Origin of the sequence: Bacillus sp. B1-b2, from assembly GCF_009183415.1 — a bacterium.
In the GTDB taxonomy this organism is placed as follows: Bacteria; Bacillota; Bacilli; order Bacillales; family Cytobacillaceae; genus Niallia.
In genome coordinates this window covers 230,252-287,922 of sequence record NZ_WEHU01000001.1, presented here as the reverse complement: position 1 = coordinate 287,922, position 57,671 = coordinate 230,252, and the positions used below count along the sequence as shown (strand labels likewise).

Below are 57,671 nucleotides of genomic sequence, written 5' to 3'. Positions count from 1 at the left end.
TCAAAGATTTTGTCATAAAAGACTAATCCATCTTCATTTGGCATCTGTTCATCCCCATTAGGAAAAATTCGTGGCCAAGAAATAGACATGCGTAATGTTTTGAATCCCATCTCCCCAAACAAAGCAATATCTTCCTTATACCGATGATAAAAATCGATTCCGCGGCGTTTTGGAAAATCTTCATCTCTCATTTCTGACATTACACTTTTTAATTCTTTTTCACTTTTAACCCCCATCAAACTCTCTGGATTTCTTTTATCTTGAGGGATAAATTTCAACATATCAGAAGTTGACAATCCTTTTCCTCCTTGCTTATAAGCACCTTCTATCTGATTTGCCGCAGTAGATCCTCCCCAAAGAAAACTTTTTGGAAAATGATAACTCTTTCCCATCATAAACCCTCCAAAATTTTAGTGCTGTGTAACTATATTTCTTAGCATTGACCTGTTAAATCTAGTTCTAGTAGCAATTTACATAATTCAATGTATTTTTTTCACTCGTTTTTGCTCTATACAGCTAATTATCGGCTTTTTTTATTAGTTCATTTATTAGTTGTATTTTCATTATAGTAACTTAAAATTCCTATATTAACTGACAAGTGAAAATCCATCCCTTACCTTTCAATCCAACAATCATAATTGTTTGAAAAACAAACCTTCCGATATAAAACATGCTGGGTTTAGAGCGGAAAATTTATATTTCAGTTGTAGCACCGTACCTATCTGAAGGTATTTTACTGGGATGAACAGTTTGATTTAGCGAACGAATACGATTCAGTAACTTCTGTATTTACTACCTCAACTAATGGTGTTTATTCCTTTTCTTCATCTATTCAATACGTTCCTAATATCTCCATAGATCTTCAAGTTGCTGCTCGATACATTATTAACGGTCAGATGCTCTTGAACCATACTACATACTGGTGTAACTGCGTCTAATCGTTCGATCATTGAAGTAAATGACATCCTAAAGCTAAACGCAGGAGATACAGTTGAGGTTTACTTTGCAAGTAGTGTTCCAGGAGTAACCTCATCTGCCGATAATCACTTTGCGGCAGCCAGATTTCCCTCTCCATCTTAATTTACAACCTTATTTCTTTATTGATTATGTTCCGGTATAAGTCTTTAGGGCATCTTGAAGCAAGGTATCGAGAACCTCTTCTTGACGGATTTGTTCCAGTTATATGCCAATTAAGATTAACAATATCACCTTTTTTAAATTTGAATGACCTAATTCATTGAAAACGTGAAATAGCAAACGTAGGATTTACTTCTTATTACAGAGGTTGTAATAATTAGTTAGAAGTAGGCAAACCAGTGAAAAAATCATTACAAATGTAAAAATACCCTTACAGTTTCTACTGAAATGATATGTAAGGGTAAAGAGACATTCGAATTAGGATAGATTGTGTAATATTCTTCTTGATTTCAAATGGAACTTTATAAAATAAATCTATTTATTTGCTTTTTCAGTTCATTTGCCAAACTATTTAAACGAGTTGCACTTATTGCAACGTCCTCCATAGAACTACTTGACTGTTCTACGGTAGCAGCTGTTTCTTCAATTCCTGCTGCTGATTCCTCTGAGACAGAGGCAATTTCAGAAATGGATGTATTAATAATACCACTATTCTTTGCAATATTTTCTAAGGTATCAGAAATTACTTGAACACCATTTGAAGTAATGGAAAGAGAACGTTCAATTTCCTCAAAGGTTTCTCCAGTAGTAACAATCTGATGTTTACCAAACTCTACCTCCTTATAACCAACTTCTAAAGAATGGACAACTAAATCTGTCTCTTTCTGAATATCACCCACTATATCAGTGATATCTGTAACTGAAAATGAAACTTGTTCTGCCAATTTTCTCACCTCGTCTGCTACTACAGCAAAACCTTTACCATGCTCTCCTGCTCGGGCAGCCTCAATAGCAGCATTTAATGCCAATAAGTTTGTTTGCTCTGCAATAGATTTAATTACACCAACCAATTTTGAAACTTCTTGTGATTTATTATCAAGTCCTTTAACCATTTGTACAGCTTCTTTGACTATACGGTCAATAACTTCCATTTGTTTAACCGAATCAATCATTAATTTACTTCCTTCTTTAGTCAATCCTAATAATTGCTGTGATGATGAATAGACATTTTCACCATTAGAATTTGCTTCTTTAACTTCATTAGAGAAATCCGACATTGTATTAGAAAGTTCAACTGTTATATCAACTTGCTTTTCAGAACCTATTGCTAACTCTTGCATAGTCACTGATATTTGATTACTACTCTCTTTTACCTCATAGGATGTTTTTGTTAAACTGTTGCTTTGGTTAGAGAGATTATTTGATACAGAGCTTATACTGTGCAGCATTTCTCTTAAATTTTCGTTGACTTCATTAGAGGAGTTAACCAACGCGCCAATTTCATCCTGAGTATTAACTTTTAAAGCCGCGTTACTTAAATCACCTTTTGCTATTGAATCCATACGTTCTTTTAGTTTACTAATTGGCTTAGAAATATTTCTTGGTATTACAACAGATAAAATCATTATAATTATTAATAATACTATGCCAGATACCAAAGAAATAGTTAGTGTAATATCAGCTTGCTTTAATGCCTGTTTACTATATTGTTGACTCTGTTCGCCTTTTTCTAAAGCTAACTTTGTCATCTGGTCAATAACTTTAACCATTATAGGTTCAATTTCATTGTTAAGTATCTGCCGAGCTTCTTCAATCTTGCCTGCTTCATAAGTTGGAAATAATCTTTCTTCAATTAATTTATAAACACTATTTGTTTGTTCAGCAACTTCTTTAATAGTTATCTCATCGGACTCTTTTAATAATTCAGCTTGAATCGCCAAACTGGGTTGCTTCAGATTAAAATATATTTCTTTATACTTATCTTCCCCCGAAAGCAAATAACCCCTCAGCTCAGCTTGTTGCTGAGTAATAATACCTAACAATGAAAAGTCAGATGACATTAAAGGAATATCTTCAGATAATTGTTTCGTATTTTCACCCATTTTATTGATTGAATTAATTAAATACGCACCAAACATAAAAGCTATCATTGAAATTAATAAAAAGGAAGCAATTAGTTTAGTCCTAATGCTTCTAAAGTTAAATTTACTCATACTTTCCCCTCACTTTATATATCAAGTTACTTAAAACTTATATCGACACATTTATAGTTATTTAGAGCAAATATAACAATTGACTGGGTCTTCTGGAATAAGATTCTTCACCTTATCTATGTTTTGTGGGACAGTTAAATGGTTCATCAAATAGGCAATAACCTTTTCAAAGTTTTTATCTGCTATTTCAATATCTACTCATAAGTTGCTTCACCAGTCAGCATATCCCCCCTGACAGAGGCAGATTGTTCTCTAACATTTATCTTTAGATCCTTAGCTCTGGTCCAAATTATGAGTTTGGACGTCAATCAATGTAGAATGACTGGCATCAGTATTCTTAAAACTTATATAATTAACAACTGAACTGTCTTAATTGCCAGCAGTGACAATACTATCCCAAAAGCAGTTAAAAGATTTTTAGATACTGTGTAATTCATTGTTGACCTTCTTTCTTATTATAAAATATTGTTTTCTCTCCTTTAATTTCGGACAATGACCTATTCATTTTAATTTTTCTACCATTTTTCCAATCTTAAAATGGAGAAATGTGTCAGAAACGTGTCAGAGATTACATAACTTAACTAGATACTTTTTTATTCCTAAATTGTTTCATTTTTTTACTGTTTTCTGTGAAAATAAAATTTTCTATTAGAATACCAATATGTATTCAAAAGCGATCATTTCCCTGTACTTTTTTTAGAAGTTACAATAAAACTCTCCAATGGAATGATGAAAAGTCTCGAGAAGTATAGAATAGAAAAAAATGAAGGAGAAGGACATGGAGAAAAGAAGGGGATAACTCTATGGAACCTGTAAAAAGACTGAGAAAAGCCTAATATAGTAACATTAAGCAGCTTTATACACACCTCCATTCTACCATTATTCAAAAGAAATTCAGGAGACTTTTTTAGTAGAAATTAATAGATAAAACTATTAAAACCTTGGGGTAGAAGGAAGAAATGATCAAAGCACTTTATAAAAACTAAAAAAAAATAGGTACTTAATTTTTACGGGTTATCTAAGGGTCCAACGTCACTCAATACATATCTAGAAAGTCCCGCTTTCATCCAGAAGGGACAATCATAAACTGCAACTACCTTGGCTTGTCCCGCCATCCACGTAGGTTTTTTCCCAATGTCAACAATTAGCTCTGGAGGATGGGAAGGTGAAAATTCAATGTGATAAGCCACAAGACGAGGCGGCAATGCAAAAATAACACTCACTATTTGTCCCCCTCCCTCTTTCCATTAGATAGCTTTGTTTCAACCGTATATCTCCAGCTTCATCAAGACGAATTTTCTTTACTTGGATTTCCAGCTCAACTAATTCAGAAGGAATCGTCGCTGCTATAGCATCAACAAGAGACTGCACGCCTCAAGCCAATCGAACCCATTTCTCATCAGAACTTTCCTTCAACACACAACATTCTGGAGGCTTAATTTGAAATCTCTCTATAAGAATATCGCCTTTATTATATTGTTCAAATGTTTCTAAGTTTAGTTCTTCTACTACTAGATTAGCAATACGGCTCTCATTTTGTGGCCAAAACCATGTCGGTCCAAGGTCAAATTTGCCCAAATTAGGTCTGTTTGGAGCAGAAGTACTCAGAACCCTACATTTAATACGGTTGTTCAGTAAACAAAGATGCAGTACGCAGACCGCTTAAATCTGCTCCAACAATAATTACAGAATTGATAGTTTTTCCTCTTTTATTAATGTTATTTAAAGATTCAAATGCAGAAATTTAAATTCCTATTTTCTTTACCTTCCTGTGAGAAATCTTCGCATAGAATTGTTTTAGATTAATTAGAAAAATTTATATGTGTTTTTCCCACTTGCTTTCGCTCTATATAACGCATTATCGGCTTTTTTTATTAGTTCATTTAAGGTTTGTTTGTCTTTATTAGAGTATGTTAATATCCCAATACTTACTGACAAGTAAAAATCCATTACCTGTAGTTCCCATGATGATAATTTCTTCACTAAAGTTTGAGCTATCTTGCTTATTTCTTGATTATCAAAATCTCCCACTAAATGGACTAAAAATTCATCACCACCTAAACGAAATAGCACCCCATTTAAGTTATGTTGTTGAATTACACTTTCAATTTTTATAGCGCATTCTTTTAAAACTATGTCTCCCATACTATGACCCAGACTGTCATTAATTTCTTTAAATCCATCCAAGTCCAGTAGAAATATTGTTCCTGCTTTTTCGATATATTCATTAAAGTATTTTTCAAGAAAATGTCTATTGTAACAACCAGTTAGATAATCTCTATAGGCAATTCTTTCAAGTTCTAAATAAAAGGAAAACAAATTAGTGATTTTTTCTATCAGCTTTATACACCGTTCATCATATTTTGTAGCACTCTCGTTCACAGCACATAAGGTCCCAAAGACTTCACCATTCTTTAAAATTATTGGAATTCCTAGATATGCATTAACATTTGCATTCATTAATGTATCTTTTACCTCTTCTAAATTTGGTTCTTTACTTAAATCTTCATATTTTAATGGTATCCCCTTCGCAAAATCAATTCTATTACAAAGAGTCTTATTTAATGGTAATTTTAATCCCTTTTTAATTGTAATATTCTCGTTATTACTAGAAATAGCTACAACATATTGTTCTGTATTAGTTAAAATACTTAAGAATAAAAAACTATGTGGTAATATCTCTTTAGCGAGTATTAGAATATTCATTGTAAGTTCATTAAAATTATTATAAAGAGGATATTCATAGGTGTTTCTCTGCATTTTTAATTTACCTCCAAAATTATCTTAAATTCATTAAGCGTAAAATAATCTCATTGAATAGGATACCTTTTTAAAATTTATTTTTTTAGTATTTTTTGCATTATACCTAATTATTCAAGTATGCCCACAGTAATTGAATAAAATAGTCCTTCCCAGCATAAAGTAAAGTTTAAGCATTTTATTATATAATGTTAAGTTGAGATGTACACTTCTTTAGCTTTATCATGATTGTCGCTCTGGCTGTTGATTATAGTATTTTCATAACGATGCAATATAATGAACTGGACGGAACACTTCAATAGAAAATAATGGAACCCTCTCGTCAAATGGGAGGAGCTGATTATCTGCAGCCTTGGTTCTAGGGGGTACTTTTGCTACCCTTATTCCTTCTGACGTACTTACATTAATTGAAGTAGCAAGCGTGGTTTAAATTAATATTGTTCATTCTTAACCTTAATTAAGATAAAAAAACGTCTAATCCTTGGTGCTGCATCCGGATTTTAGACGTTTATTATTAGAAATTATTTAAGCATTAGTTCATTCGATTTAACAAGAAGTAAAAGCAAATAGAGCTAAAAATTGAATCCATATTACACTATTATTATAGAGTGAAAACTAAGTATTCGACTTCATCTACTTCACAAGACTTTTACTGAAAATAACACTTCTGTAGTTTGTAGGATTCCAGTTAACATATTCAATAAAAACGATAACCCTTCTTACCATAATATTTTATAAGATGACGTTCCCCTTCAGCAGTATCAAGTGCTAGTTCTTCCATTTTTTCTGTTAACGCTAACTTCTCCACTAATTCAAGTAGTTTCAGCCCCACTTCTTTAGATTGAAAGGAAGGGTGAACACTAAACCGACCAATTTTTGCTACATTCTCTTTATCATACCAATGGCAACCTGTATTGTTCTTAGGTCAGTAATAGGAAATAGAACTATTAATTTCACATCTATTAATGCAATAAAGCATACCGCATTTTTCTATTCTTTTCCTCGTAATGGTAGAGTCTTGGTGAGTCGCCATATAATTTAATCCTAGATCCGCTAGTGATAAATTTAACTAATTTCTTCTGATAATATACAAAAACTGCAGTTTTGTCAGAAATACTAAGAACTCTTACCTAAGCTCGTAATTTAATTTCTCTTATTCTACACTCAGTCGAATATATAAACTCATCCTTCCCCATATTTCCTACAAGTTATACTTCCGAATTAAATAGGTTGGTGTACAGCTCCATGCATGACAATAGCTGTTAATTAAATGGTGACCATAAGGAGAGAAGGCTTTATCCTTTGGATTATAGAGTTCCCAAAAATGTGTAAGCTCCATCTTCTAGCATTCCTCCCCAATATATTTTCATCTTATCCAAAGCAGCTTCTTTATCACCTGCTACCAAATAAGCCTCGACTAGATGATGATACATATATGGTGTGGCTCCGCTCTATAGCAGCAATAGAAGAAACTATTTCTAGGGTTTGCTTTGCTTCATGTGCGGTAAGAACGCCTGCTAAAACCATCCACACCTGGCTTGCATAGGAAATTTGCTTATTCGGACCACTTATAAATAGCTGTTTTTCTGAATCCTATAAATACTTTTTACTAATTTTCACTTATCCTATTTTTATTACAAAAGAAACAGAAAAAACGACCAAATTATTCAAGAGTCGAATTGTAAGGTTCCGGTAAAAAATATTGATAAAATCATCCATCTTATGGTTTGTTTACTCAAAGAAGAATAATTTGTCTAACTTGTTAAAAACTACTTTCTAATGACTATTTTTTTTAAAGGAGTTTATATAGTATGGACCAATTTCAAAGATATGAGTTAAGGCGAATAAATCATCAAAGTAACGAGTATGAATTGGTGATTCACCTAGCTGATCATTTATCCGAGTTTGCTAACGAATTAGGGACAATTGACAGAGAAAAAAAAGATTTAATTGAGCTAGCAAAACAGATTATTAGTGACCGTTATCCTCATATCAAGGTAACAATGGTAAAAGTACTTATTGGTGGAATCGCCGTTACATCTCTTTCATTAATGGGTGGGAATGAATCATCAGTACACGCTGCAACTAATTCAGCCACGGCTAATCAAGTAACTCCAAATAGCAATATTTATTACCATGTCAGTTCCGGTGACACCCTTTGGAACATCTCTAGAAAGTTCAATATAACAGTTAATACTATTAAAGTGGCAAACAATCTATCATCTGATGTTTTGCAGTTTAATCAGCAGCTTATTATCCCAAAAGCAGTCCACACTGTAGGAACTGGTGACTATTTAACGGTACTGGCAAAAAACTATGGGACTACGGTTAATGCTATTAAGCAAGCAAATGGTTTAACCAGTGACAATACACGTCTAGGGCAAGTATTAATTATCCCTGTTCTAATTGAAGAACAAACGACGACTAAACCTGCAACACAGACAAGTACTTACACTGTAATAGCAGGAGACACGTTATCTGCCATTTCTAAACGTTTTGGAACAACAGTAGAAGCTTTACGCACTGAAAATAAATTAAACTCCGACTTGTTACGGATCGGGCAAACCCTGGCACTTCCAACAAATACAACTGATACACATGCGCCAGAGCAAGTCACTAGAGAGTATAGAGTGGTTGCTGGAGATAGCTTATCAGTTATAGCTAAACGTTTTGGAACAACAGTTGATGTATTAAAAAGCGCAAATAATTTAACATCAAACTTGTTAAGAATTGGGCAAGTATTAACAATCCCGGATGCTCCTACACAGGAATTAGCACCAACTACTGCAAAAAGTTATACAGTGGTGGCCGGAGATAATTTATGGCTGATAGCCGATCGTAATGGAACAAATGTTGATACTTTACGATCAGCAAACAATTTAACGTCAGATGTTTTAAAAATCGGTCAGATTTTAATGATTCCAACCGTTAGTAATACAAATGTACCCCAACCGACCAATACTTCTGAACAAGCACAGGAACCAGTGCAAGAGGTCCAAGAGGAAAGAGCAACCTTTGTTTATTCGGTTCGTTCCGGAGACTCACTCTCTGTTATTGCTAAACGATTTGGTGTCACAAGCGAGGCCATTCGTAGTATAAATAACTTGAATTCTGATTTCTTGCAAGTAGGGCAAGCGTTAACCATTCCAAATGGAATCAATGCACCTGAGCAGACTGGTGCCAATACCATTACTTACACTACTCATACAGTAGCATCCGGGGAAAACATTTGGGACTTAAGCATTCGTTATGGAATACCACAGTCAGAGTTACTTCGAGCAAACAATATGACAACTAACAGTCCACTTTCAATTGGCCAAAAACTAACAATTCCGGTACACAATATTTCTGTTAAACCAGTTGTAAGTGAAAGACATGGAGAATACCTTGATTGGTGGACAGAAGCCCAATATGTCTTTCCTATTGGTAAAACCACAAAAGTAACGGATTTTGCGACTGGTAAAAGCTTTTACATCAAGAGAACAATAGGTGCTAACCATGCAGACAGCGAAACCGTCACTGTTAATGATACAAATATCGCAAAGTCGATTTGGGATGGTTTCTCATGGATACCTCGTGCTGTCATTTTAGAAATTGACGGTAGAAAAATAGCGGCAAGCATGAGCTTTATGCCCCATGAACAAGATTACATCGCAAATAATGGGATTACAGGGCATTTCGATGTTTATTTTGGAAACTCTATTCGCCATGTAGACGGGAAACCAGATGCTTCTCACCAATCTCAAGTTGAAAGAGCAGCAGGTCTTAAATAAGCACAAAACCTTCCTTAGGTATAGGCACCTATATGTTTATTTTTAGAGAGAATGTAACTGATTTAACTAATTACTACTTCTCTCTAATCTTACTAAATCCCAGCTTTTTAACACTAATTTTCCATTGGTAGATTTCAAGGATGAAATTCCAAAATTAAATTTTTTTCAGGATTCCTTCCAACAAATACTCTAACTGTTCTTTTTTCCTAGTGTGAAAATGTCCATAAAATACGGTGTTTATTTTTTCTGAAACATCATTGAAGATTTATCCCTGTTGGTTTCCCTCTTCTGTAAGGTAAATGAGAGTTAATCTGCTTTCCTCCTTGCTCTTTATTCTAACTATATAACCAAGTTTTTGAAGACTAGGATGTAAAAAATTTGCTCCTCTTCTTTGATTTAGTGCTAGTCTTTGTAGGTACATTTTTTCTAATCTATTGTGTAATTTGCTAAATAGGTCATCTATTATAATGGATGTTTTCAATATTGATTACATTATTACTCCATGTAGCCCTAGGTTGTTCCAAAGATACATCAGACATTAAATCCCTACTTCCTAGCTTACACCTTACTACTAGTTCCTTTACTCTCATTTCAGTTAAATCTTCTAAGTCTATTACTTTAAACTCAAGGTGAAATTGAATTAGTACATACAAAATAAAGAATCTGTTTTACTTGAGAGAGATTAATATATAGTAGATTAAATCTAAAAAATGCCTAACCACCATAAAGATTAGCTCTTCTGGTGGTTAGACAAGATTTATAAGGAAAAATTCTTCTATGCTTTTTTCCTATTCAAAAATATTAATATACCAATAACTGTTAATACACTTCCTATCAAAAGGAAATTAAATAAGCTAGTCGCTGTATTAGGTAATTTCTTTCCATTATTATTTTCAGACGCCTTTTGCTCATTTGCTGGCTTTGTTGGTTTACCATCTTCTCCTGGGTTAGTCGGCTTCTCTCCTCCTGGTTCAGTTGGGTTCTCTCCTCCTGGATCTGTCGGGTTCTCTCCTCCTGGATCTGTTGGGTTCTCTCCTCCTGGATCTGTTGGGTTCTCTCCTCCTGGATCTGTCGGGTTCTCTTCTCCTGGTTCAGTTGGGTTCTCTCCTCCTGGATCTGTTGGGTTCTCTCCTCCTGGATCTGTCGGGTTCTCTCCTCCATTAGAATTGGCTTTTATCACTACTTCACTAAAGTCCATAAATGCGCCATTTACGGTAGTAACACTTATGGTTACTTGCCCCTCTTTTTTAGCCTTCACTTTTCCTGTTTCGTCCACTTCTGCTATTTCTTCATTACTACTAGACCATACAACATCTTTATTAATCGCATCATCTGGAGCTACCGTTGCAGAAAGCTGTTCTTCCTCTCCAACAATCATTTCAACTGATTCCTTATTAACAGAAACACTAGTTACTTGTTTTTCTACAGGTGGTTCAGTCACTTTCGGCACCTGTGAAAGTAGGGCTTCATGCTCTGCCTTTGTGACTGGAATGACGGTGCCATGACGAGGTGATGCAGGTAAATCATAGTCATCAGATATTTTCCATTCCCCTGAGTTTAAGTCAGTCGTTTCAAATGGAACATATCCTCTGCCCCCAAACTCATCTACAAATAGATACCATTTCTCCTCTGTATTTGATTTAAAAATAGTTGGTCCCTCTCCAGCACTTATGGTACCTTTTCCAATTCCTTCTTTAATGACATCAAAGCTAGAATCAAGAACAGTATCTCCTACCTCTTGAAATACAAATTTTCCATTTGGTGATGTAGATGTGTTATTTCTTTCATCTTTTGAAAAACGATAAATTTTCCCATCATGCTCAATCATTGTGGTGTCTATAACAGAATATCCATTGTCTATATATACTTCTGGTTCTGTAAATGTATAGAAATCCCTTGTTTTGCTGTACATCATTTTGTTATGAGTAGAACCAGTATGCTCTTCATCCTCATAAATCTTAGATGCCCAGAAGACAATATACTCTCCTGTTGAATCATCGTAAAAAATCTCTGGTGCCCATGTATTACCTGCTTCTTTCGGAGCAACTTCGACCATTCTTTGTTCAGACCAATTAATTAAATCATTTGATTCCCAAACCATAATGGATTTGCTTCCTTGTCTTTGGGCTTTATCCCAATTCCAGTTTCCATTTATTTTTAGGTCTGTTGCAATCATATAGAATTTGTCTCCTTCAGGTGAGCGGATGACGAACGGATCTCTTAGTCCCTTCTCTCCTAAATTTGAAGTAATAGCAGGTTCTCCATTATTCAAATCTTTCCATTTTAATGGATTATTCCCTTCACTTAAGGCAAAGTAGATTTGTTCACCATTTGAAGTACCTTCACCTGTAAAATAACTAAATACATACCCTTCATAGTTTTCCTTCTTCGGCATTTCTTTCACTGTTGCAAGAAAGGACTTTGAAACAGATGCATTTTTTAATGTAATGGTTGCTGTTAAGATTACTGTTATATTTCCTTCTCCATTTTTCGGGCGGTTTACCTCTCCAGTTGTTGTTATTACGGAAGGGTTATTAGATTTCCAAGTTACAGTTGTACCACCATCACCAGTTGTTGGTAAAGTCAGATTACCGCGCACATCATTTATATTATTAACCTTCAACTTTTGTGAAGCCGCTTTAACAGCATCTAAATTCAGTGGCTTCTTTGAAACTACTACTGTAAATTCTTTAGTAGCTGTATGCTTTCCATCAGAGACAGTAGCTAATATTTTCACTTCTTGATCTCCTTCTTCATACTCAGGTCTATTTACTGCTCCTTCATTAGAAATTATCTTTGGATTCTCAGATTCCCATTTGATTGTTGTACCATTTGAACCTTTTTCAGAAAATTTCAAGTCTGAAGTAATAGAGTCTTTCGTTTTGTTTGTTTCAAGAAAATCATCATAATCCAGTTCCTTTGCAACATGCTGAACTAGTAAACCTTCTAAATTAACAATCTTCTTATCCGCTTCTTCTTTCAATTTTGCTATCTCTGTTGGATTTAATGCACCATCATAGACTTCAAAATCTGCAACCATTCCACCAAAATAAGGATCACTTGAGTAAAAGGATTTTCCGATAAATCCACTAGATCCATTTATATTGTTAATTTGCTGTAAGGTATAGCCATTTGTGGAAGAACTGGCAACCTCAATACCATCTATATACAGTTTCATTGTTTCGTCTTTTTCAGACATTACTGCTGTAACTAATTTCCACTCATTAGAAGCTAATTCTCCTGTAGATGCATTTGCTCCAGCTTCATTACTCCAACTTGTAATACCCATACCAAATCTTGCTGAACGATCTCCTGAGTTACGTTTTGGTGTGGTAAATAAGTATTTATTACTATCCTGTCCAAATGCAAATAGCCATTCTGCTTCATTTTTTCCGTTCCAATTCACTAAAGAAGAAACCGTTACGCTATCTAAGTTATTTAAAATACCTTTAGGTAGCTCTATATAAGAATCTGTTGTTCCACCTTTTAAAGAAAGTGCTCCTGCTGCATCGCCTTTCATTAATTCTGCCTTTTCTGGATTCACTAGCTTCCCTTCGAATTTTCCTGTATTATCTACTACCTTTGTTCCATCTATATTTTTCAAATCATAATCTAGAATTAAGTTCACTTCTTCTGGCTCTTCTACAGGAGGCTGTGTACTCTCTTCATCTGCTAAAGTATTAATCTCTTCTGTATTTAAAGCACGGTTATAGATTCTGAAATCATCAAACTTACCCTTAAATAAACTATGCTGATCATTATTAGATTTCCCTAAATAGTTCATTGTTGTTTCTAAAAGCATTCTTGGTTCAACATTATAGGTAGAGCTTCTGGAAACTTCTTTACCATCTACATATAATACTGCATCAAATCCTTCTATAGTTATGGCAACATGCTGCCATTTCTCTGTAGCCATCTTTGGAGCTCTCACTGCATATTTGTAACTGTTACTTAATAAAGAATCTTTGTTTCCGAACTTCTCCGTAAATGGTGTTATAATGGCGAATTCTAAGTTGCCTGAATCACCTTGAGTGCTTAAATACATCGTATTCCGGTTAGCTACTCTCCCAGTGTTAGAAGAAAAATCAAAGATACGTTGATTGGCTTGGTTTGTTTCTACTTTAACCCAAGTAGACATCGTCATATTTACTAGATTAAGATCCTTCATTAAATTATTGGGAAGCTCAATATATCCCGTATCCCCATCTAATGCTACTGAGCTAGTAGATGCACCAATTCTATCCTCCGAATCGAGTTTTGAGCCACCTACTAATTTTGCATCATATCCATTATTAGAGATATCTTTAACTATTGTTCCATTCATATCCTCTTGATCAAAAGTATAATGTACTACTGGTTTATCTGATTCTGTTGGACCAGCGACTCCGTATTTTTGTTGAAGTGCATTATACTCCTCTCTAGTAATTGGTAGTACTGTTCCATGTCTTGGACCTGAGGGAAGGGCATATTCTGATGATGGAAGCAGATTATTTACAAACTGGGAACCATCTTCTAAATTATTGGACCAACGGACATGATATGGCCAAGAATCTAAGAACATATACCATTTATCTTCATGAATATCTTTAAATATGGTTTGGCCCTCATTATTTCCTTGATGCCCTATTAACCCCGTGTTTCCACTCTTCGTCCCTGGAATAACTTCGTACTGAAATCCATTTTCTATAATTCCATCTTTATCGGAGAAAATATCTGTTGCTTTTTCGTAATATACGCGATAATTAACCTCTGACTTTGTAAAACGATAAAAGGTTCCATTATTCTCAATAAAACTAGTATCAATAGTTGGAAAACCTTCATCAATAAATACCTTTGGCTCTGAGAAGCTATAGAAATCTCTTGTGGTTGCATAGTACATTACATTGTATTGTCCGGCTGGCCTTCCATTAGGGTAATTACCATACGTTTCATCATTTTTCATGGAAGATGCCCAAAAGACTACATATTCTCCTGTTTTCTCATTATAAATAGCTTCTGGTGCCCATGTATTTCCTCCTGTTTTCGGAGCTACTTCTATCATTCTTTGCTCGCTCCAGTTCACCAGGTCATCTGACTCCCAAACCATTAAGTAATGACTACCAGTTATTTGGGCTTGATCAAAATTCGTGCTCTCTCCCATTTTTAAATCTGTAGCCAACATGTAAAATTTATCCCCTTCTGGAGATCGAATGATAAATGGATCTCGAAGACCTTTCTCTCCCATATTAGATTGAAGAACAGATTGACCATTATTTAAAGCTCTCCATTTTAATGGATCTTCCGCAGTTGCAAAGGAAATCTCCTCTCCACCCTCATATTCACCAGTAAAATAAGAGAAGAAATACGCATCATAATCTAGTTTCCCTGGATTTTTGACCACAGTTAAATCAAATTTCTTTTCTACTTCCTTCTCACCATTTGCAATTTTTGCTGTTAATGTTAAATTAGTAGTTTTATCTGGTCTATTAACCCAGCCTAGTTTATTGGGATCCTCAACAGCTTGATTTGATCCCTTTACAATCTCTGGATTAGAAGATTCCCAAGTTATCGTACTTCCATACTCTCCTTTGACAGGAAGCTCTATATTCCCTCTAATATTTTCCTTATTTTCAATTATTAAAGACGTTGCATCTAGCTCTGCCTTGTTTCCATCATCAAACTCTTTTAACACAATCACTTTAAATACTTTATTAACAGTTATCCCTTGATAGTTTAAAGTTGCTGTTATTTCTACTTCTTTATCAGATTCTTTATTTAAAGGTCTTGTTACTTTGCCATCATTTGATATAACTTCTGTGTGATTGGAACTCCAAGTTATTGGGATGTTATGCTTTCCACTCTTCGGAAGTGATAAATTACTTGTAATTGCCTCTACACTTTTATCCTTACTATTTAAATAGTTTGTAATGTCTAAAGATTCCCATGCTTGATTAACTACTAGCTGGTTAAGCTCAGCTACCTTTGTAGTAGCTTCTGAATATAGCTGTATAACTTCTTCATCTGATAAAGCTCCCTTGTACACTCGAAAATCCCCAATCATTCCTTTAAAAAAAGGATCATTTTTGAAGATCGATTTCCCTAGGTATCCAGAAAATGCAGCTTCAGGATCAATAATATCGGATAGCTTCTTATCCCCTGCAGATCCTAATGCTACCTTTTCTCCGTTAACATATAGATTCATAGTGTTAGTGCTACCAGAGAAAACCACTGTTGCTAGTTCCCATTTCCCTGCTTGAATGGCTGACTTTCCTTTTAGAAGTGATTCATTTCTCCAGCCAGCTTGTGAAATACCTGTTGCCGAAACATTACCTGAACCATGTCGTGGTGTGACAAAAAAGTATTTGTTTCCATTTTCAGCATCCTCTGTTGATTTCCCAAGTCCGAATATCCAACGGTTTGCACCATCATTCTCCCAGTTCACTAATGCTGAAACAGTTACATCCTCCAAACCTGATAACAAATCGTTTCCATTTGCTCTCTTTGGGATTTCTATATATCCACTCTTAGAGGATGCATCTCCTCCGTTAAACGAAACATATCCAGCCAATTCATTCGAAACAAGTGAACCATTTTGTGGATTTTTAAATACGCCATCTAATGTGCTCTCCCCTCCAGATATATCTTTAACAATTATTTGATCTCCCACTTTTTCTGTTGTTTTCATATCATAATGTAGAATTAATTCAGAACTAGATGTCTGTTCTGCTACCACAATTTGCGGGACTATCTGTGAAAACATCTGAAAGATTAATAGAGTTATAAGAAATATAGATATGCTTTTTCTTTTCACTATGTCTTGCCTCCTTAATAATTTGTTATGCCTACTTTATTATAAAACGCTTTCATTAAACTTTTAATGGACTAACATTCGAAATTACTTTCAATTTATTGGTTAAACTGATCCTTCATTATTTACTTTGGATTTTCTTTTGATAAATTTGGATTATTTTTAATGCCATCCCGCTAACAACTGAAAAACCTCACAATATGATACTCCATCAAAGACTGATTAAGTATTTCTCGTGAGGTCAGACAATTACCATTGTTTTCATATTAATCTCAACACAACCTTATTCTTTTAAGAAGAAGTCGTTGTTGTTTGGCCTTGCTTGCTTCTTGTGACAATAATCCGTTGTAGTACAATAAATAGCATAAGCAAAGCTCCTATAGCTATCTTCGTCCACCAAGAACTTAATGTTCCTTCAAATACGATAACTGTTTGAATAATCCCCAATATAAGTACACCTACTACACTTCCAGCAACATACCCTGCACCACCTGTTAGTAGTGTGCCACCAATAACTACTGCAGCAATTGTATCGAGCTCTAGTCCATTGGCATGCAATCCATACCCAGAAAGCATATAGAAAGTAAAAATTAATCCTGCGAGAGATGCACAGAAACCGCTTATCGTATAAATAAGTATTTTGGATTTTCCAACAGGTAATCCCATTAAAAGGGCGGATTGTTCGCTTCCACCAATTGCATAAACATTTCTTCCAAACTTCGTATAGTGTGCCATGTAGATGGCAGCAAATACAACCACTAATGCAATAAGTACACTAATAGTGATAAAATTACCACCACCAATTGGAATACGTGTACTTGCCATAGTGTTGAAAAATGGATGGTTAATCGAAATAGTTTCCACACTGATTAAATAACTAAGCCCTCTTGCAAGAAACATCCCTGCAAGCGTTACAATAAATGGTTGTAAATTAAAATAATGAATGAGGCAGCCCATGCCAAAACCAAGAACTGTACCTACAAGCAAACTGATTGGAATAACTAACCAAGGGGAAATTTCGGCATGCATGGTTAAGCTAGCACCCACCATACTTGTTAAAGCAATAACAGATCCTACTGAAAGATCAATCCCTCCTGAAAGAATGACAAAGGTCATTCCGACTGCTACAACAATTAGAAAAGCATTATCAATAAATAAATTAAGAAATACTTGTGTAGATAGAAATCCTGTATAACGAATAGAACCAAATATATACATCAAAATAAACAAAAAGATAGTGGCCATTAGTGGGAGTTTTTTTGAATCAATTGATAAGCTACTCATGATAATGTCGCTCCCTCCCTTTTCTTTTCTGCATTCTTTATCGACCTATTTCCTAATATTTTCTTTCTGAATTCTTGTGATTGTAGGAGACAAACAAGGAAGACCACTACTGCTTTTACAACTAAATTTATTTCTGGAGCTATCCCTATAGAATAAATGGTTGTAGTTAAACTTTGAATGATAAGTGCACCAATTAATGTTCCACGAAGAGAAAATCTTCCCCCATTTAAAGAGGTACCTCCGATAACCACTGCTAAAATGGCATCCAGTTCATACCATAAACCAGCATTATTTCCATCTGCACTGGCAACATTTGAGCTTAATATTAATCCACCAATGCCAGCACATATACCAGAGAATATATAAACCATTAATAGAATATTTTTGGAATTTAATCCTGCTAATCTACTAGCTTCTGGATTGCTACCTACTGACTCAATAAATAATCCTAGTGCCGTTTTTCGAGTCAAAAATGCAGCTATAGCCAATACTGCTCCTACAAGAAAGATGGAGAATGGAAGCATGAGAAGATGTCCTCCACCTATATAGGTATATGGGTCATAATAAACCGTCATAATTTGTCCATCTGTAATTAACTGGGCAATTCCACGACCTGCAACCATTAATATTAATGTAGCAACAATTGGTTGGACACCTATCCGAGAGACTAGTAGTCCGTTCCATGTACCAGTAATGACAGAAGTTAGGATAATTAATCCGATGGCAATCAAGAGTGGTGTTAACCCATCTCCAGTGGCAGTACTTACAGTCATTGCACCAACTGCACCAGCTACTGCAATGACAGACCCAACACTTAGATCTACTCCCTTTGTCGCAACAACAAGTGTCATTCCAATGGAGACTAGTATTAAAGGAGCTCCTCTATTTAGAATATCTATGAGACTACCTGTTAAATATCCATTTCTTACTTCTATTGAAAAGAAGCTTCTATCAAAAAACAAATTAATAAGAAGAATGAGTAGTAAGACAATCAGTGGCCAAAATAATTTAGATTTCATCATGACATATTTCCCCCAGCCATCACTTTCATGATATCTTGCTGTGAAAGTTGCTTCTGATTATTCATTTCTGATACCTTTTTACGATCTCGTAAAACAGCAATTTTATGACAGGTTCTAATTACTTCTTCTAACTCAGAAGAAACGAACAAAATAGATTTTCCCTCTTCACTTAATGTGATCATTAGTTTTTGAATTTCTGCTTTTGCACCAATATCAATTCCTCTAGTTGGTTCATCGAGTATAAGAAGATCTGGATTTGTAATTAACCATCTTGCTAGTAATACTTTCTGCTGATTGCCTCCACTTAAATTTTTGATAAGCTGTTCGGGATTTGGTGGATTGATATTTAAGAGTTTAATATATTCATCTGCAATTTCTATTTGTTTTTTCCTAGATATAAACTTAAACCATCCTTCTACACCTTGCATAGCTAATATCATGTTTTCACGTATCGTTAAGTCAGCAATTATGCCTTCTAATTTTCTATTTTCTGAGCAAAAAGCTATCTTATTCTTAATTGCTTGTCTTGGTGAATGAATAGAAATCTTTTTTTCATTTAGAAACATCTCGCCAGTTTCTGCTTTATCTGCACCAAACAGCAATCTTGCAAGTTCTGATCTACCAGATCCCAGCAATCCCGCAAGTCCTACAATCTCTCCCTTACTAATGGTCAGATCAAATGGTTCAATATGACCTTTTTTAGATACATTCTTTCCCTGGAATAAACATTCCTTTTCTTGCTCACGCTCCTGCTTGCTTCTATTCTTATTTTCCTTTAGTTCCTCTAGGTCCTTACCTATCATCTTTGAAATAAGCTCAAGTCTTTCCATCTCTTTGGTTACATACTCTCCAACCCAAGTACCATTCCGAAGAACTGTCAAACGGTCCGTAATTTCATAGATTTGATCTAAAAAGTGACTAACAAAAACAATAGCTAATCCCTCTTCTTTTAATTTCCTCATTACACTAAATAGCTGTTGCACCTCGTTTTGATCCAAACTAGATGTAGGTTCATCTAAGATTAATACTTTTGCCGAAACATTAAGAGCACGTGCTATAGCTATCATCTGTTGAATGGCAACAGAATAGGTAGACAAAAGTTTTGTCACATCAATATCTAAATTCAAACGAGACTTCAATAACTCCTTCGCCTGGCGATTCATTTCCTTCCAATCAATTCGACCACGTTTCATCAATTCTCGACCAATAAATATATTTTCTACTACAGATAAATTAGTACATAAATTTACTTCTTGATAAACTGTACTAATCCCTAAATCTTGAGCTTCAAACGGATTAGAAACTTTAATAGATTTACCTTCTAACTGTATACTTCCTTCATCAAATGAATATACACCTGTTAACACCTTAATAAGGGTAGACTTACCAGCTCCATTTTCCCCCATAAGTGCATGAACCTCACCTGGATATAATGTTAAATGGACTTTAGATAAAGCTCTCACACCTGGGAACTCCTTAGTAATTCCTTCCATTACCAATATTGGCTCTCTTATTTCCACAGGATTACCTCCTAATATGCATTTTAGGGATATAGAAAGCCACTAGGTACATTTTACAAACACTAGTGACTTTCTGCACTTTCTTTAATATTCTCGAGTAGGAAGTAACTCTTCTGCTTGGTCCATAGTATACATGCTCTCTTCTACCGCTACACGTTTTTCCATTTTTTCACCAGCTAGATGTGCTTCAATTAAATCTACCATTTGTGGGCCAAATAATGGATTACACTCAATTGTCACATTCATTTTCCCATCAGCCATTGCTTCGAACGCACCTTTTACTGCATCAACTCCAATAATTTTAATATCTTTTCCTGGCTCTAATCCATATTCCTCAATTGCCTGAATTGCACCAATTGCCATATCATCATTATGAGAAAATAAGACATCTATGTTTTCACCATCAGATTTTAAGAATGCTTCCATGACTTCTTTTCCTTTAGCTCTTGTAAAGTCACCTGTTTGGGACTTAATTACCTTTAAATTTGGATGATCCTTAATAACTTCCTCAAATCCTTCCTTCCGATCAATGGCAGGAGCAGAACCTACTGTACCTTGTAGTTCTACGATATTAACATCGCCTTCTACATCCTTCGTTTCTTCCACTAACCAATTGGCAGCTTTTCTACCTTCTTCAACAAAATCAGATCCTAAGAATGTTACCCATAGGGAATCATCTTCAATATCAACTGCACGATCTGCTAGAAATACTGGGATTCCCGCATCCTTTGCTTCTTGTAGAACCGTTTCAAATCCTGTTTCAACAACTGGAGAGAATACAATAGCATCTACTTTTTGAGCAATAAATGAGCGAATTGCTTTCAACTGATTTTCTTGTTTCTGTTGAGCATCTGAAAATTTCAATTCGTGACCAGCTGCTTTAATGGCATCTTGCATAGATTTAGTGTTAGCTGTTCTCCATTCACTTTCAGCTCCTACTTGTGAAAAACCAATCACTAGCTTATCGCCTGCTTTCCCATCCTCAGAATCAGTGTTATCACTAGTGCTTCCTCCACTACTAGATGAACTACATGCTGAAAGTAAAAGGATGACAGACATCACGATAAGAAGAAGTACTTTTCCTTGTAATAATTTTTTCATATAAGACCCTCCTTTTATTACCATTCATTTGGTTTGACTGAATTGGCATACTTTTATATTAAAGCGTTTTCAAAACAAATTAAATAGAATACCTTTAGATAAAATTGCATTATTTTTATTAAAATTGGGATTAAATTAAGAAGTGGGATTATTTTTTTGAAAAGATGTATTATTTTGCTTACAAATGTTCGTCCAAACTATTAACACTAAATTTCGTTATTTCACAAAGAATATTACTTTATTTTCTTCTATAAATTCACGCAGGATGATAAAACCTTGCTGTTAAAACCTGCAAAATTGGAAATTTACTTAGCTTTTTCCCTAAAATTGTTATATGCTCATATTAAAGCGTTTTCATTCACTTACAAACACTTACCTTTATTATTTAATTATAGGGGGGGAACTTCTATTGAAAGGAATTAGAAATATAAAGGATTATTCATTACGAACTAAATTAATACTTGTTTTCTTGGCTATTCTTGTATGGCTTGCTAGCATTAATTTTATTCAAATTTACCTCTTTATGGGATATGTAAAGCAATATAATGACATGTTAGAAACTATAACTCTAACAAATTCCATTAACGGTGTATTAAAACAAAAACTTAATGATGAAATCAGAGAAATAGCTTATGGGAAAGTTCCTTTTGAGGATGGAACACAATACGAGCATCTTAAGAATATGTATCTCAATCTAGAGAAAATTGAAGCGAATGATGAAAATAAGCAGTTTTCAGTTGAGATAACTGGAGTAAGAGAAACATTACATACCACCAACCAATATATTGATCAACTTGGTGAGCAAATCCAAGGAGCTGCATCTGCTGATGAACGGTCCATTACATATGAATATATTACCATTCTATCCGATTTAATTGATGAAAAAGTGCAACTATTATTGCAATCCACTTTAATTATGATAGAGGACTCGAAAAATACCATTTCCACTCATCTAAAAAGAGATTTAACTATCTATATTGGATCATTTATCATTCTGTTTATAATGGCTATTTTATTTGCTTGGTTCATTTCTAATAATTTTGTCAAACCAATACGCAACCTTGGGCAAAAAACCAATAAATTAGCAGAAGGAGATTTAACTATTGGTGTAATCCCTATAACCACTAATAATGAAATTGGAGACTTATGTCGGTCGTATAATCGTATGTATGATAACTTAAAAGACATCATCATTAGTGTAAGAAAAACAAATGACCTTGTTGTCATCACTTCCAAAGATATTCACCAAAGTATTCTTGAAAATCAGCTCGCAGGCGAAGAAGTTGCTGAAGCCACACAGACCATTTCAATTAATCTTCATCAGCAAGATCAACTCATTCAACAATCTGTATCCACAGTAGAAACACTTTTTTATATGCATAATGAAATAGTAAAACAATCTAATCAAATTAATAAACATTCTAAGGAAACAACTCAATTATCTATAGAAGTGAATGATCAAATTATTCATTTTATGGATAAAGTAGTACACACATTTGCTAATCTTCGCCCATTATGGAGTAATCCAAATGAACAGCATCATGATTTTTTACAAATAAAAGAAAACTTTAATAGGATGAAACTATTATTAATGGAATCCAATGTATTATGCCTTACCCTTTATAACAGTGTCACCCAACCTTCTATGACCAATAAAACAGAAGAAACAATATTGCGAATAAAAGAGATATCCGATGAAGGACATCAACTTTCTGAAGGTATAGAAAATCAAATACTAGATCTACAGCATGTCTTTTTATCTACCAAAACTAAACTTAAGCAAAATTCAGAACAAATTTATGAAGCCACTCAGCAATCTAGTTCAATCAAAAACCAATATCAAAGAATTCTCCATCTAAGAAATCAACAACAGGAAGAAATTGAGAATATGAAACAAAATATTCAAGTAGCTTTTGACCAAATGCTCAAAGTACGACATAGCATCTCTGAAATTGAACAAAGTTCTCGGATAAATAAGGAGCAAATTGTTGGTATAGCAGCAATGGGCGAAGAACAGCTTACTACTATTGAAGAAATATCAGATTTTTCCTTCAAACTTGTAGAACGTATACATGATATGGAAAGAAATATGAAAAAGTTCACTTTATGAGCGATTCACATTTATACATAGACTGGTTGGGGATAAGATGAAATTTATACAATGGCTTCAATCGAGATTACGAGTAAAGCTATTACTAATATTCATAGCTTTAACTGTTGTCCCGCTCATATTAGTTGGTATGATATCTTATCTAAAATCTTACCGAATTATCTCAGAGTATTCCTACTCACTATCACAACTTCAAGTAGATCAAGTAAATCAAGAATTAGATAGTATCATTCAGGATATTAAACAATTTACAGAGATTGGAAAAAAGGATAGTACTATTCAATTTTTAATCGATAAAGAAAATACAGCTGATGAAGCGAAAAGTATTTTAAGTTTAATTCAATTATATAAAGAAAACTATCCATCTAGTGAAGCAATGATGAATATTAAAGTTATTGGCTTAGATTGGAAAGCAGTAAGTGAGGACAGAGGTGTTCATCAGTTAGATAATGCTTCCATCAATCAACTTAAGGGATTAAAACTCGTAGAACAACCACAGATAACAAGGATAGAACCTATTTATAAGAATAGTACACCTGCACTTTCTATGACAAGCGCAATTATTCATACTGATTCTAAAGAGGTCATAGGATTCATAAATATTGTGATAAAAACATCTGTTTTTAAATCTATTCTTCATAATGCTGCTATGAAAATACCTGGAACTTATCATATAGAATTAGAAAATGGAAATATCCTCTTTTCTTCACCAGAGTGGCAACCAATCCCTTCATTCAAGAATAGGAAGCAAATTGAAGGCAAGTCTTCTGGATACTTATCAGAAAATGGAAATCTATTAATCTTTCAAACATCTTCCATAACCGGATGGAAAGTGATGCAAGTTGTATCACTAGCTGAAGTAAGAAAAGAAACAAAAGATATGAAAAGCCTTATCATATTAACCGTGGGTTCAAGTGTTATTTTTTCCATTCTCCTTTACTTTTTTATTACTTCTAAGTTCATTCATCCATTAAGAATACTAAAGGAAAAGATGAAGGAGTCCTCACAAGGAAATCTTAATGTGCAAATAATCAATAATGGAACAGACGAAATTGCTGAGCTAGCGACTAGTTTTAATAAAATGATTTCAAAAATCAACCTACTTCTTAATGATCGTGTTAATGAGGAGAAGCAATTAAAAATTGCCGAACTTCGGACACTACAAGCCCAGATAAATCCACATTTTTTATACAATACACTTGAAACGATTATTTGGATGGCTGAAGCTAAGAAAGAGAAAAAAGTAATTGAACTAACCAAAGCTTTATCTCAATTGTTTCGAATTTCCTTAAGTAAAGGAAAAGATTTTATAAAAATTGAAGAAGAAATTAATCATATTCGTAATTATCTATTCATTCAAGAAATGCGCTACCAGGATATTTTAGATGTAAGCTATCACATAAATCGGGAAATTTTGTCTTGTGAAATTATGAAGTTAACCTTACAACCACTTGTAGAGAATGCCATTTATCATGGGATTAAGAATAAAAGAGGCAAAGGATTTGTTCGTATAAAGGGTGATTTTACACAAGAAGGAAATATTTGTATTGATATTATTGATAATGGATTAGGAATGAATGAGGATCGGCTTGAGGAAATTAGAAAACAGCTAAACTTAGGAATTCCATTCGAGAAAGACACAGGTGGATTTGGTTTAGTCAATGTTCATCAACGGCTACTTCTTCATTATGGGGAACCATTTGGATTAAGTATTAGAAGTTGGTATGGATCAGGCACTCGTGTTAGCTTAATAATTCCTGCAAAGAGGTGTTAATCGTGAGAAAAATATTCTTAGTAGATGATGAGATGGCAATTCGTGATGGAATTGGAAAAAGTATTAACTGGGAAAATGAAGGCTTTATTTACTGTGGAGATGCATCTGACGGGGAATTAGCATTGCCTTTAATTGAGAAACATCGCCCAGATATTGTCATTACAGATATTCAAATGCCATTCATGAACGGTCTAGAGTTAAGCCATATCTTAAGAGAGAAGTTCCCCTCCATTAAGATCATCATATTAAGTGGACATGATGAATTTGAATATGCAAGAGAAGCTATGCGGATTCAAGTGTCAGAATATTGCTTAAAGCCAGTAAGCTCTCAAGATCTCCTTACCATTCTTCAAAAAGCATCTGCTCAAATTGACCAAGAGGAGAAAAATGAACAGCGATTACTTCATTTAGAATATCAAGTAATACAAAATCAACAAGCTAATCGGGATCAATTTTTATATGAATTATGTGAAGGGTTATATAGTTTTTCTGATGCAATGAAGAAAGCAACAAAATTAAATATTCCTCTTATATCAGAATATTACTATATTATCATTTCTGAATGTTCACTAGACTCTACCATTGACTGGATTCCGAGAAATTACTCTTGTATACGTTTCAGTCGTAAAATAAGAGAATCTATCTTTATTATGTTAGGCAACTCCAAGCAACAGCTTGAGCAAGAAGCAAACTCAATCAGAAAAGAATTAAATGAACATAGTAAACATATAGAACTGCTCTTTGGAATAGGAAGAGTAGAGAGCAGGATCCAAGGAATTTCCCTTTCTTTCACGGAAGCTGAAGAAGAAAAGAATAACGCAAAAATTATTCAAAAATATAGGACAGAGGATATGAATAAGACATTGGAATCTCATATTGACTGCAAACAAATGAATAGAATGCAATTATTAGAATTTCTCAAAACAGGAAAAGTTGATGATATAAACCATTTTTCTAGTAACTATTCAGCCTTCCTAAATTCAGATAATATACGTTCACAATTGACCATCTATTATTTTATAATGGATTTCACTATCACGGTAACTCATTATTTAAAAGATGAGGAATCTATCTCTGATAATCCAGAAATTATTCAGAAAGTTAGCCATCTAGAACATAAAGCAAGTTGGGTAAGAAATTACACAGACGTACTTAACTACATGGAAAATATGTTAAAACTTGTTCTCTCTATTCGAAAAAACAAAGCAATTTCTTATACTCAAACTATACAACTTACTGTTAACTATATTCAAAGTCACTATCATAATTCTCAACTTTCCCTCCAAACAGTATCTGATGCGGTAAATATAAGTGCTTCCTATCTAAGTCATTTGTTTAGCCAAGAAACAGGCACTACGTTAATTGAGTATTTAACCAACATAAGAATAGAAAAAGCAAAAGAACTTTTATTGAAAACACATAATAAAACCTATGAAATTGCCACTCAAGTGGGATACAGTGATTCACATTATTTCTGTAGAACCTTTAAGAAGGTTACAGGGTTAACAACTCGTCAATATAAAAATCAGGCGCAAAAAGAATTCTTTGAATATGTGGAAGATACTCCTTAATGTTAAAGGATAATATTCCACATTATTCTTTTTAGTTTTTTGCTAGATTTTCTTTACCTATATAAAATGGGGATATAATATCTTCTACAAAGAGACGGTTTCTCCTAGCCAAATTAACTCCATCTCTATTTGGTTGATTTAGCATAATATTCTGTGCCGAAATGAACGAAGAGATCACTTGAAATTAAATGGCATTTCAAATAATCACGTAGTGCCATTTTGCAAATTGTAAAAATCTCCTTCTCATTTACTTACAGATCTTCTTCTACTATTAACAAGCTTAGTTATTTATACAATTGTTTGGATCAATTCTGATTGATTCCCAATTCCCTTCAGAATCCTGTCTAAATTGAGAAATTAGTACATCTGTTTCATTTGTTAATTGATAAAATACAAATCGATAAATGGCTCCATCCATGCCAATATAATCAATAGTTTTAACATAATCTTCTTGTTTAGTTGGCAGCTGTTTTTTTATTAACTTACACCAACTTCCATACATAATACTGACGACAGACTCTGCATCATGCTGCCAAAGATGATAAGGGGCACATAAAAAATCCTCTCCGTACAGCTTCATTCGGTCAATTTTATATAGATTTTGAATTTTCTTCAATTGCACATAGCCATAATAATAAGCAAAATTAGTAATGCCTTTTGATGAACCTTCAATGGTTTCTAACTCTATGAAATAGGGAGTTAATCCTGTTTCATCAGGAAGTCGGTTCATCTTAATTAAATTTAAATGCCCTATTCCAGTAAACGATTGAAGATAGTCTTTATAGGAAATTCTTTTTTGATAGTCTTTAGTAAAAAAGTTATAAGCGATTGGATAAGGCACCCTTCCATTCCCAACAGTTCCACATCCACCTAACTGGTCTTGAGTGAGGTTTGCTGCTTCCCTTAAAATACTAAAGTAGTTTAAAATTGTTTCCTCAGGAGTCCGAGTCAATGATATTGAGAGATTAATTTCTTTGTATTTTTTTTCATAATAGGGTTCAAAAAATTGGTAGCCCATGATAGTAGTGTTTTTAATAGGGGAGCATGAAGGACGAAAGGATTTTTCAGTATCAATAGTGCTTATTAAGGAAGTTTGGTTCCGTTCAACTGGTTGACCAAATATTTGCGGTTCGTATTGGGAGCCCATAATTAATATCATTTCTTTTCTTGGATGATGAGTGAACAACTGGTTAACCCATTTTGTAAAAGGTTTCAACTAGACTCCTCCTCAAGTATCATTTCCACCATTTTTTATGCTATGCAAGTGTCAAGAGATTAAGAGATAAAAAGGAGATAATGATGAAGAAAAAAATAGTAATTGGAAGTAGTTTTTTAATACTTGGGATCATAACTATACTGCTTTTTTTAAGATTTAGAGAAGAAGGAATAAATATAACAGTCAATAATAACACCCCAAATGATATCGAAGGACTATATTTAACATATAGTCAGCTGGATGATGATATAAAACTTCCTAAGGTCCTTTCTGAATCAAATATGTCATTAACTTTTGAGCCAGATGTAAATGAAAGTAATTTAATATTATATTACTATGATAAAGAAGGAGAAAAGCAGGAAGAATATATCATTGGTTATTTTAATCGTGGGTACGATGCAAAAGTAAATATAGAGATTAATGAAGTGGAAGATGATGGTAAATTAATTTTAGTTTATGAGGAACATATATCTTTTTTTTAACCAAGTTGGTTAATAGTCAAGAGAATAGAATATTCTTTTCAAAGAAAGGTGCTTGAAGAAAAACCCACTTCAATAGTGGGCTATTCTCTACACTTCCTTCAAGCTCTCAATATCCACTTCCGTTTGCTCTTCAATGCCACCAACTAAGTGCACAATTGCAGTAGCATCCTCTTCCTTTATACCATCTATCCATACTGAAACACCATTATATTGCACTTCAATTTCGGCTGAAGAAGATAATATTTGTTTTACTCTTTTTATATCCATACTTTCACCTTCTTTCGCATTAGACCTTTACATTTAAATTAATTCTTTAAATGCTCAGTCTAAGATGTAAATAACTTCACTTCTTCATTATTTCAAAAGTTACATTATTCTATTCTGCTTTTTTTCTAAGATGAAAGTGATATTATACAGAGTATGCTCTTACAAATATTTCTCTATTACAATAAAACAAGTACTATCTGGAAGGCTGACAACATTTCCTTTATCATCCATTATCTTAACGAGGGGTGAAAGGTGCTCTTCATATCCTTCCTGCAAATAGTGCTCAAATATTATTATGCTCCCATTTTCACCCATAACTTCATGGATAACTTGTTTATACTCAGTTGGAGTAAAATAACCGAATTGCTCTTGTACTTCGTGAGGATATGCTTCTTCACCCCAAGTATAGGTATATAAAAATTCCATTGCATCATTTATTCGCATGGAAAAAGAATTATCATTTAATTGTTTATAGGTTATATTTCTTCCTTTAAAATCATTAACATATCGTTTGAAAAAATCTATTCCCTTTGACTGAGTAAAATTCACTTGTCTTATTTGATCCGTTGGCTCAGACATAATTCCATCCCTTATAATGATTCTCCCGCCAGGTTTTAAAATGTTGAATGCACTTCTCAAGGCATGCTTAATAACATCTGGATTAAATTTCTTTCCTTCAAAAGGAATATAGGAGTACATTTCATGAAGGATGGAAGAAAAAATGATGGTATCGACACTGTTTAAATGAAAGTCATTCTTTAATTCTAAAGCATCCGCTCTTTTTACATTCCAATTTTTATTTTCTCGGACTTTTCTTTTTTCTAATTCTTCAATGACATTTGTTGAAATATCAATTCCAATGACTTTTGCAGTAGGATGTTGCTCTGACAATATATCCAACATAACACCACCACCAGCGCCTATATCTATCATAGTATGCCCAACCGCATAATCTGCGATTGCCTTTTTGTGTTTTTCAGCATTATTCATATCAGATAAATACGTTTTTTCATTCTGTAATCGATCGAAACTATCTTTTCTAAAGCCAAAGAAGTCATATAAAAGGATAATTGATCGTTCATATAGAGGTGATTTTTCTGCTTCTTGACAGAATTCAATGAGCTTTTCTCCTGCTTTAGAATATTGAAACTTAATGCCAACTACTTCTCCTAGTGAATCCATTGGAATCAATTGCAATTCTACATGCTCATTTGAAACTTGCTTTCCATGAAGTACATCATTCAGGTCCATTTCTTTCAAGTATGCTTCTATTATTCTTTTTTTATATAAATTAATTGCTTTGTTTCCTTTATAATCATAATAAATGTCTTTCATAAATGGTTCATAACTAATCTGCTTTAAAGTTAACAAATTAGCTTTTTGAATAATTAAAGAGTTGATCTTTATAAACTCAACTAGCGAAAAATCATGAAGTGCAGCTTCAACATACCATAAATCTGTTTTCTTGAAGAATTTATCAAATTTTATTTCTAGTGATTTATTTTGAAATAGCTTTGCATACAGCTCTTCAAATTTCTCTCCATTTTGTATTGATGTTTTTCTTAATTTCTTTAATCGCACTTCCAAGGAATATTCTTCGCTTAGATTTGATTCCAAGATTCGCTTAATAATAGAGGTTACCTCTTCTTGTATATCTCTCCAAATGACCGGAGAAACAGCTTCGATGATACACTGGTTTAGCACAAGCAACAGTTTATGCATATCTAAAGAGTTTCCGGCATTACCAAACTTCAAGAATTCCGCTAAAGGCTCTAATTGTTTAAATCTTACTTCCCCTCTAATGACTTGCCCAATTAAGCCATGCGTATATATTAAGAGAAAAATTAACTCTTCATCCTCCTCATTCCGATGATTATTGGGAAATTTCATTTTTTCCTCTGCATAGATCTGCGCGGATCCTATATTGTGTATCCCTAAATTATATCCTTTTTCCTTCCATTCACGTCTTCTTGATTTAGATCCACACTTAGCCACCTCGCACCACATAAGAACTTCTTCAATAATTGTTTTTTCTTGTAAATTAATCTCTGTATTTGAATTTAGTATTTGAAGTGTTTTTTCTACATAGGACAAAACAGGATTACTTTTCATACCTGCAATCGATTCAACTTGCTCTAAATTTATGTTTTTCTCTGCTGTGAGAAACAAATATTGTAACCAAGTATGCTTATGTAGTATCGTTCTGTCCCCTTGTTTCACTTTTTGAATTAAATGTAATGATGACATTATCACAAATCCTCCTCTGCTATACGTTAAACATCTATATAACATAGTACCATGTATTACGTTCATCTAATCTTATAATCAATTATTACGGAAATATTTACAAGTTTAATAAGAGTAAGGGAAGAGAATATAGAAAATAACAAATCAATAAATAAAGGAGGAAATAACATGAGTGGTCTACAAAGAATTGCTTTAGTATTAACTATTATTGGTGCAGTTAATTGGGGCTTAGTCGGCTTCTTCCAGTTTGATTTAGTAGCATCGATTTTTGGAGGACAAGATGCTATTATGTCTAGAATTATTTACGGATTAGTAGGAATTGCTGGTTTAATAAACTTAGGTCTTCTATTTGCACCTAAAAAAGCTACAGAAACAAATTCCTCTGCAAGAACAATACATTAATAATTACGGCATAAACTATATGAATATGAATATACATCCTTAATATAAAAAGAGCAGCAATAACCAATATTGCTGCTCTTTTTATGAATTAGATTACATTTGCAAATAACTGTATACCAGCTAAGATTAATCCAATGATAAAACCACAAACAGCTCCATTAACTCTAATCCACTGTAGATCTTTACCAACATTATTTTCAATCATATCTACAAGTGTTTCGTTATCTAGCTTATCAAGATTTTCTTTTACTAAATTACCAATTTGATCATGGTTTTTCTCAATAAATAATGAAATTTGTTGCGTGATCCATGGATCAATCTTCGCTTCATTCTCCACTAATTTTCCAAGTAATTGCTCAATGAACGGAATAACCTTTTCATCCATAAATATTGGATCATCTAATAGCTCCACTACTTTATTTTGTGCTTGTTGAAGGCTATTCAAAATAGTATGATCTGATTCCAACGAATGTAATAACTTATCCTTCCACTTATTCATACCTTCCAATACTTTTTCATTTTCATGTAGTCCTTCAATTTCTGTACGAATGTAGAATAGAAGTGCCTTTCTATTCGATTCCTCTTCACGTTGCAGACTTCTCATTCCACTTAGTAATAGATTTTGCACAATCTGACCAAGTTTATCTTCTGTCATCATACTTTGGAAAGTCTTTAATGCAAACTGAAGCATCCCATTTGCTTCCACATTATTTAAGACATTCATCGAAACTGCTCCAAGCTTTCTAGCTGTTTCGTCTTTTCTTAGCCAGCCTTCTGTTTTAAGTAAGACGTGATCCAGAGTTTTTTTGTCTACTTCTTCATTGATTAGTTGTGTTGTGATCATCTGAAGAATCTTCCCTAATTGAGCATCTGATAAAGTTTGGGACAGTTGGTTTCTAACAAATGGTGTGATTTTTACCATATCTATATTTTGAACTGTTTGCTTGGCTGCTTTGATCATTGCAGTTTTAACTGGTTCTGATTGTATTTGATTTTCTACAGATGAAGTAATCTTTTCCGTAAAGGGAATATTTTTCACCTTATCCTGGATACTTTCTTTCGATAACCAATCCTTTTTCAAAACATTCACTAATCCATTTATCATTCTGTCTCTGTTTTTTGGAAGAAGCGCAGTATGTGGTATTGGTAAGCCCAGTGGATGACGGAATAGCGCCGTAACAGCAAACCAATCTGCTAATCCACCTACAAGGCCAGCTTCAAATCCGCCATGTAATAGTAATAACCATACATTATCTTGAAATGGAAATGTGACAATAAATCCTATTGCCATAATAACAAGCGAGTACATCGCAATTTTTCTTGATGATTTCTTTTTCACAAAACTTCCCTCATTTTTTCTTTATATAAATAAAGCTCCTTTTAAGACCTTCATTTTTAGTATACCAATAATATCCTTAAAACAGAAAGAATAAGTGAAGAATTATATAAGAAATTCATTTGAAGTAGAAGCTCTTAAACAATCATTATTAATGAATTGATTTTAAAAACTCGTTCATCACCGTGAGATACTCTTCTGGTTCCTCAATATAAGCCATGTGTGCACTATTTTCAAAAACATGGAATTTCCCATTAGGAGTGAGCGAAGAAAAGTATTCTGTAGATTCAGGTGTAGCTTCATCAAATTTTCCACAAGTATAAAGTGTTGGAATTTGAATTTGCGATAAATCACCTGTGCAATCAAAGGACTTTAAGTTACCTTTCACGGTAAATTCAGATGGTCCCCACATTAATTGATAAACATGTGGATTTCTATAACTTTTTCCCTTTTTCAAGTGTTCAGGATATGGATTTAATCTACATACAAAATGATTGTTAAATACTTCAATTGCCTTTAAATATTCAGGTGTGTCCGTTGTTTCATTTTCTTCACTTATTGCAATAATATCTTGTATCTCTCTAGGAAGTTTCTTTAAGTTTTTCTTCTGATCTTCTTGCCATAATGGAGCACTTAAGCAAGGACTTGAAAAAATAATACTCTTAATACCTAGTGCACCTGATAAATAGTAAGCAGCTGCAAGGGTTGTTCCCCATGAATGCCCTAAAATGTGAACATCCTCTAGGCCTAAACTTTCTCGAACCTGCGCTACTTCCTGAACAAATCGCTCAAGTATCCATAAAGAATCATCATTCGGTCTATCAGATCTTCCGCACCCTAATTGATCAAAAATAATTACTCGACGATCTATAGCTAATTCACTTAATCCTTGCATGGAAAAACTCGAAGAACCTGGTCCTCCATGTAAAACTAGCAAAGGTATACCTTTCGCTTCTTCATTATGTATTTGGTACCAAACTTTTCCTCCAGAAACTTCAATAAAGCCTTCTTTCATTTTTGTTCTCCTTTTTTAAAAATATTAACCAAGTTGTAAAAACTATTAAAGACTTTGAATCATTTCCACCCTATTTCCAAAAGGATCCCGAAATTCAAATCGCTCAAATCCTGAGATTGGAACTGAATCAAGTATTTCTACCCCTTCTTTAGCTAATTTATTTCTCCAATAACAAACATCTTCTACTTGATAAGCAATATGTGCTTTTGTACTTAACCGGTTAAAGCCATCCTCTGTACCAATATGTATCTCTATATTAGCTAACTTAAGCCAAAAACCACCTCTACCTTCAAGTGTAGCTGGTTTATCTATTTCGCATAATCCTAATATATTACAATAAAAATTTTTCGCTTGTTCTTCAGTATTTTTAGGAATAGTAATTTGAGCATGATGTACACCAATAATTTTCATTATTATCACCTCATTATTTTATTGTACTCATCTTCTACCTTTTTGTTAAATGAAGATGAAAACCTTTTTAACTATCACTCTCATTATTTGATTTTTTATCATTCATCCCTACTCAAAAGGAATTATCGTAACTCTCATCTATTCTTGCTTCCCAACCGAAAAACCATCAAAAAGTCTCCCTTCATATGGTTCTAATACCTCATCTGTCAAATCAATTATCATTTCCTTATCACCTGTCTTGTAGTATGTATCAAATGCTTCTACAAATCTATTAGTAAAATTAGCATCATATTGCTTCAAGGCTCTAACAATCCACTTAGAGGTTCCAATCCATTGCTTATTTACTCTCAAATAAAACTCATGTAATAAAAGACTTAACGTGTTTGCAATAAAAATTTCTTCCTCTCGATTTTTTGAACCAATAAAGTCATATAACACATCGGAAAGAAAATAGCGTTTTATTCTAATCCTATCTAAGGACCACTCTTCTGGTCCTTTAGTTAATATTTCCATTGCTTCTTTTTTAATTTGCTGGATAAATTCATCATCCTTTAATACCATTCCCTCTACTATCATTCTTTGCATAGAAGGTTTAGCTGCATGATAATCAAGTTCAAAGAATGTTTGATAAGAAGATAGATTATGAACAAAGATTTCAATTGGCCAACCAAATTTAATAAAGGATTCTCTGTATGAATATTTAACATCCTCATCAAATATTACTATATCTAGGTCGGATGTATCTGTTGCTTCTCCTCTTACGACACTTCCTGCTAATACTGCTCCCTTGCAATTTGGATAGTAGTTTTCTAAAAACTGTTTAGCAGCAAATATTGGGTCCAATTTTTCCAATGTTTCAGCATCCTCCTTCATTCCTTTAACTGAATAGTAAATTCATCCACATAAACAGCAGTTCCACTTATTTCTACTCCTAAATACCCGTTTACCTTTTTAACATTCACATTAACCCTTCCATCTTTTCCTATTTCTTGTCCTTGTTCCACAATGATAGGCTTATCTATAGCATTTCCGTTTATGTATTTACAATAATAAGCACCCATTACGCCAGATGCTGTTCCTGTAACAGGATCTTCGATAGTACCTGAATAAGGAGATGAAAAATGTCTACCATGCATATCTACACTTCCATCTATAGTTTCTAAGCAAAATGGATGAAGGGATGCTGTAGGGATTTCTGATAAAATAGTAGGAAAATCTCTATTAATAGGCTTCATCTTACTGAATGATGACAATTTTTTTATTGGCACTAAAAGAGTCCATATACCAGTTGAACCGTACATAATAGGTAGTGAGCTATCAATTTCTGCACTTTCTAATCCAAGAGATTCTGCCAGTGCATGAACAGAGCCTTCGTATAATTTGAATTGTGCAGGTAATTGCTGCATTGTTACATAAGTAGTTGAATCTTTTTCATATATTCTTATCGGCAATATACCTGCTTTCGTTTCAATAGTATATTGCTCTGTATTTGGCAATAAACCCTTTGATTGTAAAGCATAAACCGTTGCAATGGTAGCGTGTCCGCATAAATTCATTTCATGACCAGGAGTAAAATAACGAATGCGAATATCCGCAACCTCAGAGGGCAAAACAAATGAAGTTTCATTAAAACCCACTTGCAATGCAATTTTCTGCATTTCATCATCCGTAAACCTTTCCCCTTCTAATACTAATCCAGCTGGATTTCCTTTTCCTTTCGTTTGACTAAATGCGTCATAATGTAGAACTGAAATAGAGCTCATTTTTCTTCATCTCCTCTTCCATAAACTTTCTTATTACTATTCTATATTTATATCATATTCCATTCTTCTAGCTGTCGTATTTGCAAGTTCTTCTCCATATAGTCTCTTTACTATATGAAAAGACATGTTAATACCAGCAGAAATTCCTCCAGATGTGATGATATCACTCTCATCTATAAATTTTTTACCTCTAACCAAATTTACTTTTGGATATTCTTTTGCTAAAGTATCCATATCCATCCAATGTGTAGTTACCTTCTTTCCATCTAATAATCCAGCTTTAGCCAACAGAAAGGCTCCTGTACAGACAGATGCCAGTATTTCTACACTTGTTTTTTGTTGTTTTATCCATTGAATAACTTGTTCGTTATGAATTTCAATTTCTTCCGCCCCGTAGCCACCAGGGATTATAAGAATATCAAACGGAGGATGATTAGAAAACGAATAAGCAGGTTGAACCTTTAAGCCATTTCTTGCCGAAATGATTTCCCCTTTTTCGCTAACTGTATGTACAATAAAAGGTTTTGTTGAATGACCAGCTATAGAAAAAACCTCAAATGGCCCTGCAAAATCTAAGACTTCTACTTCATTAAATAAGAAAATACCTACACTTCTTTTTTGCACCTATTTCCCCACCTTATGTTTTATCTGTTTTGATCCTCTATTTAATCACATCTATCATAGCATAAATTCTTAATTTTAAAATAATTCAAGATAGCCACTTCTTCTCAAATTAATGATATAATTTTTCTAACTTTCATCTTGGAGGATATTATGATAGAAGCTATTGGTATAGTGGAGTTTCACTATAAACCTACACGGACCACAAATTATAAAGAAAATGTAACGAAAAGAATTAATGGAAAGAAAAATAAATTTGATGATTCTTTTGAAGTTATTACCGTTTCAGAACCTTATGATCTAGAAGGAGATATTAACGTACGAGTATCATGCTCCTTCACCATTTACATGTATGAAAAAGCCTACTGCAAACATCCAGAGGATTATGTTGGTCAAGTTTTCCCTACATTAAAGGAAAGAATTACATCAAACGTGATTTCAACTAGAGTACATCAGCTAACGAAAAGAAGGTAAAAACTTTACATATATATGTAATGGGAATATCATTAAGCAAAAAACAATTAATATTATTTAAGGTTTTTGAAACATTTAAAGTCTTTATTCGTAAGTAAGCTAAACATAGTTTAATTTTCGGAGGGATTATCATGAAAAAGTTAAAACGGAAAAGAGAAAAAAGAGAACCTTTCTTTTTGAATATAATAGATATTCTTATAGAAGGGTTTGAAATCTTTTTATTATTTTTCCGATTTCTTTTCCGTTCAATTATTAAACTATTTGATTTTACATGATGAGAAGAGGTGCTAGTCATATTGACTAGCACCCCTTTTTTAAAAAAATTTAATTAGCTTTAAAATTATACAATGGCTTTATAATCTCTGCTATTTCTATTGTATCTTTTGTATGCTTAATAATTTCTTCCATTGGTTTATACGCAAATGGGCTTTCATCAAGAGTACTATGCTTAACCGACGTACTCCAAACACCCTTCATGGAACGCTCGAAATCTTCAAGGCTGATTTGATTTCTTGCTTTGTTTCTAGACATTAACCTACCTGCACCATGTGGAGCTGATTGATTCCAATCATCATTTCCTTTACCAAAAGCAATAATACTACCATCTCTCATATTTAATGGAATGATTACTCTTTCCCCTTTTCTAGCAGAAATGGCTCCTTTTCTTAAGATCATATTTTCCATATCTATATAATTATGAATGGTAGTAAATTGATCCTCCATCTGCCAATTCATTTGCTTTATTATCACATCAATCATAGCAAGTCTATTTAAATAGGCATACTTCTGAGCAATTTTCATATCATGTATATAATCTTGAAAGCCTTGTGACTCTAGGTAAGCTAAATCTTTATTAATTTTTGGAGTACTCATTCTTTGTATAGATTCTTGGATTTCTGATTCTCTTCCTTCTTCTTTAAGTTTTGCAATTAACTCTGTTTTTCTACCACTATAATTTATTAAAGAATCATAGGCCAATTTTTGATAATAATCAGCTACTTGTGATCCTAAATTTCTACTTCCACTATGAATGACGAGATAGATAGTACCATCACTAGATTGATTTGCCTCAACAAAATGATTTCCGCCTCCGAGAGTACCTATGCTATTTTCTGCTCTTTTTTTATTAATTGGTGCTTTCAATTCATCTAGATTTATTTGATTTAAAAATTCATGTGCACGATCTCGAATAGAGAAACCACTTGGCACATGTTTACGAATGGTTTCATCTAACTGATCATAGTTTATTTTATTTTCTTGCACACTAATTTTTGCTACCGCCATTCCACATCCGATATCACACATTAGTCTCCTAGTTTACTAGGGCTTGGACTATACCTTCTCTACGGTCAATGGAGTATGCAGCTCCTACCATAGGCTCGCCGTGTTAATCATCCAAATTATCCATGAAAGTATTATCATTTTGCCAGAGAAAAAAACGATGGCAGTTTGAACAAAGTATTTCATATTTCTTTTCCATACGAAGCACTCCTATGTATCATGATAATGCTATCTTCTCTTATTCTATATTTATTATGGAGAATTCTAGTAAGGATAAGATGATTCTGCGCATAAATCTGCCAATAGTGCGCAAGTCTCTGAACCATTCAACTATGTCGCCATAGCTCCTGGCTGCTGATTGCCCTCGACTACACGTTAGGGGTTCCAGCAATTGAGCGAGTTGTTTTACGTCTGAGCCGATATTAGTTAACCCCGACGAGATTTGGCACTATCTTGTCTTGAATAGTCATGGTTGTTCCGATAGTACACCCAACACCAGCATGAGTGTCTGGCATGATACGAATTTTGCTATTTTTAACAAATTCTTGTTCACATAGCTCTCTTATTTGAGATTCTGCCATCTCTTCTAAATTGTCTGTAAATACTTTTGCTTTTGCATACCTTCCACTTAACTCAATCATTTCATCACTTCCTTTTTTTCCCTTCACTTAACATTCTATGAATATGTACAAATCCCTTCTTTTATTTGCTAGCTCACTTTTTAAAAATATAAATGAATGGAATAACCATATTAATAGTTTATTAATCTTACTTTTTTATTATCTATACGTTAAACAAGTGTTAATTTTATATGTTTATAATAGTATCCAACCTATAAATTATGGTAAGATACGATTATGACTGTTCATAAGTAAACAAATACTTAACATACATATTGAATTTTTTCAAGGAGCGTGTTTTATGGAAAATTGGATTATGGAAACGATGGAGAATTTTGGTTATATCGGGATTCTTCTGTTGATTATGATAGAAAATATCTTTCCGCCTATTCCTTCAGAGATTATTTTAACCTTTGGTGGTGCTTTAACGGTTGGTACAAGTATGACTGTTACGGGTGTTGTATTAGTTTCTACAATTGGCTCTGTATTAGGGGCAATTATACTTTATTATATCGGTACTCTTTTAGATATGAATCGTATGGAGAAAATTGTGGATCGTTGGGGCCATATTCTACGCTTAAAAAGAGAAGATATATATAAAGCGGACGGTTGGTTTCAAAAATACGGCTATTGGACGGTATTTTTCTGCCGATTTATTCCTTTAATTAGAAGCTTAATTTCCTTACCTGCAGGGATGGGTAGAATGAATTTTGGAATCTTTCTACTTTTAACAACTATTGGAACATTTACATGGAACTTTGTTCTCATTAGAGTTGGTGCTGCATTAGGCGATTCATGGGAAGAGATTGTTGCTTTTATGGATGTTTATTCAAACATTGCTTATGCTGTAATAGCTCTTATTGGTATTCTTGTCATTGTATTGTATATTAGAAAAAGATATATAAAAGTAAAATGATAAGGAAGAAACTGGAGAAACCACGTTCGTTTCTTCAGCTTTTTTGTTTCAGCCAATAAAAAAAGAAAACTACTTTTTCAAACGATGTAATACAAAGAGAATAAATACTACAAAAATAAGAAGTATTATCACAAGAGTAGTAAAACTCATATGATATACTACTACCAATCTTGCGTTTCGGAAAAAGTCGACAAAAATATAACCTATAAAAAGTACCATTCCAACTTTCATACACATCATTAAATGATTCTTTTTCATTTTCATGAAGGACACCTCTTTGCAATCCCACATACTAACTTCTTCTATATTATGATTAGAGTTACACTATTTATGTCTTTTCTATAATTCTCCAAGTATAATTACCTTTTTTTCATCATAAAAAAGCCTTCAAAATAGAAAGCTTTTTTCTTCATATATATATAATTAGGTAAATGGATTTCTTAACTCTTGTGCTTGAAGGATAAATGCTGTTAAGCCATTTTCACTTCCAGTTTCATGCCATTCATCTTTTTCAAAGAATACTGCTTGACCACTGGAAACATTATGAATAATTTGATCCTCTCCTTTCACCCAGCCTTCTCCACTTACTACAATAAATAATTGAGGAACAGTGCTTGATGATACCCCAAAACTCCATTGCTTTCTATTGTAATCAATCCAATATTGGTTGGATCTTCTGTCCTTAGAAGTTTTAAATAGCTGGATGAAAAAGACTGATAGGTATCAATTGTTTTTCCTTTATTTAATGTAATTATATTGATTGAAAAACACCTTTCTATTGCCAATGGGTTGGTTTTACTAAATATTCTGGGATTTTCGTGTGTTTATCCCCAATAGCTGCATTTATTTGTACCTGAGTAAGGAATATACAATTTAGCAGATTAGTTCCCCGTATATCCGTATCTCTTAAATCCGCACCAATTAAGTCAGTATATTGAAGATCTGATTCTCGTAAATCTGCTCCAATAAGAAGTACTCCTCTTAAATTAGCTCCTCTTAAGTTTTTATTCTTTAGCTTAGCTCCCATTAAAAACCGATTATTTGGAATAGTAAACTTCCCTTTATTCTTAATCTTCTCTCGATGTAATTTACTAACTTTTAATAAAAGAGGATTCACTTTTGCACGATGCTCGGAAACATCTATTCCTAGGATCCTCTCTGGATCCTGATTAACTAGATCTTCTGTATTTATTATCATGTCATTGATTTGTTTATGTAAATCTTTACTTGTTACTTTATCTAAGGATTCATGCATATACCAAAGCATTTCATGAAGCTGTTGTACTATAGGGAAGACCTGAAACATTTCCTCTTTCATGTCTATCCTTTCACGCCAATGCTCACCTTTGTATATGTCTTGTGAAACCTTTTGTCCAGCACCAAAGCATTCATAAACCGTACACCCTTTACACCCTGATTCTCTTAAACTAGTATGTATATTGCATAAAAAATTACTGCTTAAGTTTTTACAAGGTATACCTGCATCCTTGTTAAAGGCAAATTCATTAGATTGATTGAAAGGAAGTGCTACACAACATAATGCAAAACAATTCTTACAATCAGGTTTTAGATCCACACTTTCTTTTGTTATCATAATTTTAATACCCTTTCATCCATTTTTATAAATGGAATGGGGATTTCTTCTAGTCATTATTAATCATTAGGATTAATAATGGCTAGAATTTGATGATCCTTCCACTCTCCATTTATTTTCACATTACTTCTAGCAATTCCTTCTTTCTGAAATCCAGCTTTTTCAAGCACACGAATAGAACCAATATTATGTGGCATCACCCCAGCCTCTAATCGATGTAAATGAATAGTATTAAAAGCAAAATCGACTAATTGCTTAACTGCTTCCGTCATATACCCTTTGCCATTTTGTTCTTGATCTAGTACATATCCAACAATAGCATTAAATACAGGTTCTCTTCTAACCTGATAGAGATTTACACTTCCGATTAATGAATCATTCGTACTTAGAAAGATTCCAAAATGATAGTCTATATCATTCTTAGCATTCTCTTCCCATGTGTTAATCAATCGTTGCTGAGATGCTAGAGTGTAGAACTCCTCTTCTCTTTGAATAGAATATTCTTTAAAGAAATGCTTATTTCTTACTTCTAATTCACATAGGGCTTCTGCATCACTATCTTCAAACAGTTTGATATATATTTCTTTCTTTGGTGTATTCATAAACTATCTCTCCTTTTCTTCTACTATACTACTGTATCAAAAATATTTTATTGAATACAGAGATTTTTCATATTATACTGATAGTTCTTGTTTTTCAAATAGTCTATGAGTTGACCGCGTAAAATTTTTAGTTGTTGAAACCATTCATTTTTTAATGGTATTTCATTTCATTAAAAAAAGATAGCTAATAATATCTACCCTAGTACCTTAAAAATTTCATTTTCTTTTACGCTATATACACCATTCCCTTCTATTTCTACTAAATAATCTTGATAAAAATACATCCCAGTCTGCTCATTTATTCCAAAGTTTTGATAGGGAGTAAACTTTTTAACTGCTTGAAGTAAATGTTTCTGATCTTGCCATTCACTAAAATGAACAGAAATTACGGTGTTTTTCACCAAGCCTAGTCCGTTTCTAGTTTGGCAAAGCTTTTCGTTATTGTCTTTTGCTGAAATGATGCAAGGATCCATACTAATCAATGCGCCTGCGGAGAACCCCACTACAGGTATGCCTCTATTAAATAATTGAATAATAGCATTAGAAATCTTCGAATCTACAATTAAATCTGCATATAAATTGGTATTCCCACCACCAATAATAACACCTGAGCTTCTTTCTAAAAGTAGGACTGCTTCTTCCTCTTTTAGAGTAGGCAAAGGGATATATTGAAATTCTTTTACTCCAAGGCTCGTAAGAATATTCGTATATCTTGGCATATATCCTTGCCAGTTGTCTCTTTCCAGCAGCAGGATAGAAACTTTCCCTTTATTTAACAAAGTTAAATCCGCAAATCTTTTAGCTAATTTTGGTGTGAATGGTGGGCCACCACCAAAAAGAAATAGATGCTTAGTCATTGGATTCCCTCCTTACCCTCTGAATATCTATGAGTGAGTGTTCTTCAAAACTGAGTTTATAGATATCAGGCATATCAAGGTTTGACCAAAAGGTATAATCATAATTCTTTGAGAAATGATTCATAATTAAAGCCATTATATTACCATGTGTGCCAACCACTATGTTTTTATTTTTATATTTTACTAGAATATCATTTAAAGCATTAATTCCTCTTGCTTTAGCAACTATATTAGACTCCCCACCGTTATGTGCATAAGTTTCGTCTTGCCATACCTTTAAAACAGCCTCATCAAAATCTTCCAAAGGAAAATCTGCAAGTCTACGTTCCTTAAAATCTTCTACTGTTTCAATATGTAATTGAAAATAATTCGCTATTCCCTCTACTGTTTGTACTGCCCTTTTATATGGACTGGATAAGACAACATCAATAGATTCAGATTTCATCACTTGTGTCATTAATTGTGCATCCTTCTTGCCTTTCTCTGATAAAGGTCTAGTTCTTTCATCAGAGGAGTAAGTAGAATGCGCATGTCGAACTAAATATATATTGGTCATTTTATACATCCTACCTATTTTATAAATTCCTTTTTCAAAAGGGAGAATACATTGGTATCATAGGATAAACCATCTTGATATATATAGTCCCTTAGCACTCCTTCTTTCTGAAAACCGAGTTTTGTTAACAAATGATTAGATGCCTTATTTTCTAAAAATACAATTGCACCAATCCTCTGTAAATCTAGTTCTTGAAAAGCATAAGAAAGTACTTCTTTTAGTGCCTCTGATATATACCCACTTTTCCAATAATCTGGGTGTAATTCATAGCCAATTTCTGCTCTTTTATATTTTTCTAATAAATTATTCAGTCCAATTGTACCGATTAAACCTGGTGCTTCTTTTAATTCAATTCCCCATCTTACTGATCTTCTTTCCTTATAATGACTTGCAAAGAATTCAATCATTGTCTGAGCTTGTTTTAGCTCTGTAAATACTGTTTGACCATAATACTTCATAACCTCCTCATTAGAGAAACATTGGTAAATCGCATCCGCATCCTTCTCGATAATTTCTCTTAATAGTAATCTTTCTGTTTCTAAAATAGGAAACATAGGAATCTCCCTTCGACTCGTTCATATTAGTATGTTAAGTGATTACCAATTTTTGTTTATTATAAAAGAAAAAGCAGTAAGAGAAAAGGATATTTTAGAATATTTTCTTCATTCTGACATTCCAGACTTGGTAATGTTATACTAACTAAATAGAGTATTCATTAGGAGGCATGGAAATTGGCCCATTTCATGATTATATTTTTCACTTTTATCATGTTGTTTTTGATTGCTTCTCTTATTTACTTTTGGTTTTATACAGATAAATATGTGGAAAATCTTCAATCTATCCGAAAATCCTATTATGTTTTAGCTGTTCTTTTTCTCTGTATAGGTTTAGTAAGCAACCAATTCTCTCTACAGGCTTGGCAAACTCTTCTTTCCTTTGTCCTTATTGTGGTCTTTATTGATTTAGCTGTTTTCCAAACACCAGATATCCTTAAGATATGGAATACTGAATTTCAACATAGCAATTATATCCGGAAAACAATAAAGAAAAACCAAGAGGTATTAGGTTACAATGCCAAAAAAGTCCAAAATTTCACGGAAGTCATTTCAAAGACGGCAGATCATTTTGTAGAAAGACATCCACCACAGCATCTGAGGCAATATAAAGATGATCTTCGTGATTATTTAAACCTATACGCAGATACGTTTCAATTTCATATTGCCATATTCCCTTTTAACAGCACGTACGATGGAGAGGAGCTTAAAAGGAATGTAGAATCTGCGTTTAATAGTGTGGAAATTTGCTATAATATGAATATAATAGATGACAACATTAGAGAGAATTTCATACAGTCTTTATTAAATGGCCAAAGTATTCCTTTACATAGTAATTCCAATGAACAAAGTGTCTTATCTGATAATAAAAATATATTCCTTGTTGCTTATTATGGGGAAGTTTTTAACATGTTAATTGGGATTAGCTCCAGTTTTGTAGAAGTGGATGGAATTGATGCCTCCCATATACTTAACCTTGCACAAATTTTCGATTGGTACATGGTTTAGAGGCTCCATTTTCCATAAACTGTAGTATAATAATAGTAAGGAAACGTTAAACTTAATGGTTGATATTCTTATAGTTAAATAGGTACCACTCAACAGTTGATTTAACAACCCTTAATAAAAAGAAGGGAGAAGTTGATGATGACAGAAAACAATCAACAAAAATCTGTTTTGACTCAGAAACCAAAAAAGGGTCTTAAAAAATCAATGAACCCTAATAAGCGAAAAATGACAGTAGCAGTTGCAGAAACATTTGAAGATATTCAGATTATGAATAAAAAAGCACTGAATTTACTAGCAAAACGAGCATAAAATGATGAAGGTATTCCTTAATGGAATACCTTCTTTTTGTATATTAATCCGATTTGTAAGTTAACCTATTCATTTATTTCTAGTCAATTAAACTTCCTCTTTTAAAAAAACAAGTAAATGGTGATACTTATGAAATCAACACTTGCTTAAAAGGGAGAATAACATGCCATTGCCTAGAAAAAAATCCTATTCTAATCCAAATTTTAAACAAAGAAAAGTCGTATTCATTGTATCTCCAGTTTCTATGTTAAACAAACAAGCTTTATCCTTAATGAAAGTAAACTAGTAACAGAAAGTTAGATGGACACTTGCATACATATCTTTCATTTAGGTAATTCTTTCTCTCGATCCTCCAGCAATGAATTAAAGTGAGTATCTATATGAGAATAAAACGATTCTATTGTGTCATGATTAAGAAGTAGTGATTGTAAATCCATTACATCTACAATTTGAATTTTTTTCCTTCTTAATAATGTAAGCAAATGAGGTAAAACGCTAATATCTTCGTTTTCTAAACAAATGGTTTGTTTATTTTTTAACCGCAGAACTACACGTACATGCAAGCTTGCTCCTAATAAATATAGATAGACTGTAGGTACCTTAACAATCGATACTTCAACTGATGATATTTCTTTGTATCGAATGGAGTGTAACGAATTTTTCTTTTTCTTATTAAAAAGGGTGCTACTAAGAGTGAAGATGATTGCAAGATCATGAAAGCTTGTATAACAAATAGGGTAAGACTTACTGAAATAGGAAGGGTATTTTCTTTCATACACTTCTATTATCGTTGGCAAAAATCTTCCTTGTCCTTCTGTTACAAACTCATCCCACTTCATTTCTCTCCCTCCTAACGATTTGGAAAAATCTATAGAACGCTCCTTACCTTCACTTTATTCTTCATGATCAGAAAAGTTATTTTCCATGATTAATGTATCTTTCCTGTATAGTATTCTGCTTCCGACTTTTAGATTCCTTTTTTCTACAAAATATTTAAATTTTAGATTTCATTCGATTGTGTTAAAAGATATTCTAGTTCCATGTCAACGATGGAAACATCCAATCGCTCAAATAATGGAGTAACAGCATGAAGAACAGATGGAAATTCTGTTTGCTCTTTCCATTCCACTATTTTGAGATCAAGCATCTCTCTAATTTTATTTGTGGAAAATGGAACAAATGGATCCAACAATTGAGATAAATTCAATATGATATAGATACATGTTGCTAGGGTCTCTTCTGCTTTATCAGGCTCCTCCTTTATTTGCTTCCAAGGCTTTTCTTCATCAAAGTATTTATTGGCATAGCGAATATATGTGAATACTTCTTCTAGCGCTTTTTTCACCTGTCCTCTTTCTATTAATAACCCCGTTTTTTCATATACTTTCTTTGTAAGGGAGCTTATGTCGTTAGAAATAACACAAGTTGGTATCTTTCCTTGATAGGTTTTTTCTACAAACTTTAACGTGCGATTAACGAAATTTCCGAAAGCACCTAATAATTCTCCATTATGACTATAAATAAATTCTCGCCATGAGAAATCGGTATCTCGATTTTCTGGACCATTGATAGTTAAGAAATAACGAACAGAATCAGGATTATATTTTTCGAGAATGTATGGAACCCATACAGCCCAGTTTTGACTTGTTGATAATTTTCTTTTTTCTAATGTTAAATATTCATTTGATATTATATGTGTTGGCAAGGATTTTTGTTTCAATCCTAGTAGAATACTTGGCCATATAACAGTGTGAAAGGGGATATTATCTTTTCCATGTATATAGTAGGAGGTCGTATTCTCTGACCAAAACTCTTGATATACTTGATTATTTAATTTTCCCCATTCTTTACTTGCAGTTAGATATCCAGAGACAGCTTCAATCCAAACATAGATTTTCTTCCCTTCAAAGCCTTCTAAAGGTACATCCACTCCATTTGGCAAATCTCTTGTAACTGCTCTATCTAATAGTCCTTCATCTAAGTATCTTTTCGTAAGCGATATGGCATTATCTCTCCACAGTTCATTTTCCTCCGCATTCTTCACATATTCTTCTATTTGTTCTTGAAATTTACTGAATGCAAAGTAAAAATGTTCAGACCCCTTGATAATAGGTTCATTCCCACATATTTTGCATGTTTTATCAAGTAAGTCTAAAGGATCCAAAATTTTTGAGCAAACATCACATTGATCACCTCTTGCATTGCTTTTACAATATGGACAAATACCAGATACAAAGCGATCAGGCAAAAATTGCTTATCATGGTCACAATAAGCTTGCTCTACTGTTTTTTTGTATAAATATCCATTCTTCCATAGTGATAAAAAAATCTCTTTAACTGAATGGTGATGATGATCTGCATCTGTTCTAGTATAGAGGTCATAAGTGAAACCCAATTGCTTGAAACATTCCTCAAATTCTTGGTGATAGCGTTCAGCAATGGACTGAACGTCTGTATTTTCTTGTTTTGCTCTTATTGATATAGGAGTGCCATTACAATCACTTCCCGATACATATAGTACTTTTTCTCCTTTTTGGCGATAATAACGAGCGATAATATCCCCTGGCAATAATGCTGCCACGTGACCTAAATGCAAAGAGCCATTCGCGTATGGCCATGCTCCTCCAATAAAAATTGACATTTCTTTTCCTCCTTTTTATACCAAAATCTTTTGCTTTCTTATAGGATATAGGTTTCGCAAAACTACTTGAGAAGATATTCTCCACACAAAAAAACGCCCTAATCTAAAAAGATTAGGACGTTTTTACCCGTGGTACCACCTATATTCACAAATATAATTTACTATTTGCCTCTAATCAGTACGTCTTGTATAAGAGATACTGCTGCTGTTATAACGAGTGCCAACTCGTCGTAGCCTACTCAATAAGTTTTCGGTACGAAGCTCAAAGGCCATTTTCAATAAGGTTCATTTACTTCTTTTCCACCATCAGAAGCTCTCTATCAAACACTGCCTTATTTACTTTTCCTTCTCCTAGCTATTATCCTATATTAAATTGGATTTTAATATAATTTCTTATTTTTGTCAAGATTAGAAATTATCTACCTTTTTAATCAATAGTTCCTACAAATACATGTACATCGTTAGGTACAATAATAAAGTGCTCAGATGAAGAATTTGTTTCATATAAGTCACTTAATTCTTCTACAAAACCATCATACGATGCATCCTCTTTTTTAGGTGCATAGGAAGCAGATAGATTACGACCAATAAATTGTTCCTTTGTAAGCTTTAAAGGATTAGAAAATGAATAACGTTCATAACCACTGGTAAAAAAACTCGGTAATTCTAATTTTTCTATATTTATTCCTCCACTAAAGCCTTGGAAACTGGAACAATATTTTTTGGATATTCTTGCAGTTTCCCTATTTAGATTACTTTCTTGTTCCCTACTGTTCCAAATTAACATAACTAATCCGTTTTTCTTTAGTATGCGTTTACATTCTTCACCGAAGGCAATTGGATCAAACCAATGAAAAGCTTGAGCTACTGTAATAAGATCGACACTATTATTAGATAGCCCCGTATTCTCAGCTTGCCCTTTTATACATAAACACCCATTACTAAAGTTTCTCTTAAGTATATCTCTCATTTCATCATTTGGTTCAACAGCAATAAGTTTTTGTGAAATGTTAGATAATACATTTGTAAATATCCCTGTTCCTGCACCTATATCAGCTATAATAGGGTCCTTTTTCTTCACTAATTGTGTAATCAATTCCTTGAAAAAGGACAAAGGATAGCCAGGTCGAAATTGTTCATATAATGCAGCCTTACCATTAAATCTTTCTTCTCCGATCAATGTATTTCCCCCTCCAGTTATGATACATTTCATGGATAATAATATTCACTATAAACACCGTATTAAATTAATATTCTACAAAAAACATTACATTCCTCTTTTTGTATAAAACGCTTACAATAAAAAATCGCTAACAAGTTAGCGATCTTTCTCTTGTTCATTATTATTTTCCACTTTATATTTTAATAAAGCTAATTTGTTACTCCAGAAATGTTCATAATAACTTATCCATTCGTGTAATTCTTGTAATGGCTCTGGCCTTATATGATATAGCTTGCTTCTACCAACCTTTTTTCCTTCAATTAGCTTAGCATCAGATAAAATTTGTAAATGTTTTACTATTGCATTTCGACTAATTGTGAATTGGTCTGCAATTTCAACAATAGACAAATCCTTTTCTGATAAAAGCTTTAATACCTGCCTTCTAGTTGGATCCGCTACTGCTTGAAATACATCATGTTTTTTTGCTTGTTCTGTCATTATGCTGTCACTACTTTTTGTAGTTTTAGTAAAATCCCACTCCATCCATTATTCATTGTCTCACGAACATCTGCAGCATTTTTGTTAGGTTTTGCAAGTATTTCTTCATTTGATTTCCACCCACCATGGATAAGCGTAAATTCTGTTTGTTCATCTATTTCCTTTAAAATAAAGTGAACCACCCATCCTTCCACATCCCATGTAAACGACAACTTATTTGGCTCATTTATTTCTATAACTTTACACGGTGATGGTCCAAAAGGAGATTGTAAGTGAAATTCATATCCGATAATAGGCTGAAAATCATTTGGCATAAACCAACTTGCAATACCATCCGCAGAGGCAACATACTCCCATACCTTATGAATCGGTGCATCAATCACTACTTTTTGTTGAATGTCTTGTACTTGGCTTGTCATATAAATATCCTCCTTATGTAACACCTTTTGGTTTCATGTTATTATAACACCTTCTGGTTTCATTTTAAATGAATTTTTTCCTTTACTATCATGATCTTCATTCTTCCAGTTATTCTCATACATAACCAGCATGTTTAGTAACAAGATATAGCGACTACAAAAAAAAGGAGCCATCTTTATGCAAAGGAAGTTAACCATTCGTATTGTAATCATGATTTGCCTTTTTATGCTAACTAACAATTCGCTTATAGTATATTCAGCACCATCCCATACTATTTTGCAAAAATATTATCAGCAGCAAAAGAACTTACAATATCCTTATCTTACTAACGCACCAAATAATAAAGCGCAGAACAAGATCAATCAAGCATTAAAGAAACATATCATACAATCAAACAAGGAGTATGAAGAATTAAAGAAGTTAGAGGAAAGCATAAAAAATGACCCTCATTGCAAAGAATCAAATCCAACTTGTGACTACGAATATCTCACTACTTACAAGGTTCTGTACGATGATAATAACCAATTGAGTATAATTTTTTATGATTACCGTTTTACAGGGGGAGCGCATGGAAGTACCCTAGTTACTACCTATAATTTTGATGTAAAAAGTGGAGAGCAATATACGCTAAATGACTTTATTAAACATGAGAAAAAATATGATGAAGTGACTAATTTCATAAAAGAATACGCCAAAAAACACCCTGAAATTTTTTACTCAGATATAGAGGATTGGAAAGATTTTACTGTTTCAAGCACTACAAATTTTTACTTAGCTAAGGATGGAATTTACTTGATTTTTCAACAATATGAAGTTGGTCCTTATGTTTCTGGTACACCCACAGTCTTTATTCCCAAATCTGTTTACCAATAAAAATAGAAAGGGTTCTTCCCCTTTCTATTTTTATTGATATTCAGTCAAATTGGTTCACAATGGTAAAAGCTTATTTTTGCTTTTCCGTTAATTGACGTTCTATTTCTTGTTTTAAACGCCCTTCTGGAGCAAAATCTTTTTCCCAGTTTGGTGGCTTAATAATTTTCCCATCTTCTTCTCTAAATCTAGGTTTACCATCTTCAAATAATTTCCCCATATTTGCTTCTTGGACAATTTTAAATAATGGCAAAGGCTCTACACCTGCAATTACGAAGCTACCTTGATTAAAATATTCTATATCTGTTAAAGCATCCATCTGAGCGACAAGGATATCTTCGACTGGTTTTTTCTCTGTAAGCATCTTATCTGCAGCTTTATCCATTCCTGCTAAGAAGCCTTTATATAACTCTTTGAACTTTTCTTCTTGCCCATTTGCAGTTGCATAAAGAAATTCAACAATCTCTTCTCCAGTCCATACTGCTCGGTTAACTGCCGTTTTTTCCTCAATCGCTTTAGGCTTTTCACTTACTTCATGCCCAAATGCTTCATGAAACTCTTTTACCATCAAATACGTATTGTTTTTGTTATCCATAGTAACTCCTCTTTTATGCTAAAAATCTAATAAAGCTTATTGTACCATTTGTATTGCCTATAACTCTACAATTTGTTTCATCTTCTTAAAAATCCAGCTTTCCTCCTTATCTTTTAATTCTTCGTATCGGCGTGTTAGCTCTTTTATATAACAACCTCAAACCTTAGGTAAACAAGATTCCCTTAGAATTATAAAACACAGATTTACTAGTATATAATAGCCTGTTATAATACTAGAGGAAAGAGGTGTTAGTCAATGGAGATATTTAGTATACAAGAATTAAATAGTGTAATACGTCATGTCGAAATGGAAGGACAAGGAGGGATTTTTACAGAGGAAACTGGTAAACTGCCAAAAGACTATCCGAATGAATTCCTTGGTCGTATTGTAAATTATATTTCTGACAACGAATTAATCCAAAAAATCCATAGGTTAACAGAGGATGAAGCACTGCACTTATTTGTTAAATCAGTATATGTAGTTCGTGTAAAAGAATTAACAAACTCAGATTATGTAGAAGATCCTTCTATTATTGAGAAAGTATTTTATGACTATTTAACAGAACCCTCGATGGCACAATAAGCTATCCTATATCATTTTTATACAAAAAAGACTAGGATGATCATCCCAGTCTTTTATTTATGATTTGCTATTATTAAATTTATTAGTATCATTCATTCGATAAATACTTCCATATATTACTTGAAAATCATTCTTCTTATAAAGATTCTCAAATTTCTTTTGTGCAATTAAATTACTTTTCCAGTTATTATTAATAACAATTTTTTCTCTAAACCCTTGAAAAATGGACATAATTTTCACACCTTTCTTAAGAGGATACCTTCTATATACCACCCATCATAAAAATCTAAACCTCTTTTTTATTTTTCACTTTTTGGACATAATGTTTAATTAAAAAGTATATAAAGGTTGTGCACCACACCTATATTGCTTAAAATAATGTATATCCATATTTAATGTAAAGGAAGATAATATTATGGTGAAATTCGGTTTGGGCTTAACTGTATTAGGATTTATTGCTATTATAAGTGGCGTACTTTATCCCATGCATGTGATTGAAAAAAATACGCTGCTGGTTTTACTTTTTGGTGGCGCAGGTGTTATGTTTATTGGTTCCATGATTAGAAATTTAGGAATCCTAAAAAAGCTCTCTTAATGCAGATAAAAGGAGACCTAACAAAAAGATTCATATGAATCTGCTTAGTGTACTCCTTTTTATTTTGGAGGAAATACCATGGAAATTAGACAATTACATTATTTCATAGAAGTAGTGAAACAAAAAAACATATCAAAAGCATCAGAAAAGCTACACATCTCTCAACCAGCTCTTAGTAAAGCCATTAAAAATTTGGAGGAAGAGTTGGGTATGCCTCTTATTATTCGTTCAAATAAAACCCACCAGCTAACAGATGCAGGGTTAGTGGTTTATGAATATGCACTTAAGATTATTAATCAAGTGGAAGAAATGTCTACCACTCTTCATGATATGACCAATTTAGCAAGAGGAAGTATTAATATAGGTTTACCACCTATCATTGGTAGCTTGTATTTCCCAAAGGTTATTGCTTCCTTTCATAAGGCTTACCCGAATATTCATATCAATATTAAGGAATATGGAGCAGCAAAAGTGGTTAAGAGTGTTGAAGATGGAGAGTTTGAAATAGGAGTTGCTGTTCTTCCCTTATTAGAGGATACTTTTCATACATTTCCTTTAGTTCAAGAAGAGCTAAAATTGATTGTACATGAATCCCATCCACTTGCGCAAAAAGAGAAAGTACATATGAAAGATTTAAAAGAGGAAGAATTTATTTTTTATAGTGAAGAATTTGCACTTTTTGAAATGATGCGTAAAAAATTTACACAAGTGGGCTTTGAACCAAATATTATCTTTAAAAGCTCTCAATGGGACTTTATGATTGAGATTGTTGCAGCTAATTTGGGGATATCTATCCTGCCAGAGTCTATCTGCAACAGAGCGAATAACAATCAAGTGCGTTTTATCCAATTAGAACCTCTTACGAATTGGGAATTAGCGATTATTACTAAAAAAGATTGCTATCTTTCGGTTGCTGGGAGACGGTTTATTGACTTTATTCTTAATGAAAAATAAGGGTCATATAGGTTGATTTATTCTTGCTATTTTAACTATAACTAAAAGTTATATTAATTATAATTACTATGTATTTTACGAATATATGCTAAATGCGTATGATAAACCATATAGAAAACTTATGAGCGTAATTTTTTACTATTAACATGCTCGGAAGGTGATTTTATTGAAATGGTTAATCATTGTTGGGCAAATATTATTTCTTCATCTTTTTTGGTTTATTGGAATAGGAATTAAAGAAATATTTCATGTTCCACTACCTTCCTCTATGATCGGTCTATTACTTTTATTTATTTTATTACTTTTACATGTCGTTAAATTAGAGTGGGTAGAAAAAGGTGCAGCATGGCTATTAGCAGAATTACTTTTATTCTTTATTCCTTCTGCAGTTGGAATTGTTAATTATGATGAAATTTTTAATTTAAAGGGAATTGAAACAATACTATTAATTATCATTAGTACTTTTATTGTTATGGGTGCAACTGGTTATATAGCAGAGTATATTTTTAACAGAAGTCGAAAGAGAAGCATGAATAAATGAAAATCATATTATTTTGTCTTCTAACCTATTTTTTATACAGACTAGCAAAAACTTGTTATAAGAGATGGACTTTTCCCTTGTTGCATCCCTTACTGTTAACACCCATACTTCTCATTCTCTTTATCCAGCTCATTCATATACCAGCTACTACTTATATGGATTCTGCAAAACCATTAACACATTTACTTGGTCCTGCAACTATTGCATTTGCTGTACCTATATATAAAAACTTAGCTGTTTTAAAAAAATATTTCTCTATTATTATCATAAGCGTTACTATTGGCTCTATTATTGCGGTTCTGTCTTCATATTTATTATCAGTACTTATTAAGTTGAATGAAGATTTTATTATCAGCATCCTACCTCGTTCCATTACTACGCCCATTGCAGTGGTTGTATCCGAAGAAATTGGCGGTTTACCAACGTTAACAACTATTTTTGTTATTATTACTGGTATAGTTGGAGGAATAATTGGACCATATGTAATAAAATGGTTTTCCTTAACCTCTCCTATATCTAAAGGCTTAGCATTGGGTATGGGAGCACATGGGGTAGGTACATCTAAAGCAATGGAATTTGGGGAACAAGAAGCCACCTTCTCGACACTTGCTATGATTATCGCGGCTTGGATTACGTTGATATGGGGTTCCTCCCTTATTCCTTTTATTGTACAATTCGGATAAGTATTTTCTATGACGTAGTAAAAAAGAGAAGTCTTCCTTTTAGAAGACTTCTCTTTTTTACTAAAATATTATTAAGCTATCTGCTTTACTTCGAATAGATACTGTTGTTGTTAACAACTTGTAGTTCTCTAGTTGTTAATACCATTTCACTTCCGCATATTGGGCACTTTGGTTTATCACCACTTTTGAAATTATCCCGAATCCAGCAGTTACACGTATCCGACTCACAATCCCAAACCTTCACCACTTCTTTAACTACTTCTTCATTGTTCTTTCTACCAAATCCCATTGCCAAAATGAAGCACCTCCAATAAGCTTGTGAAAAAAATAGAAAAACACTTGATCTAAGAGAAGAAAATTGAAGATCCCTAAACAAGTGCATACATAGATATAAATCTAAAATCAGACTCTATAAATTATTTTACCACAGAAATAAATATATGTCAAAAAATTCTATTATGCCATATTATCTAATAAGATGCAAATAGTTTTTCTTAAATTTAAACTGGTCTTTGAAAACAATTAGCTATTCCAAGATCTATATGATATTATTTTGAAGTAGCGCTTTATTTACATAGGATAATTTAGATATCTTGGAGGTTTACGCATTGAATATTACAGAATATACAGTTGAACAAATTAAGGATCCTACAGGAATTCTTCAAGGTGATCGTTTTGAGTTCTTCTTAACAATAGAATGGGACGAAGAGGATGAATTAGCTGCAGAAGAAAACCTACAGCTAAAAGTTCTATTTTATATAGATGAAAAAGAATCAAAAATTTTAGATTATCATTTCTATAATAGTTTAGATAATAAGTATTTAGATTTCGGATTAGAGGACGAAGAATTATTAGAACTAAATACTTTTTGCAACAAGCATTACATGGAGCAAGAAGTAGAAGAATAGAAAAAAAGTATCTGAAGTAGATTATTCTACTCAGATACTTTTTTTATACTTCAACCGTTTTTCCATCTTCTACTATATGATGCATAAGATGAGCTAAGTAATGAATAGGACCAAAATCCTCTTCCTCTTCTGATTCACTTTCTTCATACTGAAGATCATTTAAATGTAAAGCTACAAATTGATAGAAGTCTTTTAATTGAAAACTAAAACATGCTGAAGGATCTTCACTTTCCTCTTCATATTGAAGCACTAAGTAAGTTTCATTTCCCTCTTCATCTTCTGCATCAAAATAAATAAAGAAACCGATATTTGTATCCAGTTCAAAAAGTTGTCTTGTCCCACCGCTAGTAACACGATTAAAATCCTCTTCACTTAATTTCTGAACTGTCATTTGATCTATTCCATCTTCTGCATGAAATTGCACTTTAAATTCTTTCATGTTGGGCACCTCTTTCTAATCATTTTCTATTTTATATAATGAAATTACTTTTAGCAATGAACCTGCTTTATTCTCCCCCTATTTTTTAAGAGTGTATGTAAAAAAGAGTCCTTTGAAGGACTCTTTTTCTTTATAGTTTTGTTACATTAACAGCTTGAGGTCCTCTACTGCCATCTTCAATATCAAAACTAACTTCTTGGCCTTCGTCTAAAGTTTTAAATCCGTCTGTTTGAATAGCGGAAAAATGTACAAATACATCTTCTCCACCTTCTACTTCAATAAATCCAAAACCTTTTTCAGAATTAAACCATTTTACTTTACCTGATGCCATTTTACTCACTCCTAGATTTAAATAAACAAAGAATATCTTATAATGATACCCTTCATTTATTTAATATACCCAATTTTAATTTTTTTAAACAAATTAATGAAGGATATTTTTAGGCGATCGATGTGACTTTATTATTTACTTCTATTACTATTACTATTACCATTACCACTGCCGTTGCGGTTTCTAGTTCTTCTTTCTCCACCAGAATTATTTCGGCTTCTATCGAATCCGCGTTCTCCGCCTCTTTCTGAGCGACGTCTGCGAGCACCGCCACCGCCATTGCCACCACCGGAGCGATTATCTTTTTTTGGCTTTCTATTACGTAATGGTTCCACAGCAGTTAATTTAACTGGTGTAGCATCTGGTTCTTTTGTTAGAATTTTTAATGCAGCTGCAAGTAAAGTTACAGAATCTGTTTCTTCTAGTAAGCTTTCTGCAACACGTTTGTACTCACTGTATTCATTGTCTTGAATCGTTTTTGTTAATTTATTTATTGTAGCTTGTTGGTTTCCAGCTAAAACATCTGTTATAGAAGGAATCGCTTTTTTCTGCATAGCTTTCTTCGTTACATTTTCAATGATACGTAAGTGATCTACTTCTCTTGGAGAAACAAATGTTATAGCAAGACCTTTTTTCCCTGCACGACCAGTACGACCAATTCTGTGTACATAGCTTTCAGGATCTTGTGGAATGTCAAAGTTATAAACGTGAGAAACACCACTAATATCTAATCCACGTGCAGCAACATCTGTTGCTACCATAATATCTATTGTTTGTTCTTTAAAGCGACGAATTACTTGATCACGTTTACCTTGTGGAATATCACCATGAATACCTTCTGCAGAATATCCACGCTTAATTAACCCTTCAACCACTTCATCTACACGTTTTTTTGTTCTACCAAAAACGATCGCTAGCTCTGGAGATTGAATGTCAAGTAAGCTACATAATACATCAAATTTTTGACGTTCTTGAACTTCCATATAATGTTGCTCAATATTTGTAACAGTCATTTCTTTCGCTTTTACTTTTACTAAAGCAGGTTCTACCATGAATCTTTCAGCTAATGTTTGAATTCTTCTTGGCAT

The 57,671-nt window shown here is 33.2% G+C and carries 58 protein-coding genes, 2 pseudogenes and 1 other annotated feature (2 of these 61 running past the window's edge); of the genes and pseudogenes, 19 read left to right on the top strand and 41 right to left on the bottom strand.

The genetic code is table 11. The features are described 5' to 3' along the window. The 5 genes and pseudogenes from F9279_RS01440 to F9279_RS01425 all read right to left on the bottom strand — a co-directional run. Positions 1-395 (bottom strand): annotated as a pseudogene (locus F9279_RS01440) (glycoside hydrolase family 1 protein) (it extends 1,067 nt beyond the left edge of the window). A gap of 1,044 nt (positions 396-1,439) precedes the next feature. Next, complete coding sequence (locus F9279_RS01435) at positions 1,440-2,543, bottom strand: methyl-accepting chemotaxis protein (protein ID WP_413463183.1); 1,104 nt, start codon at positions 2,541-2,543, stop codon at positions 1,440-1,442. A 1,595-nt stretch (positions 2,544-4,138) separates the two neighbouring features. Further along, a complete protein-coding gene (locus tag F9279_RS24830) occupies positions 4,139-4,354 on the bottom strand; it encodes a hypothetical protein (RefSeq protein WP_193224386.1) in 216 nt (71 codons plus the stop codon). 151 nt (positions 4,355-4,505) lie between these two features. After that, positions 4,506-4,709 carry a hypothetical protein gene (locus F9279_RS24825; protein WP_193224385.1) on the bottom strand — a complete coding sequence of 68 codons (204 nt, stop codon included), beginning with the start codon at positions 4,707-4,709 and terminating at the stop codon, positions 4,506-4,508. Between the two features lie 228 nt (positions 4,710-4,937). Beyond that, positions 4,938-5,837 (bottom strand): sensor domain-containing diguanylate cyclase, encoded by a 900-nt coding sequence (locus F9279_RS01425; RefSeq protein WP_193224384.1) that lies wholly within the window; start codon positions 5,835-5,837, stop codon positions 4,938-4,940. Positions 5,838-6,091: 254 nt separating this feature from the next. Here F9279_RS01425 and F9279_RS01420 point away from each other — a divergent pair. Then, a pseudogene (locus tag F9279_RS01420) lies at positions 6,092-6,318 on the top strand (MMPL family transporter); the annotation flags it as partial. Between the two features lie 270 nt (positions 6,319-6,588). Here F9279_RS01420 and F9279_RS01415 read toward each other — a convergent pair. Then, positions 6,589-6,765, bottom strand: coding sequence for a GNAT family N-acetyltransferase (locus F9279_RS01415; protein ID WP_152110972.1), 177 nt, complete (start codon positions 6,763-6,765; stop codon positions 6,589-6,591). Positions 6,766-7,198: 433 nt separating this feature from the next. Further along, positions 7,199-7,324, bottom strand: a complete 126-nt coding sequence (locus tag F9279_RS25880; protein WP_264298209.1) for a hypothetical protein — start codon at positions 7,322-7,324, stop codon at positions 7,199-7,201. A gap of 378 nt (positions 7,325-7,702) precedes the next feature. Between F9279_RS25880 and F9279_RS01405 the strand changes: the two genes are divergently transcribed. Further along, entirely contained in the window at positions 7,703-9,664 is a 1,962-nt protein-coding gene (locus tag F9279_RS01405; protein ID WP_152110842.1) for a LysM peptidoglycan-binding domain-containing protein, read from the top strand. 775 nt (positions 9,665-10,439) lie between these two features. Here F9279_RS01405 and F9279_RS01400 read toward each other — a convergent pair. The 5 genes from F9279_RS01400 to F9279_RS01380 form a co-directional block, all read right to left on the bottom strand. Then, positions 10,440-16,454 carry an immunoglobulin-like domain-containing protein gene (locus F9279_RS01400; protein ID WP_152110841.1) on the bottom strand — a complete coding sequence of 2,005 codons (6,015 nt, stop codon included), beginning with the start codon at positions 16,452-16,454 and terminating at the stop codon, positions 10,440-10,442. Between the two features lie 288 nt (positions 16,455-16,742). Further along, complete coding sequence (yjfF, locus tag F9279_RS01395) at positions 16,743-17,735, bottom strand: galactofuranose ABC transporter, permease protein YjfF (RefSeq protein WP_152110840.1); 993 nt, start codon at positions 17,733-17,735, stop codon at positions 16,743-16,745. Continuing rightward, entirely contained in the window at positions 17,732-18,757 is a 1,026-nt protein-coding gene (locus F9279_RS01390; RefSeq protein WP_152110839.1) for an ABC transporter permease, read from the bottom strand. Before F9279_RS01390 ends, yjfF begins: the two co-directional genes overlap by 4 nt. Beyond that, a complete protein-coding gene (locus F9279_RS01385; RefSeq protein WP_152110971.1) occupies positions 18,754-20,250 on the bottom strand; it encodes a sugar ABC transporter ATP-binding protein in 1,497 nt (498 codons plus the stop codon). The genes F9279_RS01390 and F9279_RS01385 overlap by 4 nt, the downstream gene beginning before the upstream one ends. A gap of 111 nt (positions 20,251-20,361) precedes the next feature. Continuing rightward, positions 20,362-21,378 carry an ABC transporter substrate-binding protein gene (locus F9279_RS01380; RefSeq protein ID WP_152110838.1) on the bottom strand — a complete coding sequence of 339 codons (1,017 nt, stop codon included), beginning with the start codon at positions 21,376-21,378 and terminating at the stop codon, positions 20,362-20,364. 409 nt (positions 21,379-21,787) lie between these two features. On the opposite strand from F9279_RS01380, the gene F9279_RS01375 reads away from it, so the two are divergent. The 3 genes from F9279_RS01375 to F9279_RS01365 are packed head-to-tail and all read left to right on the top strand — an operon-like array spanning position 21,788 to position 26,833. Next, positions 21,788-23,488, top strand: coding sequence for a HAMP domain-containing protein (locus tag F9279_RS01375; protein WP_193224383.1), 1,701 nt, complete (start codon positions 21,788-21,790; stop codon positions 23,486-23,488). Positions 23,489-23,525: 37 nt separating this feature from the next. Continuing rightward, positions 23,526-25,262 carry a sensor histidine kinase gene (locus F9279_RS01370; RefSeq protein WP_152110836.1) on the top strand — a complete coding sequence of 579 codons (1,737 nt, stop codon included), beginning with the start codon at positions 23,526-23,528 and terminating at the stop codon, positions 25,260-25,262. 2 nt (positions 25,263-25,264) lie between these two features. After that, positions 25,265-26,833, top strand: a complete 1,569-nt coding sequence (locus F9279_RS01365) for a response regulator (RefSeq protein ID WP_152110835.1) — start codon at positions 25,265-25,267, stop codon at positions 26,831-26,833. Between the two features lie 280 nt (positions 26,834-27,113). Here the strand turns inward: F9279_RS01365 and F9279_RS01360 are convergent, their stop codons facing one another. Next, complete coding sequence (locus F9279_RS01360; RefSeq protein ID WP_152110834.1) at positions 27,114-28,049, bottom strand: hypothetical protein; 936 nt, start codon at positions 28,047-28,049, stop codon at positions 27,114-27,116. An 83-nt stretch (positions 28,050-28,132) separates the two neighbouring features. Here F9279_RS01360 and F9279_RS01355 point away from each other — a divergent pair, with 83 nt between their 5' ends. Continuing rightward, entirely contained in the window at positions 28,133-28,531 is a 399-nt protein-coding gene (locus F9279_RS01355; protein WP_226793092.1) for a hypothetical protein, read from the top strand. 87 nt (positions 28,532-28,618) lie between these two features. Here F9279_RS01355 and F9279_RS01350 read toward each other — a convergent pair whose 3' ends face one another. Both F9279_RS01350 and F9279_RS01345 read right to left on the bottom strand, forming a co-directional pair. Beyond that, positions 28,619-28,798 carry an H-type small acid-soluble spore protein gene (locus tag F9279_RS01350; protein WP_152110832.1) on the bottom strand — a complete coding sequence of 60 codons (180 nt, stop codon included), beginning with the start codon at positions 28,796-28,798 and terminating at the stop codon, positions 28,619-28,621. Positions 28,799-28,957: 159 nt separating this feature from the next. After that, positions 28,958-31,045 carry a class I SAM-dependent methyltransferase gene (locus F9279_RS01345; protein ID WP_152110831.1) on the bottom strand — a complete coding sequence of 696 codons (2,088 nt, stop codon included), beginning with the start codon at positions 31,043-31,045 and terminating at the stop codon, positions 28,958-28,960. A 168-nt stretch (positions 31,046-31,213) separates the two neighbouring features. Between F9279_RS01345 and F9279_RS01340 the strand changes: the two genes are divergently transcribed. After that, positions 31,214-31,447, top strand: coding sequence for a DUF378 domain-containing protein (locus tag F9279_RS01340; protein WP_152110830.1), 234 nt, complete (start codon positions 31,214-31,216; stop codon positions 31,445-31,447). An 88-nt stretch (positions 31,448-31,535) separates the two neighbouring features. Here the strand turns inward: F9279_RS01340 and F9279_RS01335 are convergent, their stop codons facing one another. The 6 genes from F9279_RS01335 to F9279_RS01310 all read right to left on the bottom strand — a co-directional run bounded on the left by F9279_RS01335 (position 31,536) and on the right by F9279_RS01310 (position 36,596). Further along, positions 31,536-32,786, bottom strand: coding sequence for a DUF445 domain-containing protein (locus tag F9279_RS01335; protein ID WP_226793090.1), 1,251 nt, complete (start codon positions 32,784-32,786; stop codon positions 31,536-31,538). Between the two features lie 148 nt (positions 32,787-32,934). Beyond that, positions 32,935-33,798 carry a proline iminopeptidase-family hydrolase gene (locus F9279_RS01330; protein ID WP_152110829.1) on the bottom strand — a complete coding sequence of 288 codons (864 nt, stop codon included), beginning with the start codon at positions 33,796-33,798 and terminating at the stop codon, positions 32,935-32,937. A 45-nt stretch (positions 33,799-33,843) separates the two neighbouring features. Beyond that, positions 33,844-34,209, bottom strand: coding sequence for a VOC family protein (locus F9279_RS01325; RefSeq protein ID WP_152110828.1), 366 nt, complete (start codon positions 34,207-34,209; stop codon positions 33,844-33,846). Between the two features lie 138 nt (positions 34,210-34,347). Further along, positions 34,348-35,052: a nucleotidyltransferase domain-containing protein gene (locus tag F9279_RS01320; RefSeq protein ID WP_152110969.1), complete on the bottom strand. Its 705-nt coding sequence runs from the start codon at positions 35,050-35,052 to the stop codon at positions 34,348-34,350. 26 nt (positions 35,053-35,078) lie between these two features. Beyond that, a complete protein-coding gene (locus tag F9279_RS01315) occupies positions 35,079-35,972 on the bottom strand; it encodes a PhzF family phenazine biosynthesis protein (protein WP_152110827.1) in 894 nt (297 codons plus the stop codon). Between the two features lie 36 nt (positions 35,973-36,008). Then, positions 36,009-36,596: a DJ-1/PfpI family protein gene (locus F9279_RS01310; RefSeq protein WP_152110826.1), complete on the bottom strand. Its 588-nt coding sequence runs from the start codon at positions 36,594-36,596 to the stop codon at positions 36,009-36,011. A gap of 150 nt (positions 36,597-36,746) precedes the next feature. On the opposite strand from F9279_RS01310, the gene F9279_RS01305 reads away from it, so the two are divergent. Then, complete coding sequence (locus tag F9279_RS01305) at positions 36,747-37,067, top strand: hypothetical protein (RefSeq protein ID WP_152110825.1); 321 nt, start codon at positions 36,747-36,749, stop codon at positions 37,065-37,067. A gap of 131 nt (positions 37,068-37,198) precedes the next feature. Then, positions 37,199-37,342, top strand: coding sequence for a hypothetical protein (locus F9279_RS24820; protein ID WP_193224382.1), 144 nt, complete (start codon positions 37,199-37,201; stop codon positions 37,340-37,342). Between the two features lie 49 nt (positions 37,343-37,391). On the opposite strand, the gene F9279_RS01300 is transcribed toward F9279_RS24820, so the two are convergent. After that, positions 37,392-38,372: an RtcB family protein gene (locus tag F9279_RS01300; RefSeq protein WP_226793088.1), complete on the bottom strand. Its 981-nt coding sequence runs from the start codon at positions 38,370-38,372 to the stop codon at positions 37,392-37,394. Positions 38,373-38,770: 398 nt separating this feature from the next. Next, on the bottom strand, positions 38,771-38,989 hold the full coding sequence (locus tag F9279_RS01295) for an RtcB family protein (protein ID WP_152110824.1): 219 nt from the start codon (positions 38,987-38,989) through the stop codon (positions 38,771-38,773). Positions 38,990-39,269: 280 nt separating this feature from the next. Between F9279_RS01295 and F9279_RS01290 the strand changes: the two genes are divergently transcribed. Next, positions 39,270-39,884, top strand: a complete 615-nt coding sequence (locus tag F9279_RS01290; RefSeq protein ID WP_152110823.1) for a DedA family protein — start codon at positions 39,270-39,272, stop codon at positions 39,882-39,884. Between the two features lie 69 nt (positions 39,885-39,953). On the opposite strand, the gene F9279_RS01285 is transcribed toward F9279_RS01290, so the two are convergent. The 7 genes from F9279_RS01285 to F9279_RS01255 all read right to left on the bottom strand — a co-directional run bounded on the left by F9279_RS01285 (position 39,954) and on the right by F9279_RS01255 (position 44,047). Next, positions 39,954-40,148, bottom strand: coding sequence for a hypothetical protein (locus F9279_RS01285; protein WP_152110822.1), 195 nt, complete (start codon positions 40,146-40,148; stop codon positions 39,954-39,956). Positions 40,149-40,307: 159 nt separating this feature from the next. Next, on the bottom strand, positions 40,308-40,454 hold the full coding sequence (locus F9279_RS25500; RefSeq protein WP_226793086.1) for a hypothetical protein: 147 nt from the start codon (positions 40,452-40,454) through the stop codon (positions 40,308-40,310). A gap of 205 nt (positions 40,455-40,659) precedes the next feature. Then, the gene (locus tag F9279_RS01275; RefSeq protein WP_152110821.1) at positions 40,660-41,478 is read right to left on the bottom strand and encodes a pentapeptide repeat-containing protein; all 819 of its coding nucleotides are present in this window, start codon (positions 41,476-41,478) and stop codon (positions 40,660-40,662) included. Positions 41,479-41,537: 59 nt separating this feature from the next. Beyond that, positions 41,538-42,080: a GNAT family N-acetyltransferase gene (locus tag F9279_RS01270; RefSeq protein ID WP_152110820.1), complete on the bottom strand. Its 543-nt coding sequence runs from the start codon at positions 42,078-42,080 to the stop codon at positions 41,538-41,540. Positions 42,081-42,274: 194 nt separating this feature from the next. Continuing rightward, positions 42,275-42,937 carry a Type 1 glutamine amidotransferase-like domain-containing protein gene (locus F9279_RS01265; RefSeq protein ID WP_152110819.1) on the bottom strand — a complete coding sequence of 221 codons (663 nt, stop codon included), beginning with the start codon at positions 42,935-42,937 and terminating at the stop codon, positions 42,275-42,277. Then, positions 42,930-43,493 carry a histidine phosphatase family protein gene (locus F9279_RS01260; RefSeq protein ID WP_152110818.1) on the bottom strand — a complete coding sequence of 188 codons (564 nt, stop codon included), beginning with the start codon at positions 43,491-43,493 and terminating at the stop codon, positions 42,930-42,932. Before F9279_RS01260 ends, F9279_RS01265 begins: the two co-directional genes overlap by 8 nt. A gap of 14 nt (positions 43,494-43,507) precedes the next feature. Further along, complete coding sequence (locus tag F9279_RS01255; RefSeq protein WP_152110817.1) at positions 43,508-44,047, bottom strand: GNAT family N-acetyltransferase; 540 nt, start codon at positions 44,045-44,047, stop codon at positions 43,508-43,510. 177 nt (positions 44,048-44,224) lie between these two features. Here F9279_RS01255 and F9279_RS01250 point away from each other — a divergent pair, with 177 nt between their 5' ends. Together F9279_RS01250 and F9279_RS24815 are read left to right on the top strand one after the other, a co-directional pair. Next, entirely contained in the window at positions 44,225-45,055 is an 831-nt protein-coding gene (locus tag F9279_RS01250; protein WP_152110816.1) for a type II toxin-antitoxin system SpoIISA family toxin, read from the top strand. Between the two features lie 138 nt (positions 45,056-45,193). Beyond that, on the top strand, positions 45,194-45,364 hold the full coding sequence (locus F9279_RS24815; RefSeq protein ID WP_226793084.1) for a hypothetical protein: 171 nt from the start codon (positions 45,194-45,196) through the stop codon (positions 45,362-45,364). 323 nt (positions 45,365-45,687) lie between these two features. On the opposite strand, the gene F9279_RS01245 is transcribed toward F9279_RS24815, so the two are convergent. From F9279_RS01245 to F9279_RS01225, 5 genes are all read right to left on the bottom strand, one after another. Continuing rightward, a complete protein-coding gene (locus F9279_RS01245; RefSeq protein ID WP_152110815.1) occupies positions 45,688-46,203 on the bottom strand; it encodes a hypothetical protein in 516 nt (171 codons plus the stop codon). Positions 46,204-46,364: 161 nt separating this feature from the next. Continuing rightward, positions 46,365-48,005, bottom strand: a complete 1,641-nt coding sequence (gene metG, locus F9279_RS01240) for a methionine--tRNA ligase (RefSeq protein WP_152110814.1) — start codon at positions 48,003-48,005, stop codon at positions 46,365-46,367. A 110-nt stretch (positions 48,006-48,115) separates the two neighbouring features. Further along, positions 48,116-48,367 (bottom strand) — a binding site (T-box leader). Positions 48,368-48,432: 65 nt separating this feature from the next. Continuing rightward, positions 48,433-49,185: a class I SAM-dependent methyltransferase gene (locus tag F9279_RS01235; RefSeq protein WP_193224380.1), complete on the bottom strand. Its 753-nt coding sequence runs from the start codon at positions 49,183-49,185 to the stop codon at positions 48,433-48,435. Between the two features lie 138 nt (positions 49,186-49,323). Continuing rightward, the gene (locus F9279_RS01230; RefSeq protein WP_152110812.1) at positions 49,324-49,665 is read right to left on the bottom strand and encodes an ArsR/SmtB family transcription factor; all 342 of its coding nucleotides are present in this window, start codon (positions 49,663-49,665) and stop codon (positions 49,324-49,326) included. Continuing rightward, positions 49,665-50,084, bottom strand: a complete 420-nt coding sequence (locus F9279_RS01225; RefSeq protein ID WP_152110811.1) for an SRPBCC family protein — start codon at positions 50,082-50,084, stop codon at positions 49,665-49,667. The genes F9279_RS01230 and F9279_RS01225 overlap by 1 nt, the downstream gene beginning before the upstream one ends. A gap of 178 nt (positions 50,085-50,262) precedes the next feature. Between F9279_RS01225 and F9279_RS01220 the strand changes: the two genes are divergently transcribed. Beyond that, complete coding sequence (locus F9279_RS01220) at positions 50,263-50,958, top strand: DUF3298 and DUF4163 domain-containing protein (protein WP_152110810.1); 696 nt, start codon at positions 50,263-50,265, stop codon at positions 50,956-50,958. 70 nt (positions 50,959-51,028) lie between these two features. Here F9279_RS01220 and F9279_RS01215 read toward each other — a convergent pair whose 3' ends face one another. Next, positions 51,029-51,550 carry an HAD family hydrolase gene (locus tag F9279_RS01215; RefSeq protein WP_152110809.1) on the bottom strand — a complete coding sequence of 174 codons (522 nt, stop codon included), beginning with the start codon at positions 51,548-51,550 and terminating at the stop codon, positions 51,029-51,031. Positions 51,551-51,805: 255 nt separating this feature from the next. Between F9279_RS01215 and F9279_RS01210 the strand changes: the two genes are divergently transcribed. Further along, entirely contained in the window at positions 51,806-52,132 is a 327-nt protein-coding gene (locus F9279_RS01210; RefSeq protein ID WP_152110808.1) for a hypothetical protein, read from the top strand. A gap of 57 nt (positions 52,133-52,189) precedes the next feature. On the opposite strand, the gene F9279_RS24810 is transcribed toward F9279_RS01210, so the two are convergent. Continuing rightward, entirely contained in the window at positions 52,190-52,363 is a 174-nt protein-coding gene (locus F9279_RS24810) for a hypothetical protein (RefSeq protein WP_193224379.1), read from the bottom strand. A 184-nt stretch (positions 52,364-52,547) separates the two neighbouring features. Between F9279_RS24810 and F9279_RS01205 the strand changes: the two genes are divergently transcribed. The 4 genes from F9279_RS01205 to F9279_RS01190 all read left to right on the top strand — a co-directional run bounded on the left by F9279_RS01205 (position 52,548) and on the right by F9279_RS01190 (position 54,905). Next, complete coding sequence (locus F9279_RS01205; protein WP_152110807.1) at positions 52,548-52,727, top strand: hypothetical protein; 180 nt, start codon at positions 52,548-52,550, stop codon at positions 52,725-52,727. A gap of 78 nt (positions 52,728-52,805) precedes the next feature. Then, entirely contained in the window at positions 52,806-53,681 is an 876-nt protein-coding gene (locus F9279_RS01200) for a LysR family transcriptional regulator (RefSeq protein WP_152110806.1), read from the top strand. Positions 53,682-53,838: 157 nt separating this feature from the next. After that, the gene (locus F9279_RS01195; protein ID WP_319020736.1) at positions 53,839-54,222 is read left to right on the top strand and encodes a CidA/LrgA family holin-like protein; all 384 of its coding nucleotides are present in this window, start codon (positions 53,839-53,841) and stop codon (positions 54,220-54,222) included. Beyond that, positions 54,219-54,905, top strand: coding sequence for an LrgB family protein (locus tag F9279_RS01190; protein WP_152110804.1), 687 nt, complete (start codon positions 54,219-54,221; stop codon positions 54,903-54,905). The genes F9279_RS01195 and F9279_RS01190 overlap by 4 nt, the downstream gene beginning before the upstream one ends. 85 nt (positions 54,906-54,990) lie before the next feature. Here F9279_RS01190 and F9279_RS01185 read toward each other — a convergent pair whose 3' ends face one another. Beyond that, positions 54,991-55,194: a cold-inducible protein YdjO-related protein gene (locus F9279_RS01185; RefSeq protein ID WP_193224403.1), complete on the bottom strand. Its 204-nt coding sequence runs from the start codon at positions 55,192-55,194 to the stop codon at positions 54,991-54,993. A 319-nt stretch (positions 55,195-55,513) separates the two neighbouring features. Between F9279_RS01185 and F9279_RS01180 the strand changes: the two genes are divergently transcribed. Continuing rightward, the gene (locus F9279_RS01180; protein WP_152110802.1) at positions 55,514-55,813 is read left to right on the top strand and encodes a DUF6509 family protein; all 300 of its coding nucleotides are present in this window, start codon (positions 55,514-55,516) and stop codon (positions 55,811-55,813) included. A 43-nt stretch (positions 55,814-55,856) separates the two neighbouring features. Here F9279_RS01180 and F9279_RS01175 read toward each other — a convergent pair whose 3' ends face one another. The 3 genes from F9279_RS01175 to F9279_RS01165 all read right to left on the bottom strand — a co-directional run. Continuing rightward, entirely contained in the window at positions 55,857-56,252 is a 396-nt protein-coding gene (locus F9279_RS01175; protein ID WP_152110801.1) for a cytosolic protein, read from the bottom strand. A 130-nt stretch (positions 56,253-56,382) separates the two neighbouring features. Beyond that, positions 56,383-56,583, bottom strand: coding sequence for a cold-shock protein (locus tag F9279_RS01170; protein ID WP_152110800.1), 201 nt, complete (start codon positions 56,581-56,583; stop codon positions 56,383-56,385). Positions 56,584-56,714: 131 nt separating this feature from the next. After that, positions 56,715-57,671, bottom strand: partial view of a DEAD/DEAH box helicase gene (locus F9279_RS01165; RefSeq protein ID WP_152110799.1) — the 3' portion only. 549 nt of this gene lie beyond the right edge of the window; 957 of the gene's 1,506 nt are visible here — the last part of the coding sequence; its start codon lies beyond the right edge, outside the window; the stop codon is at positions 56,715-56,717.

Coding starts and splice junctions, on each gene's coding strand:
- F9279_RS01435 (WP_413463183.1), bottom strand. CDS start 2,543: ATGATTTTATCTGTTGTAATACCAAGAAATATTTCTAAGCCAATTAGT.
- F9279_RS01425 (WP_193224384.1), bottom strand. CDS start 5,837: ATGAATATTCTAATACTCGCTAAAGAGATATTACCACATAGTTTTTTA.
- F9279_RS25880 (WP_264298209.1), bottom strand. CDS start 7,324: ATGTATCATCATCTAGTCGAGGCTTATTTGGTAGCAGGTGATAAAGAA.
- F9279_RS01405 (WP_152110842.1), top strand. CDS start 7,703: ATGGACCAATTTCAAAGATATGAGTTAAGGCGAATAAATCATCAAAGT.
- yjfF (WP_152110840.1), bottom strand. CDS start 17,735: ATGAGTAGCTTATCAATTGATTCAAAAAAACTCCCACTAATGGCCACT.
- F9279_RS01390 (WP_152110839.1), bottom strand. CDS start 18,757: ATGATGAAATCTAAATTATTTTGGCCACTGATTGTCTTACTACTCATT.
- F9279_RS01385 (WP_152110971.1), bottom strand. CDS start 20,250: ATGGAAGGAATTACTAAGGAGTTCCCAGGTGTGAGAGCTTTATCTAAA.
- F9279_RS01380 (WP_152110838.1), bottom strand. CDS start 21,378: ATGAAAAAATTATTACAAGGAAAAGTACTTCTTCTTATCGTGATGTCT.
- F9279_RS01370 (WP_152110836.1), top strand. CDS start 23,526: ATGAAATTTATACAATGGCTTCAATCGAGATTACGAGTAAAGCTATTA.
- F9279_RS01355 (WP_226793092.1), top strand. CDS start 28,133: ATGAAGAAAAAAATAGTAATTGGAAGTAGTTTTTTAATACTTGGGATC.
- F9279_RS01350 (WP_152110832.1), bottom strand. CDS start 28,798: ATGGATATAAAAAGAGTAAAACAAATATTATCTTCTTCAGCCGAAATT.
- F9279_RS01345 (WP_152110831.1), bottom strand. CDS start 31,045: ATGTCATCATTACATTTAATTCAAAAAGTGAAACAAGGGGACAGAACG.
- F9279_RS01340 (WP_152110830.1), top strand. CDS start 31,214: ATGAGTGGTCTACAAAGAATTGCTTTAGTATTAACTATTATTGGTGCA.
- F9279_RS01330 (WP_152110829.1), bottom strand. CDS start 33,798: ATGAAAGAAGGCTTTATTGAAGTTTCTGGAGGAAAAGTTTGGTACCAA.
- F9279_RS01325 (WP_152110828.1), bottom strand. CDS start 34,209: ATGAAAATTATTGGTGTACATCATGCTCAAATTACTATTCCTAAAAAT.
- F9279_RS01315 (WP_152110827.1), bottom strand. CDS start 35,972: ATGAGCTCTATTTCAGTTCTACATTATGACGCATTTAGTCAAACGAAA.
- F9279_RS01305 (WP_152110825.1), top strand. CDS start 36,747: ATGATAGAAGCTATTGGTATAGTGGAGTTTCACTATAAACCTACACGG.
- F9279_RS24820 (WP_193224382.1), top strand. CDS start 37,199: ATGAAAAAGTTAAAACGGAAAAGAGAAAAAAGAGAACCTTTCTTTTTG.
- F9279_RS01300 (WP_226793088.1), bottom strand. CDS start 38,372: ATGTGTGATATCGGATGTGGAATGGCGGTAGCAAAAATTAGTGTGCAA.
- F9279_RS01295 (WP_152110824.1), bottom strand. CDS start 38,989: ATGATTGAGTTAAGTGGAAGGTATGCAAAAGCAAAAGTATTTACAGAC.
- F9279_RS01290 (WP_152110823.1), top strand. CDS start 39,270: ATGGAAAATTGGATTATGGAAACGATGGAGAATTTTGGTTATATCGGG.
- F9279_RS01285 (WP_152110822.1), bottom strand. CDS start 40,148: ATGAAAATGAAAAAGAATCATTTAATGATGTGTATGAAAGTTGGAATG.
- F9279_RS01275 (WP_152110821.1), bottom strand. CDS start 41,478: ATGATAACAAAAGAAAGTGTGGATCTAAAACCTGATTGTAAGAATTGT.
- F9279_RS01270 (WP_152110820.1), bottom strand. CDS start 42,080: ATGAATACACCAAAGAAAGAAATATATATCAAACTGTTTGAAGATAGT.
- F9279_RS01265 (WP_152110819.1), bottom strand. CDS start 42,937: ATGACTAAGCATCTATTTCTTTTTGGTGGTGGCCCACCATTCACACCA.
- F9279_RS01260 (WP_152110818.1), bottom strand. CDS start 43,493: ATGACCAATATATATTTAGTTCGACATGCGCATTCTACTTACTCCTCT.
- F9279_RS01255 (WP_152110817.1), bottom strand. CDS start 44,047: ATGTTTCCTATTTTAGAAACAGAAAGATTACTATTAAGAGAAATTATC.
- F9279_RS24815 (WP_226793084.1), top strand. CDS start 45,194: ATGACAGAAAACAATCAACAAAAATCTGTTTTGACTCAGAAACCAAAA.
- F9279_RS01245 (WP_152110815.1), bottom strand. CDS start 46,203: ATGAAGTGGGATGAGTTTGTAACAGAAGGACAAGGAAGATTTTTGCCA.
- metG (WP_152110814.1), bottom strand. CDS start 48,005: ATGTCAATTTTTATTGGAGGAGCATGGCCATACGCGAATGGCTCTTTG.
- F9279_RS01230 (WP_152110812.1), bottom strand. CDS start 49,665: ATGACAGAACAAGCAAAAAAACATGATGTATTTCAAGCAGTAGCGGAT.
- F9279_RS01225 (WP_152110811.1), bottom strand. CDS start 50,084: ATGACAAGCCAAGTACAAGACATTCAACAAAAAGTAGTGATTGATGCA.
- F9279_RS01220 (WP_152110810.1), top strand. CDS start 50,263: ATGCAAAGGAAGTTAACCATTCGTATTGTAATCATGATTTGCCTTTTT.
- F9279_RS01215 (WP_152110809.1), bottom strand. CDS start 51,550: ATGGATAACAAAAACAATACGTATTTGATGGTAAAAGAGTTTCATGAA.
- F9279_RS01210 (WP_152110808.1), top strand. CDS start 51,806: ATGGAGATATTTAGTATACAAGAATTAAATAGTGTAATACGTCATGTC.
- F9279_RS24810 (WP_193224379.1), bottom strand. CDS start 52,363: ATGTCCATTTTTCAAGGGTTTAGAGAAAAAATTGTTATTAATAATAAC.
- F9279_RS01205 (WP_152110807.1), top strand. CDS start 52,548: ATGGTGAAATTCGGTTTGGGCTTAACTGTATTAGGATTTATTGCTATT.
- F9279_RS01200 (WP_152110806.1), top strand. CDS start 52,806: ATGGAAATTAGACAATTACATTATTTCATAGAAGTAGTGAAACAAAAA.
- F9279_RS01190 (WP_152110804.1), top strand. CDS start 54,219: ATGAAAATCATATTATTTTGTCTTCTAACCTATTTTTTATACAGACTA.
- F9279_RS01185 (WP_193224403.1), bottom strand. CDS start 55,194: ATGGGATTTGGTAGAAAGAACAATGAAGAAGTAGTTAAAGAAGTGGTG.
- F9279_RS01175 (WP_152110801.1), bottom strand. CDS start 56,252: ATGAAAGAATTTAAAGTGCAATTTCATGCAGAAGATGGAATAGATCAA.
- F9279_RS01170 (WP_152110800.1), bottom strand. CDS start 56,583: ATGGCATCAGGTAAAGTAAAATGGTTTAATTCTGAAAAAGGTTTTGGA.